Here is a 56,284-nt window from a genome sequence, read left to right as displayed (position 1 = left end):
GTTTGCGATGACCTCGCCGGTGGACAACACAGCAAGGGACTTGATTCCGAGGTCAACCCCGACCGCGCTATCCGGGTTCGCTGGCGGTGGGTCGTCGCGGTCGACCTCGACAGAGAACGACACGAACCAGCGCCCCGACCGGAATGACACCGTAGCCGAGCGGATCCGGGCAGAACAGGCGTCGACTCGGCGGGCGAGTTTGCGGGTGGACTCGTGCGTGCGCACGGTGCCGATTCGAGGCAGCTTCACATGACGTCGGTCGTGGTCGACGAGACCGAAGCTGCCGGTGGTGAACCGGCACGACAACGTACGGTGTTTGGACTTGAAGCGCGGGAACGCGACCTTTGATCCTCTACGCTTGCCGGTTTTCGAGTCGTTCCAGTTCTTGAGTCCGGCCGCGAGGTTCGCCAGCCCGGACGAGTAGGCCTCTTTCGAGTTCTCCGGCCACCACGGCGCGATGTCGTTCTTGGCCTGGTTCCAGTCCTTACGCAGGGAGTACGCCGACCACGACAACGACGAAATGAGGTCTTCCTCAGCGATTCCATAGGAGGCTTCGGCCTTGCGCTGGTCCATATTCGCCTTGACCTTCCTGAGTCCCCAGTTATAGGCGAAGCGCTGCGCGCCGCAGTGCGACCGCAGAGCCTCTTCCTGGGCTGGGTTCGGGTCGAGAGCGAACCGATACGCCTGAATGAGTGTGGTCACGGGCGCGGCTCCGCCGCAGAGGCCGCCGACGGAGTGCGCCACCGGTGATCCGGCAGGAACCGGACGTCGTAGCGCTCGCCCACGGCGCCGAACATGTGCGGTTCGGGAACCACCGGCGCGGTCGGCAATCCCGGTTCGTCCGTGGGCGCGCCCAGGTTCTCGAAGAACCGCTCGAAGGTCCCGCCCGGTCCGGCCGCCACGCCGACGATGCGGCTGTGGTGGCGTTCGATCCGGTACGCGTGCGGGCAGTTCTTCGGCACGAACCCGAAATCACCCGCTGTCAGCAGCTTCTCGTGCTGCTCGCCGCCGGTCTCCTCGACGAAGAGCCGGACGGCGCCGTCGGTGATGAAGAAGACCTCGTAGGTGTCCGGGTGCGAGTGCGCGGGGATGATATCGCCCTTCGGTCCTTCGCAGGTGAAGAAGTTGAAGGTGTTCTCGGTCTGCTCGCCGCCGGCGTAGATCGTGAACAGGTCCCCGAACAGGTGCGCGCGGTCGCCCTGCCCCTTCTCGATGAAGTAGGGCTTGCCCGGCTCAGGCGGGATCTGCGAGCGCGTCCGGTGCTGCGTCGCGAACTCGATCGTCATGATCCCCTCCAGGTTCCAGGTCGCCGACAACGTCAAGGTACCTGACGATCGGCGAGGTGTGAAAGACCGGGCCGGAGATCGTGCGATCGTGTACCTCGACCGCTTCCGGAAGCTGAGGATCATGGACGACATCTCGCCGAACGTGCCGCAACTGCTGGCATCGGCCAAGCGCTGGTTCGACGACGCGCTGCACAGCAGCATGCGGCACTCCGGCGAGCAGCCGGTCACGGTCGCGCAGGCCGCGGTGTTCGCCAGCCTCGACGCGGCGGGAACGTCGGTCGCCGAACTGGCCCGCCGGATCGGCACCACCCGCCAGTCGGTCCACCAGGCGGTGCACGGGCTGATCGGGATGGGTCTGCTCGAACAGGTCCCCGACCCCACGTCGGCCCGCAACCGGCTGGTCCGCGTCACCGAGGAGGGCGCCCGCGTCCACCACAAGGCGCTGCGCACCATCGAGGCCATCGAACGCGAGCTCGCCACCCGCATCGGGCACGACGCCGTCACCGCCCTGCGCGCCGCGCTCGACCAGCCCTGGGACAGCCCGCCCCTCATCCGATGACCGGAAAGGAGGGGAATTCGACGTTGTAGTCATCCGCGCTGTTGACCAGCATGGATGACATGCGAACACGCACTGTGCTGGCCGTCGTCTTCGAAGGGGTGCTGAGCCTCGATCTCACCGGACCCGTCGAGGTCTTCGCGGGCGCCAACGCGTGGTGCGCCGAGCAGGGGATGGACAACGCCTACGAGATCAGGACCGCGAGCATCGGCGGAACCCCGGTGCGCACGTCGTCGGGACTGGTGATCACACCGGACTCCGCCCTCGACGACGGTCCCGCACCCGACCTGCTGCTGGTGCCCGGCGGGGAAGGCACCCGGGAACAACCCGACGTCGTCGACTGGCTGCGCGGCAACGCCCGGCGAGCCGAACGGCTGGTCTCGGTGTGCAGCGGTGCGTTCCTGCTCGCCGAAGCCGGACTTCTCGACGGGCGCAAGGCCACCACGCACTGGTGGCTGTGCGACACCCTGGCCGGCAGGTTCCCCGAGATCGACGTCGAGCCCGAACCGATCTTCGTGCGCGACGGCGAGGTCTCCACCTCGGCCGGGGTGACCGCCGGAATCGACCTCGCGCTCGCGCTGGTCGAGGACGACCTCGGCCGCGAAGCGGCGCTGACCGTCGCCCGGTACCTCGTGGTGTTCCTGCGCAGGCCCGGCGACCAGTCGCAGTTCAGCGCGCAGCTGGCGGGCCAGACCGCGCAGCGCAGGTCGTTGCGCGAGGTCCAGCGCTGGATCGACGAGCACCCCGAGGCCGACCTTTCGGTTCCCGCGCTCGCGGAGAGGGCGAACCTCTCGCCGCGCCAGTTCGCCCGCGCCTTCACCGCCGAGGTCGGGACCTCGCCCGGGCGCTACGTCGACCGCGTGCGCTTGGAAGCCGCCCGGCGCCGGCTGGAGGACACCGACGCCGGCATCGAAGAGACGGCCAGGAACTGCGGTTTCGGCACACCCGAGGCGATGCGACGGGCGTTCATCCGCGTCCTCGGAGTCGGACCCGCTGAATACCGCCGCCGGTTCAAGCCGGCGAGCTGATCACCAGGAGGAGACAGATGCAGATCGCGATCCCGCTCTACGACGAGTTCACCGCCCTGGACGCCATCGGGCCCCACGACGTGCTGGCGAGCCTGCCCGGCGCCGAGGTCGTGCTCGTCGGTGAGCGCACCGACGTGGTGAGCAACGACCACGGCACCGTGCGGGTCGTCCCGGCGGCCACCTTGGACGAGGTGCCGAAGCCGGACGTCGTCGTGGTCCCCGGCGGCAACCACCACAACCAGCCGCCCGACGGGCCGGTGGTGCAGTGGCTGCGACGCGTCGACGCCACCACGACCTGGACGACGTCGGTGTGCACCGGATCGCTGCTGCTGGGACCGCCGGGCTGCTCGACGGTCGCCGAGCCACCTCGCACTGGCTCGCGCTTGACCAGCTGAGCGCGTTCGGCGCCGCGCCCACCGGTGAACGGGTGGTGTTCGACGGCAAGTACGTGACCGCGGCGGGCGTGTCCGCGGGCATCGACATGGCGTTGCGGCTGGTCGCGCGCATCGCGGGCGATGAGGTGGCGCAGGGCGTGCAGCTGGGCATCGAGTACGACCCGCAGCCGCCGTTCGACGCCGGCTCGCCCGAGAAGGCCCCGGCGGCCGTCGTGGACTTCGTCGACGCGCAACTGCGCCCCATGGTCGAGGGCCGGATCCCCGCCTGACGCGAACGGGGGACTCGACGGAGGTTCCGAGACCGGCGCGGTGTGGGCACGATGAGAACCACACCGCGCCGGGGCGGTCCTGCCGCTCTCCCGGCGCAGTTCCCGAGGAGGCTGGCATGGCCGAGTTCCCACCCATCACGCACGTGGCGGTCACCGTGTCCGATCTCGAACGCAGCACCCGCTGGTACCGGGCCCTGTTCGGCTCAGCGCCCGTCCTGGACGAGGACGAGACCAGCGGCGGTTTCCACCACACCGTGTTCGCGCTGCCCAACGGACAGCTGTTCGGGCTGCACACCCACCCCGGCGGCGCCAAGGGCGGGGCGTTCGACGAGCACCGCACCGGACTGGACCACGTGGCCTTCGCCTGCCGCGACCGGGCCGAGCTGGAGAGCTGGTGCCACCGCCTCGACGACCTCGACATCCAGCACGGCGGCATCGTCGACGCCCACTACGGCTCCGGAGTGCAGTTCCGGGACCCCGACCACATCGCGCTCGAGTTCTTCGCCCCACCGGCCTGAATCAACGCGAGCTCTCCGCTCCCGCGGCGACCGGTCGCCCGATGCTCCGGTGCGTCGCCGGAGGGGGCGGTTCTGGTCCGAACCGTCCATGATCGATGACCGAAAACGCCCGGTCGGTTCGGACCAGAACCGCCCGCTGCCCGGACGGAGTCAGGCCGGGAGCGCGGAGTAGGCGGTGGGGTCGCCCACCCGGGTTTCGCTGCGGCGGCCGTCGGGGGAGACCGGGACGTCGCCGACGATGGTCACCCGGTGCATCTTGCGTGCCTGGTCGTCGTAATCGGCGAGGGCGTAGTGCTGCGTCGTGCGGTTGTCCCAGATCGCCACGTCGCCGGGCTGCCACTGCCAGCGGGCGGTGTTCTCCAGACTGGTGACCCGGTCCTGCAACAAGCGGAACAACGCCTGCGACTCAGCACTGCGCAACCCGACGAACCGCTTCACGAAATGCCCCAGCAGCAGGGCGCGTTCACCGGTCTCCGGATGCACCCGGACTACCGGGTGCTCGGTCTCGTAGAGGTCGGAGACGAACTCCGCTCGGTGCGTCCGCTCCTTGACGTCCACCCCGCCGGTGCGGGTCTCGTCCACCCGCGCGGCGTAGTCGTAGTCGTTGGTGTGCACCGCCCACAGCTCGTCGACCAGCGCCTTCAGCGGCTCCGGCAGGCCCTCGTAGGCGGCGGCGGTGTTCGCCCACGTGGTGTTGCCGCCGTAGGACGGCAGCTGCACGGCGCGCAGCACGCTGATCGCAGGCACCCGGTCTACGAAGGTGACGTCGGTGTGCCAGCTGTTGGCCTTGCCGTACTCGGAGTCGATCGGCAGGATGTTGCCGATCGCGCGGCTCGTGGTCGTCGGGTGCGCGAGCGTCAGATCGCCCAGCAGCGAGGCGAACTCCTGCTGACCGGTCTCGTCGAGGTGGTGCTGGTCGCGGAAGAACACGACCTTGTTGGCCAGCAGTGCCGAACGGATCTCGGCAACGGTCGAGGCGTCGAGGTCGCCGCCCAGTCGCACGCCGTCGATGCGGGCGCCGATGTTGGCCCCCAGCTTGACGACGGCGAGGGCGTTGTTCTGCTTGGCGATAGCGGTCATGACGGGTTCTCCTCCATCGGTGTGCACCGGGCGCGGGACCTTCCCGCGCCCGGGAAGGATCAACTGCGCCAGCGCGACAGGCGCCGCTCGACGGCGGTGAGCGCGTGGTTGAACGCGATGCCCAGCAGCGAGATCGTGACGATCCCGGCGTACATCTGCGGGACCTCGAAGTTGTACTGGGCCGCGTTGATCAGGTAGCCGAGACCGGCCTTGGCGCCGATCATCTCGGCGGCGACCAGCACCAGGATCGAGGCGGCCGCGGCCAGCCGGATCCCGGTGAACACCGGGGGCACCGAGGCGGGCAGGACGACCTTGCTGAACACCGCCGCCGAGCCGAACCCCAGCGACCGCGCGGACTTGATCAGCAGCGGGTCCACGGTGCGCACGGCGCTGATGGTGTTGAGCAGGACCGGCCACACGCAGGCGAACACGATCAGCGAGATCTTGGAGGTCTCGCCCAGGCCGAGCAGGAGTACGAACACCGGCAGCAGCGCCAGCGCTGCGGTGTTGCGGAAGACCTCCAGCAGCGGGGTGAGCAGCTTGTCGGCCGTGCGGTACCAGCCGATGACCAGCCCCAGGGGCACCGCGATCAGCAGCGCGATGGTGAAGCCGGTCAGCGCGCGAGCCAGGCTCGCCGCCAGGTTCTCCCACAGCTGCCCGTCGGCGGCGAGTGCGAACCAGGTCGCGGCGACCCGGCTGGCCGGGGGCAGGAAGATGCTGTCCACCAGCCCGATGCGCGGCACCAGCTCCCACACCGCGAGGAACACCAGGATCGCCACCGACGACCGAGCGGCGCGACGGGCCCGCACGCCCGCGGAACCGGTGGCCGGCCTGGGTGGGGTGAGCGTGTCAGCCAACGCCGATCACCTCCGGCGCGGCGTGCAGCAGCGACCAGATCCGGTGCCGGTGCTCGGCGAACTCCGGTCTGCGCAGGGTGTCCTCGCGGCTGGTGCGCTCGGCGATGTCGATCTCGACGGTCTCCCGGACGCGGCCGGGCCGCGAGGTGAGCACCGTGACCGTGCGGCCCAGGTAGACGGCCTCGTCGATGTCGTGGGTGATGAACACGACCGTCTTGCCGGTGCGCTGCCAGATGTCGAGCAGCTGTTCCTGCAGGCGTTCCCGGGTCTGGGCGTCGAGGGCGCCGAACGGCTCGTCCATCAGCAGCACGTCGGGATCGAAGGCGAGGCTGCGGGCGATGGCGACGCGCTGGCGCATCCCGCCGGAGAGCTGGTGCGGGTAGTGACCGGCGAAATCGGCGAGCCCCACCAGGTCGAGGTGTTCGCGCGCCCGCTCCCGGCGCTGCGCCTTGGACGCGGAGTTGGCCTCCAAGCCGAGTTCGACGTTCGCCTGAGCGGTTCGCCAGGGCAGCAGCGCGTACTGCTGGAAGACCACGCCCCGGTTGAGCCCGGGGCCGTTGATGGGCTCACCGCCGATGCGGATCTGCCCGCTGGTGGGGGAGTCGAGACCGGCGAGCAGGTCCAGCAGCGTGGACTTCCCGGAGCCGCTGGGGCCGACGACGACGGCCAGCTCGCCCGGCTCGATGCGCAGGTCGACGCCGTCGAGCGCGGTGACCTCGGAGTCGCGCCCCCGGAAGGACCGGGTGACGCCGTCCAGAACGATGTCTGTCATGGGTGCCTCTTCGTGTCAGGCGAACGGGTTGAACTCGTTGGTGTGGATGCGGGAGACGTCGACCGCGCCGGGCCGGATGACCCCGGACTCGACCAGCCGCTCCAGCCAGAGGGAGAACTCGCGGGCGGCGATGACCCCGCCGGGGCCCGCGACCCCGCTGGAGCGCCAGTACGCGGCGGTCTTGGTGTCCTCGTTGCGGCCGCGTCGCCGGATGATGTCGGTGAAGCGGGCGACGACCTCCGGGTGCGGGCGGGTCTGCGTCCACCGCACCGCCTGCGCGATGCCGGCGACCAGTGCGCGGGTGGTGCCGGGGTTGGCGGCGATGAACTCGTCGCGCAGCACGTAGCAACCCGCGCTGAAGGCCCCCAGCAGCTCGAAATCGGTGAACAGCGGGCGGATCCCGCCGCGCGCCTTGGCCTTCTCGGAGATCGCTCCGGTCATCGTCGACACGTCGAGCTGACCGGAGCGCAGCGCCTGCTCGGAGCTCACCGGCGGGACCACCACCGGTTGCACGTCGCGGATCTCGGAGTCGGAGAAACCGTTGCGGCGCAGGTAGATCCCCAGCACGTCCTGGTGGTGGGCGCCGACGGTGTTCATGCCGACCGCCGCGCCGCGCAGGTCGGCCGGTCGGCGCAGCGGGCTTCCGTCGAGCACGAAGTACCCGGCGTTGCTCAGCGCGTCGGAACCGTAGTAGGAGACCACCGCGGTGATCGGCGCTCCGGCGGCGACCAGCCGCAGGATGGAGCCGTTGAACGCGCCGCCGATGTCGACGTCGCCGGTCACGGCGGCCTGAATGTCTTGGGGACCGCTGGTGGTGTTGCCGATCCACTCCAGGCGCACGTCGCCGAGCAGGCCGAGGTCGGCGGCGAGCTCCGGGAACGTCACCTGGCCCGACCACCCCTGGTAGCGGACGACGGTCGTCTCCCCGCGCGGGGTGGCGGAGGAGGCGGCGCATCCGCTGAGGACCGCGGCGGTGGGCACTGTGGACAGACCGAGGCGCAGGAAGTCGCGGCGTCCCAGGGGACGCCGTGGCGAGGAAGGCACAGTTCGTAGACCCGTCTTCTCGATGAATCGCCGAGGGGATTCAGGCGCGACGCGGCAACGTCGCGAAAAGGGGTGAGGTGAGGGGGGGAAGCCGCTCGGATCAGTTCAGCGGCGGTGAGGAGTCAGCGACAGCGGGCGCTGGCGACGCGGAGGCAATCCACGTAGCGGCGCTCGACCAGAGCGATGTTCGCTGTCATGCCCTCGATGGAACCAGTGCTCGAACGAGGGTGTCAATCATGGTTCCGGGGCGTCCCGAGGGGCGGGACTCGGCCGCTTGTTGCCGAACCGGCAAAGAACATTGCTGAATCATGCAGGTGTTGGGCATGGTGGTCGCTGGAGGTGGTCAGTGATGGAAAATGAGGTTCTGACCAGGTACGACGTGGTCGTCGTCGGGGGCGGCGCGGCCGGGTTGAACGCCGCGCTGATGCTGGGGAGGGCGCGTCGCAGCGTTCTGGTGATCGACGCCGAGCAGCCCCGCAACGCCCCCGCCGCCCACATGCACGGGTTCCTCTCGCGCGACGGTGAGGCGCCCGCGGACCTGCTCGCGGCCGGTCGCCGCGAAGTGGCGGGCTACGGGGGAGAGATCCTCACCGGGCAGGTGGTGTCGGCGCGCCGCGAGGGCTCGGACTTCGTCGTGGAGACGGTCGACGGCCGACGGGTGAGCGCGCGACGGGTGCTGCTGGCAACCGGTCTGCGCGATGAACTGCCCGACGTGCCGGGGTTGGCGGAGAGGTGGGGCCGCGACGTGCTGCACTGCCCCTACTGCCACGGCTGGGAGTTCCGCGACGAACCGATCGGCGTGCTGGCGACGAGTCCGATGAGCGTGCACCAGGCACTGCTGTTTAGGCAGTGGAGCGAGCGGATCACGTTGCTGCTCAACGGATCCGACGCGCCGTCCGGTGAGGAGGCCGACAAGCTCGCCGCTCGCGGCATCGAGGTCGTCGCGGAGCCGGTCGAGCGGCTGGAGGTCGTGGGCGACGAGCTGACCGGAGTTCGCCTGGCGGGCGGGCGAGCCGTTCCGCTGCGGGCGTTGGCGGTGGCTCCGCGCATGGTCGCCCGGTCGGAACCGGCCGCCGGTCTCGGGCTGGAACCCGAGGCGCACCCCAGCGGCGGTGCGCACATCCCCTCGGACGAGAACGGCCGGACGTCCGTGCCGGGCGTGTGGGTCGCGGGCAACACGACCGACCTGCGCGCCACCGTGATCGTGGCGGCGGCCGCCGGGGCGACCGTCGGAGGAATGATCAACATGGACCTGATCGAGGAGGAGACCGCCCGCGCCGTCGCGTCCGCGCGGGATCCCTTCACCGCGGCGGCGGAGAACCGCACCTGCGAGGTCGCGATGGGCGACAGCCGGCACGGAGTGGTGCACGACCAGGAGGAGCACATGAGCGCAGCGGAGTGGGACGAGCGGTACGGCAGCCAGGAGCGGCTCTTCAGCGGAGCAGCCAACGACGCCCTCGTCGCCGAGGTCACCGGCATGCCGCCGGGGCGGGCCCTCGACGTCGGCTGCGGCGAGGGCGGCGACGCGATCTGGCTGGCCGAGCAGGGCTGGAAGGTGACCGCCACCGACATCTCGCGGGTGGCGGTCGAGCGCGGTGCCGCGGTCGCCGCGGAGCGCGCTGCCGAGGTCGCCGCGAACATCGCGTGGGTGCGCGCGGACCTCGCCGCCGAGCACCCGCCGGCCCGCTCGTTCGACCTGGTCTCCGCGCAGTACTTCGCGCTGAAGAAGGAGCGCGGCGACGAGCCGGTGCGCGCCCTGCTGGCCGCCGTGGCGGAGGGCGGCACGCTGCTGTACGTCGGGCACGACCCCGCCGGGTTCCCGCCGGACGCCGAGTTCGACCCGGCCGAGTACGTCCTGCCCGCCGACGTCGCCAAGTTCCTCGACGAGGACTGGCAGGTGGAGGTCGACGAAACCCGCCCGCGCACGGGGCCCGGCAAGGAGGACCACCCCCACGACGTGGTGCTCAGGGCCCGTCGCGTGCGCTGAGGGTCAGGAGGCGCTGCGCAGGCTCACCCCACCGCGCCAGACCTCGGCGACCTCGTGCACCGGGAGGTCCAGGGCATCGCACAGGCCCACCACGGTGCCGAACGCCGGGGTCGGAAGCCGGCCGGACTCGATCTTGCGCAGCGTCTCGGGGGAGATCCCCGCCGCGCGGGCGATCTCGACCGCGTCGCGTCCTGCGCGCGCGTCCCGCAGCATCTTGCCGACGCGCGCGCCGGACTCCACCTGATCAGGCGTGAGAGGAAGCCGTACCACGACTCGAAGGCTACGGTGGTATTTAAATACCTGCAAGTGCTAGGCTTGGTATTAAAATACCGACATTGAGAGTCGTAGGAGTACGAGTGATCGAGTTGAAGACGCCGGCCGAGATCGACAAGATGCGCGTCACCGGCGCGTTCGTCGCCGAGATCCTCGCCGAGGTCGGGGACATGGCGAAGGTCGGCGTCAACTTGATGGACCTGGAGCACCACGCGCGCCGCCGGGTCGAGGAGCGCGGTGCCCAGTCCTGCTACTGGGACTACTCGCCGTCCTTCGGTGAGGGGCCGTTCCGCAACGTCATCTGCCTGTCGGTCAACGACGCCGTGCTGCACGGTCTCCCGCGCGACTACGCGCTGCGCGACGGCGACGTGCTCACCGCCGACTTCGCGGTGAGCATCGACGGCTGGGTCGCCGACGCCGCCCGCACGGTCATCGTCGGGACCGAGAAGGAGGAGGACCGCAGGCTGGTGCGCTCGACCGAGGAGGCGCTGCGCGCGGCGATCGACGTCGCCAAGTCGGGCAACCGGCTCGGCGACATCTCGGCCGCGATCGAGGCCGTCGCCACCGACTACGGCTACCCGGTCAACACCGAGTTCGGCGGGCACGGTCTCGGTCGCACCATGCACGAGGGCCCGCACGTGTCCAACCGCGGCAAGCCCGGCCGGGGTATGAAGCTGCAGCCGGGTTTGACCATCGCCATCGAGCCCTGGTTCGCGCGCACCACCGCGCGCATCGTCACCGACCCCGACGGCTGGACCCTGCGCTCGGCCGACGGCTCCAACACGGCCCACTCCGAGCACACCGTGGCGATCACCTCCGACGGCCCTCGGATCCTGACCCTTCCCTGACGTCCTCGCGGCGATGACCGCCCGTAATGGCCTGGGTGGCAAATGGGATGTTCGAGACTTCCGGCGACTCCGGGAGTCACGGAATTGTCACCGCGAGTGGTGGTCTCGGGTGGTCTCTCGTGCTTGCGGGGAGGTCAACTACTCCGAACGGGTTGCGTGTGATCGCTCGTTGTTCGGGTAGCGTTCAAGATCGTGGCGGGCGTGATCGAATCGACCGGGGGCGGGTGGCCGTGCCTCGGACCGCGCCCGCGCGAAGTGGTGGCCTGATGTACCGGCCGCATCCGTTCAGCTGGGTGCCCGCCGAGGGGCAGCGCCACGCCACCACCGACGCCAAGCCCCGCCACGGATACCACGGCGTCACCGTGCGCACGCTGTGCTCCAAGGAGGTCACCGCCGACAACTCCGACATCGGCTGGCTGTGGCCCACCTGCCCGTCCTGCAACACCCGAGCGCACGAGCTGGCCGGCGTCCCCGAGGCGGGCGACGGCGCGGAATGACCGCTCCGGCCCCGAGCGCGTCGGGGCCGGCGCGCTCGACGCGATTCAGCGCAGGGTGCGGTGGAAGAGCTCCAGCAGGGCCTCCCAGTGGCGCTGCGCCCCCGCCTCGTCGTAGGCGGCGGTGTCGGCCTGGGTGTAGCCGTGCGGCGCGCCCTCGTAGACCTCGGTGCGGAACCGGACACCGGCCTCGGTCAGCGCCTCGTCGAGCCGCTGGATCTGCTCCGGCGGCAGCGCGTGGTCCTGATCGGCGTGGCCGAAGTACAGCTCAGCGGTGATCTTCCCGGCGACCAGGTGCGGGCTGTCCTCCGCCTCGGTGGCCAGGTTGCCGCCGTGGAAACCGCCCATCGCCGCGACGCGCTCGGGATAGGCACCGGCCGTGCGCAGCGCCATCACCGCGCCCATGCAGTAGCCGGTGATCCCGACCGGTTCACCGGTGGTCAGCGGGCTGTCGGCCAACCACTCCAGGTAGGCCCCGGCGTCGCGCATCGCCAGCTCGGGCGTGAGCTGCTGCATGATCGGGCCGATGGTCTGGAAGATCTCCGGCCGCGCCCCCGGGTCGATGAACTCCGGCAGTTCGAAGACCGGGGTCCGGCCCGCCCGGTAGAAGAGGTTCGGCACCAGCACGGTGAACCCCTCGGCCGCCAGCCGGTCCGCCATGGCGCAGAGGTGCGGCCGCAGCCCGAAGGCATCCATGTAGAACAGCACCGCGGGATGCTTCCCGTCGCCCTCCGGATGTGTGAGGTACGCATCTGCCACGCCGTCCGGCGTGGTGATCTCCACCGTGGTCCCGCGTGCGGCAGTCATCGGGCTGTTCCTCCTCGTGGTTGACGCCGGACCGATCTAAACACTCGTTCACCAGCCGCGACGCGCCGGGATCGGCCGCCGGGCGGAATGCCGGATCTGCCCATCAGCGCCCGTGAATCGCCGATGGATCCGTTCGTCCGGAACCCCGCTGAGCGTCCTCCGTCCACACCGGACGAGGTGGCGCGACTGGAATTGTCGAACGCTCTCGGGCACTCTGTGCTGGTCGAACGTCCGAACATGGGAGTCCTGGGGCTTTGAGCGGCGATGAGCTCGATTTAGAGCAGGAGCACCTGACCGAGTTGTACGCCCACGTGGACGCCCTGCGCGCACAGGCGGCCGCCCGGGTCGAAGCCGGCGGTGATCCCGACACCGTCGCCGTCTGGAAGGCCGAGGTGTCGCGCCTCGACGGGATCGAGCACGGGCTGTGCTTCGGCCGGCTCGACATGAACGACGGGACCAGCGCCTACATCGGCAGGATCGGCGTGTTCCGCGAGTCGGACGACGAGCAGCTGTTGGTCGACTGGCGGGCGCCGCTGGCCCGCGCCTTCTACACCGCCACGGCGGCCGATCCGCAGGGAGTTCGGCGCAGGCGCCGGATCACCACGCGGGGTCGGAACGTGGTGGCCGTCGACGACGAGCTGCTGGACTCCGACGGCACCGAGGAGCACCTGGTCGGCGAGGCCGCGCTCCTGGCGGCCGTGACCGCCGAGCGCACCGGCCGGATGCGCGAGATCGTCACGACCCTGCAGGCCGAGCAGGACGCGATCATCCGCTCGGCGGAGCGCGGTGTCCTGGTCGTGCAGGGCGGGCCGGGCACCGGCAAGACGGCGGTCGCGCTGCACCGCGTCGCCTACCTGCTCTACACCCACGAGCACCTGCGCAACAGGGGAGTGCTGGTGATCGGGCCGAGCCGGATCTTCCTGGACTACATCGGGCAGGTGCTGCCGGGTCTCGGCGAGAACCGGGTGATCGCCTCCACCATCGCCGAACTCGGCGGTGGCCTCGACGCCGACTCCGCCGATCCGGACGCCGAGCGCAAGGGATCGGCACGGATGGCCGAGGAGATCGCCCACGCGATCCGCTCGCGGGTGCGGGTCCCCGAGGAGCCGGTCGAGGTGACCTTCGAAGAGCAGGTGCTGCCGCTGGACCCGGCGACGTGCCGTCGGGCGGTGAGCAAGGCGCGCGAGGCCGCGCTGCCGCACAACCAGGCGCGACTGGTGTTCCAGAACGAGCTCGTCGGCTCGCTCGTGGGCTCGCTCGTCGAGCGGATGGAATCGCTCGTGCTCAGCGAGGACGGTCGTGCCCTGGACGGAGGCAACGCTGACGGACGGCTGAGCACGGCCGACCGCAACGCCCTCTCGGCCGCCGGGGTGATCGTCGATCCCGATGACGACGCCCCTCGGGAGATGATCGACTCCGCCGATCGCGACGCGCTGCGCGCTTCGCTGCTGGCCGACGACGGGGTGCTGGGCGCGCTCGACGAGCTGTGGCCGGAGCTGACGCCCGAGCACGTGGTGACCGACCTGATCGGCGGTGCTCCGCGCACCTCGGCCGACGTGCCGCTGCTCGACGAGGCCGCCGCGCTGCTCGGGCACGACGCGGGCAAGTCCGTGTTCGGCCACGTCGTCATCGATGAGGCGCAGGAGCTTTCGGAGATGCAGTGGCGGATGCTGATGCGCCGCTGCCCCTCCCGGTCGATGACCCTCGTCGGCGATCTCGCGCAGACCGGAAGCCCTTCCGGAGCCAGCTCGTGGGATCAGATGCTGGCGCCGCACGTGGCCGACCGGTGGCGATTGGCCGAGTTGACCGTGAACTACCGGACCCCGTCGGAGATCATGGCCGCGACCGAGGACCTGCTCGCCGGCACCGGTCTGCGTCCGCCGCGCTCGGTCCGTTCCTCCGGCGAGGTTCCGTGGCTGGAGCGGGTTTCCCGCGGATCTCTGGGGGATCTGGTCGGCGAGGTCGTGGCCGAGCACGCCGAGGGTCAGCTCGCCGTGATCGCGCCGCCGGACCTGGTGAGCGAACTCGCCTCGGTGGTGGGCGTGGGGCTGCCGGTCGACCTGACCGACTCGGTCGTGGTGCTGGAACCGGGCCAGGCCAAGGGCCTGGAGTTCGACTCGGTGCTGATCGTGGAGCCCGCCGGGATCCTCGGGGACGGCGGTTTCGGGCGCAGCGATCTCTACGTGTCGATGACGCGCGCGACCCGGAGGCTGGGTGTGGTCTGCGCGGACTCGGTTCCCGACACGTTGGCGGGGATGGCCTCCCGCGAGCCCGCATCGGCGGCGAGCTGAAAAGCGCGTCGCATCAGCCGCTTTCGGCTCGTACTAGATCACCCCATCCAGCGATCGCCATTCGCTCGCATTTTCGAACGGCTGGTTGCACCATGGGTGCATGAGTTCGACACGACGACGTGGGCGGGATCCCACGGGAGCGATGACGCGATGACAGCGGACACGACGACGCCGGTCGCCCCGGCACGCCCTCGCGGCCTTGTTGTTTGACAACTCCAGAACGGACAGGGGTTTCAGCTGCGACCCCACGCCTTGTTCACCGAGTCGACGATGTGCTGGTACCCGGTGCAGCGGCAGATGTTGCCGCCCAGGAGTTCCCGGATGTCGTCGTCGGTCGGGTGGTCCTCCGGTGCGGCCGCGACCAGCGTCGTGAGCAGGCCCGGAGTGCAGAAACCGCACTGCAATCCGTGGCACTCCTTGAACGCCTGCTGCATCGGGCTCAACCCGGTCTCCGGCGTGAGGCCCTCGACGGTGGTGATCTCGCAGCCGTCGGCCTGCACCGCGAGGGTGATGCAGGACCGCGCGGGCTCACCGTCGATGAGCACGGTGCACGCGCCGCAGATCCCGTGCTCGCAGCCGGCGTGGGTGCCGGTGAGCGCCAGGTCGTCGCGCAGGAAGTCGACCAGCAACCGCCGGGCGGGCACCGGGCGCCGGATCTCGCGGCCGTTGACCGTCAGCGAGATGTCGCAGCTCGCGGTGGGGGTGTCAGGCATGGGGGATCTGCTCCAGGGCTCGCCGGGTGGCCGCGCGCAGGGCGGCACGGCGGGTTTCGGGGTCGGCGTGCACGTCTTCGGGCGGTTCGACCGACTCCGCTGCGGCGTCGGCGGCGTCGTCGATCGACCCCGCCGTGAGCGGACGGCCCAGCAGCTCCTGCTCGGCGGTGGGAAGTCGGCGGACGGTGCCCGCGACGCCCAGCGCGGCGAGCTGGGCCCGGGCGACCTCGGACCCGTCGAGCTCGACGACGGCCGCCAGTCCGGCGAGGGCGAAATCGCCTGCGCGGTGGGTGATCTCGGCGAACCCGTGACGGGCGCTCGGTCGGATCGGCCAGCGGGTCTCGGTGATGATCTCGGCCGGACGCAGCGCCGTCTGGTACGGGGCCACGAACAGTTCGGTGGCCGGGATCGAGCGGCGGCCGTCCGGACCGGTGGCCACCACCTCGGCGTCGAGCGCGAGGGCCGCGGCGCAGAGCTCGGCCGCCGGGTCGGCGTGCGCCAGCGAGCCGCCGACGGTGCCGCGGGTGCGGATCTGGTGGTGGCCGACGTGGCGCAGCGCGTCCACCAGCAGCGGGCAGGTTCGTGCGACCAGGGGCGAGGTTTCGACCGCGCGCTGGCGGGTGGCGGGCCCGATCACCAGCTCCTCGCCGTCGCGGTGCAGGTCGGCCATGCCGGGCAGGCGGGTGATGTCGACCAGCGCGCTGGGCCGGGCCAGCCGGAAGTTCATCATCGGCAGCAGGCTCTGCCCACCGGCGAGGAGCCTGGCGTCCTCGTCGGCGGCCAGCAGCGCGATCGCGTCGGTGACGGTGCCCGGCCGGACGTAGTCGAACGGCGGCGGCTTCACGAGCGGGCCTCCTCGATCAGGCGGCGCACCACACGTGGGGTCAGCGGGGTGGTGTCGATCCCGGTGACGCCCAGCGGTTCGAGGGCGTTCTCGACCGCCCCGGCGATCGCCGCGGGTGGTCCGATGATGCCGGCCTCGCCCGCTCCCTTGGCGCCGAACGGGGTCTCCGGAGCGGGACCGCCCAACTCCTCGACGAGCATCGAGGGGATCTCGCGGGCGCTGGGCAGCAGGTATTCCGAGAACGTGGTGGCCAGCGGCTGTCCGTCCTCGTAGGGGAGTTGTTCGTAGAGCGTTCCGCCGATGCCCTGCGCGACCCCGCCGTGGATCTGGCCCGCGACGGTCAGCGGGTTGATGACCCGGCCGCAGTCGTGCACCACGGCGTAGCGCACCACCTCGACGACACCGGTGTCGGCGTCGACGCGGACGACGGCGGCGTGAGTGGCGTTGGTGTAGCTGGCGGCGGCGTTCATCTTGCCGTCGGGACGCGGCACGTGATCGAGGCCGGGCGGCTCGTAAACGGCGCGCGCCTCCAGTCCCGGCTCGACGCCCGGTGGGAGCTCGAAGGTCCGGTTCAGGGCCGATTGGGCCACCTGGGCCCAGGAGACCGAGCTGCCGGGACTGCCCCGGACCTGGAAACGCCCCTCGGTGAGTTCCAGGTCGTCCGGGGACGCCTCCAGGAGGTGCGCGGCGATGTCGGTGCCCTTGCGCCGCAACACCTCTGATGCGCGTTCGATGGCTCCGCCGGCCACGAGCGTGCCGCGGCTCGCCCAGCTGCCGAGGCCGAACGGAGCCGTGTCGGTGTCGCCCATGACGACCCGGACCTGCTCGATCGGGATCGACAGCGACTCGGCGACGAGCGTGGCGACCATGGTGTGGGTGCCTTGACCCATCGCCGAGATCCCGACGGCCACGGTGACGCCGCCGTCGGAGTCGAAGCGGACGTCCGCCGAGTCCTGGCTGCTCCAGGTTCCGGTGATGGAGAACGTGGTGGAGGCGACGCCCTCGACGTAGGTGGCGTAGCCGACGCCCAGGTGCGTTCCGGGTTCGGCGGTGGAGCGCTCCTCGGCCAGCATCCGCTCGCCCAGCTCCACGGCGCGTTCGAACGCCTCGCGGTGGGTGCCGGACACCAGCCGAGCACCCGCGGCGGTCTCGTAGGGCAGGTCGTGCGGGGTGAGGATCATCCGGCGTCGCAGCTCCAGCGGGTCGATGCCCAGCTCGCGTCCGATCTTGTCGACCAGCCGCTCGATCGCGAAGGTCCCCTCCGGGGCGCCGAAACCCCGGTACCCGCCGGTCGGCGTCTTGTTGGTGACTACGCCCTGCACCGCGATGGCCTGGTGCGGGATCCGATAGGGCCCGCACAGCGAGCCGACCGCGACCAGGCTGGGCCCGTACCCGGCGGGGAAGATCTCGCCGGATCCGAGGTCGGTGCGCACCCGGCCGCGCAGCGCGGCGATCGTGCCGTCCTCGCGGACGGCCGCCGACAGGTCGATCCTGGTGTCGCGAGCGTGGGTGGCGGCGATCAGGTGCTCGTGCTGGTCCTCGATCCACCGGACCGGGCGGCGCAACCGCATCGCCAGCCACGGGACGAGGTATTCCTCCGGGTAGATCTCGTTCTTCTGCCCGAACCCTCCACCGAGGTCCGGCGTGATGACCCGGATGTCGCGCTCCGGCATGCCCAGCACGGTGGCGAGCATGGCGCGCACGACGTAGGCCGCCTGGGTCGAGGTCCACACGGTCAGCCGGTCGTCGCGGAACTCGGCCACCACCCCGCGTCCTTCGAGCGGCACCGCCGAGTGGCGGTTCGTGGTGAACGTTCCGCTGACGGTGCGGAGCCGCTCGAACGCGGCGTCCACCTCGGCGTTGTCGGGCTCGACCGACAGCAGCAGGTTGTCGCCCCAATCCGGGTACAGCAGCGCGGTGTCGGGGGAGAGGGCATCGTCGACGGTGTCCACGGTGGGCAGAGGTTGCAGATCCGCGTCGACGAGTTCGGCGGCGTCCTCGGCGAGGTAGCGGTCGTCGGCGACCACGACGGCCAGCGGGCAGCCGACGTAGCGGACCCGGTCGCGCGCGAGCGGAAAGTGCCGCACCGCCCGCACCCACGGCATCCGGTCGGGTACCGCGTCGAGGTCCAGGTCCGCTCCGTCGAACACCCCGTGCACACCGGGTGAGGCGAGCGCGGCGCTCTTGTCGACGCCCCGCACCAGGGCGTGCGGGGCGTCGCTTCGCACGAAGGCGGCTTCCACCATGCCCGGCAGCACGACGTCGGCCACGTAGCGGCCTCGGCCGGTGAGCAGCCTGTCGTCCTCGACGCGCGGTGTGCGAACGCCCAGCAGAGTGGGCCGCCCGCCCTGCATCGCCTGCATCAGACCTCCCCAGTGGTCCCGCCGGACGGCTCGGGTGATGGCAGTCACAGCGGTGGGCTCACGGTAGCCTGCTGCAGCTCCGGGGACGTGCGCAATCCTCCGGATGGACGGCACCCGGGGATGCGCGCTCAGCTCAGGGCCTTGGCCAGTCGGCGCAGTCCCTCGGCGATGGCGTCGGGGGCGAAGGTGGTGAACGACAACCGCATCGTCGCGCGGTCGGGTTCGCCCACCTGGAACGCCGATCCGGGCACGAACGCCACGTCGTGGCGCAGCGCCTCCTGCAGCACCTCGGCGGTGTCGACCTCCCCGGGAAGCCGCACCCACACGAACATCCCGCCCTCAGGTTCGGTGATCTCGGTGCCCGGCGGGGTGATCTCGCGCAGTCCGGTCAGCATCGCGTCCCGCCGCTCCCGGTATGTCTCGCGCAGCACGCGCACCCGCGCGTCGAGATCAGCGGTCGCGAGGTATTCGGCCGCGGCGGCCTGATCGATCGTGGAGGTGTGCAGGTCGGCGGCCTGCTTGAGGATCGTGAGCTGCTGCCGCAGCTGCGCGGGCGCGCGCAACCAGCCCACCCGCATGCCCGGCGAGACGATCTTGGAGAAGCTGCCGAGGTAGATCGACCGGTCCGGCACGCGCGCGGACAACGGGCTCACCGGCCGTCCGCTGTACCGCAGTTCGCCGTAGGGATCGTCCTCGATCAGCCAGAAGTCGTGCCGCGCGGCGATGTCGGCGATCCGGTCGCGCCGCGCTTCGCCGATCGTGCGGCCAGTGGGGTTGGAGAACGTCGGCACCAGGTACAGCAGCGCCGGGCGTTCGTTCGCGGCGATGCGCTCCAGCGCATCGGGATCGATGCCCTCCGCGTCGGAGGGCACGGGCACGATCCGGGCCTGCGCGAGCTGGAAGCACTGCACGGCCGAGAGGTAGACGGGTTCTTCCACCAGCACCACGGCGCCGGGGTCCAGCAGCGCCGAGGCGACCAGGTTCAGGCCCTGCTGGGAACCGGTGGTGACCAGCAGGTCCTCGCATCCGGTGGGCAGGCCCTGGCGGGTGAGGCGGGCGGCCACGATCTCCCGCAGCGCCGGGTCGCCTTCGGTGGGCGAGTACTGCAGCGCGCGGGTGGCATCGGGCTCGGCGAGGGCGCGCGCGAACGCGGCGCGCAGCCCGTTGGTGTCGAACAGCTCCGGGGCGGGAAGCCCGCCGGCGAAGGAGATCACACCGGGTCGGCGGGTCAGCGCGAGCAGGTCGCGCACCGGTGAGCTGGTGACCCTGTCCATCCGGCTGGCACGGGCTGAAGAAGGCATGAGGGCTCCCTGGAACGACAGGCGATGACGAGAAGCGGGGCGTCGGGCCGCAGTGTTGCCGCTGGCGCGCCTCACGGAACGGCTTCGCTGTTCGAGGAGCCGAGCGAAATTCTAAGGCACCGGATTCAACCGGTCACCCGAATTTGGCGCGGCTCACTCGGAGAGGACCCCGAACGGAATAGTTGCGTAACGAAACGATTCGATGTGATCCGGAAACCGCCCCCGTGGTGCGACCATGCGGAAAGGCGAGCGATTCTGGAGGAAGTCTCAGTGCCACTACCCGTCGAGGTCGGGATCGGTACCCGCACCAGGATCGGCTACTCGTTCGGCTCGCTGGTCACAGGCTCGTTCTCCACCGTGCCCGGTCTGCTCCTGCTGCCGTACCTGACCGACACCCTGGGCGTCCCCAGCGCGATCGCCGGCGCCATCGTGCTGCTGCCGAAGGTGTGGGACGTGGTGTTCAACCCGATCGCCGGGAGGTTGTCGGACGCGAGCCTCGTGCGCCACGGCAGCCGACGGCCGTTCCTGCTCTTCGGCGGCCTGGCCGTCGCGGTGCTGTTCGCGGGCATCTTCGCCCACCCCGGCTTCGGTGACACGGCGCTGGACGCCGGTTACGTGATGGTCCTGTACCTGCTGTGCGCCACCGCGTTCGGGCTGTTCCAGGTGCCCTTCAACGCGCTGCCCGCCGAACTCACCGCCTCCTACGGCGAGCGCACGCGGCTCACCAGCTGGCGGATGGGATTCCTGGCGGTGGCGGTGCTGCTGGCCGGAGGCGGCGCGCCGGGCATCGTCAACGGCATCGGCGGAGTGGCCGGCTACCGGGTGATGGGCGTGGTGATCGGGCTGGTGATCCTGCTCGGGGCGGTGCTCATGGTCCTGGGCATCCGCGACGCGCCGGTCGGTCAGCGGCGACCCGGCGCGCAGGGGTGGCGCGACCTGGTGAGCACGATGCGGCGGTGGCGTTCGTTCCGGCGCTTGGTGCTGGCCTACTCGGTGCAGGCCCTCGGACTGGCGACCCTGCTTGCCGGTGTCAGCTACGCGTCCCGGTACGTCTTCGGCGATCCGGCGGTGCAGACCTGGCTGTTCGCCGGGTTCGTCCTCCCGGCCCTGATGACGATGCCGCTGTGGCCGAGGATCGGCGAACGCCAGGGCAAGCTGTGGGGATTCCGCGCCGCCTGCCTCACCTTCGGCGTGGGCTGCGCCGGTCTCTGCGCGGCGCTGGTGCTTCCGGTGGGCGTGTCCTTCGTCTTCGTCGCGCTCGCCGGAGTCGGCTACGCGGGCATCCAGGTGTTCCCGCTGGCGATCATGCCGGACCTGATCACGGCGGAGGAGGAGCGGACCGGCGAGACCCGGGCAGGCGTGGCGGCCGGGGTGTGGACCGGCGCGGAGACCTTGGGCATGGCCCTCGGTCCGGGGCTCTTCGGCCTGGTGCTCGGAATCGGCGGCTACGTGTCCGGTGTGGACGGTGTGGTGCCGCAGCCGGGCAGCGCGGTGACCGCGATCGTGCTCGGCTTCTCGCTGCTGCCGGGCGCGCTGGTGCTGCTGGGATTGCCGCTGCTGCGGCGTGACGTGCTGGAGGGACGATGAGGTCCGCCGAAGAAGTCCTCGCCGAGCTGCGCGCGCTTCGCACCGCAGACGTCCCCACCCACGGCGGGCACACCCTGGCCTACGTCTACGACAGCGGGCTCGACGGGCTCGATGAGCTCGCGGCCGCAGCGCACGCGCTGGCCTCCAGTGCCAACGGCCTCGACCCGACGGCGTTCCCCAGCCTGCTGCGCATGGAGAACGACCTGGTCGCCGCCGCGTCCCGGCTGCTGGGCGGCACGGAGCGCACGGTCGGCTCGGTGACCTCGGGTGGCACGGAGTCCTGCATGCTCGCGGTCCTGGCGGCGCGCGAGGGAAACCCCGGTGTCACCGAGCCGACCGTGGTGCTGCCCTCCACGGCGCACGCCGCGTTCCACAAGGCCGCGCACCTGTTCCGAGTCCGCCCGGTGGTGGTGCCGGTCGATCCGACGTCCTTCCGCGCCGACCCGTCGTCGATGGCCGAGACCATCGACGAGAACACGGTGCTGGTGGTCGCCAGCGCCCCGTCGTACGCGCACGGCGTCCTGGACCCGATAGCCGAGATCGCCGCCGTCGCGGCGGCGCGCGGGGTGCGGATGCACGTCGACGCCTGCATCGGCGGCTGGGTGCTGCCCCACTTCCGGCGGCTGGGAAAGGCGGTGCCGGAGTTCGGCTTCGCGGTCGACGGCGTCACCAGCGTGTCGGTCGACCTGCACAAGTACGCGTACTGCCCGAAGGGCACGTCGGTGCTGCTGCACGCCGACGCCGAACTGCGCCGGGGCCACTTCTTCGCCGGCGCCGGGTGGCCCGGGTACACGATGCTGAACTCGACGCTGCAATCCACTCGCTCCGGCGGGCCTCTGGCCGCGGCTTGGGCGGTGGTGCAACACCTCGGCGACGACGGGTACCTCGCGCTCGCGCAGGCGTCGCTGGACGCGGTGGAGAAGATGTGGGCGGAGATCGCCGCCGTCGGCGGCGTGCGGCTGCTCGCCGAACCCGACTCCACGCTGCTCGCGCTGACCACCGACGACGGGATCGACCTGTTCACCGTGGCCGACGAGATGAAGGCGCGCGGCTGGTACGTGCAACCGCAGTTCGCCCACGAGAGCTCGCCCGCGAACCTCCACCTCACGATCACGCCCGCCAACCGGGGCGACGAGGCCGAATTCGGTGCCGCTCTGCGGGAATCGGTCGCCGACGCCCGGGCTGCGGGTCCGGTGGAGGTCGAGGAGAGCATCGCGGCGTTCCTCGCCGACCTCGACCCGGACGCGCTCTCGCAGGAGGAGTTCGGCGACCTGCTCGCAACAGCGGGCATGGGCGGTGGCGCGGGCCTGCCCGAGCGCATGGCCGAGATCAACGCGATGCTCGCGATCGCGCGCCCGAAGCTGCGGGAACGCCTCCTGCAGGAGTTCCTCGGTCTGCTCTACCGCCCGTCCTAGCGCTCGAAGTGGGCGCGGCGGAGGTGCTCGACGATCAGGTCGTAGGTCTCGCGCGCCAGATCGTCACCGGCTCCGAGCTGGTCGTAGCCGTGATCGACACCGGGGATGTCGCGGTGTTCGAGCAGCACCCCGGCGTGACGCAACGCCTCGGCGTAGCGCAGCCCTTCGGCGTTGAGCAGGTCGAGCTCGGTGGTGATCAGCAGCGCAGGTGCCGTCCCGGCCAGGTCCGCGCCGTTGTCGCCGTACGCGGGCGAGGCCAGCGGGTCGAGGCCGAGCGCCTTGTCGGGCAGGTAGGAGTTGTGGAACACCGCGGACATCCACGGTTTCAGGAACGGTGGCTCGGTCCGGTCGCGAGCGCTGAGCTTGTCCTGCGTCGAGGTCACCAGGTCCAGCGACGGGTAGTGCAGCACCTGCAGTGCCAGGTGCGGGCCACCCGCGTCGCGCGCCTGCCGGGCCGCGGCCGTGGCCAGCGAACCACCCGCGCTCGCCCCGCCGATGCTGAGCCGCTCCGGATCGACGCCGAGCGCTCCGGCGTGCTCGGCCGCCCAGCGCGTCACCTCGAAGCACGCCTTCGGCGGGATCGGGAACGGGTGCTGCGGCGCGACCGGGTAGTCGACGTTGAGCACCGCGACCCCGGCGCGGGCCGCGAGGTAGCGGCACAACGGATCGTCCTGCTCGGGGTAGCGGATGATGAATCCGCCGCCGTGCAGGTTGATGTGCAGCGGCGGGACGTCGCCGCTCGCCGGCAGGTACAGCGTCGCGGGCACCACGCCGTAGGCGGTGGGGACCTCGATCCGGCGGGTCGCGCACGTGATGTCGGTGAACCGGCGCCGGCGGTTGAGGCGCGGGGCCAGCGACGTGACGCCCTGGATCAACGCGGCGGCGACGCGCGTGACGAGGGGATGGCTGAGCACGGGCATGGTGATCACGCTAGTCACCGGTCGTCCGCGAGGGGAGTGGTCACCGGCTTCGCGGTGTTGTTGTCGGGTCCGCGATCAGCTGAGTACCGTCGAGGCGGGGGGACCGATGTCCAGGGGGACGCGCACGTGAACATCGACGACGCCGGCCTGACGCTCGCCGATCCGACCGCCTACGCCGACGACCGGCGGCTGCACGCCGCGCTGAGCGCGCTGCGGCGCGAAGACCCGGTGCACCGGGTCGATCCGCTGCCCGCGTTCAACCCGTTCTGGGCGGTGACCCGGCATGCCGACGTGGTCGAGGTCGAGCGGCAGCACGAGACGTTCATCAACGAGCCGCGACCGATCCTGGTGAGCGCGGCGCAGGACCGCTACACCGCCGAGCACGGCCGGATGCTGCGCACGCTGGTCCACCTCGACGATCCCGAGCACAAGGCGCTGAGATCGGTCGTGGCCGACTGGTTCCGGCCCCGAGCGCTGCGGAAGATCGAGGTGGACGTCCGGCGCCTGGCGAAGCGCTCCGTGGACAAGATGGCCGAACTGGGCGGCGAGTGCGACTTCGCGCAGGAGATCGCGGTCGACTACCCGCTCTACGTGATCCTCTCGCTGCTGGGCCTGCCGGAGTCGGACTTCCCCCGGATCCTGCAGCTGACCCAGGAGCTGTTCGGCAGCGACGACGCCGAGCTGCGGCGCGGCCGGTCACCGGAGGAGCTGCTGCAGGTCCTGCTGGACTTCTTCGACTACTTCAACCGGATCACCGCGGACCGGCGCGCCAACCCGACCGACGACCTGGCTTCGACGATCGCCAACGCGCGCATCGACGGCGAACACCTCTCCGATTCCGACGCGGCCTCCCAGTACGTCATCATCGCGACTGCGGGGCACGACACGACCAGCTCCACGATCGCCGGCGGCCTGCAGGCGCTGGTGGCTCACCCGGGCGAGCTGGAGCGGCTGCGACGGGATCCGGAGCTGATCCCCTCCGCGGTCGAGGAGATGATCCGCTGGGTCACGCCCGTCAAGGAGTTCATGCGCACCGCGACGACCGACTACGCGCTGGGCGGCAAGCGCATCGAGGCGGGTGAGTCGCTGCTGCTGTGCTACCCGTCGGCGAACCGCGACGAGGCGGTGTTCGACGACCCGTTCCGGTTCGACGTCGGCCGTGATCCGAACCGCCACCTGTCGTTCGGATTCGGCGCTCACGTCTGCCTCGGCGCGACCCTGGCCCGGATGGAGGCGCGGGCGTTCTTCGCTGAGCTGGTGCCTCGCCTGCAGCGGGTGGAACCGGCGGGGGAGCCGGAGTGGAGCGACACCACGTTCGTCGGCGGGCTCAAGCACCTGCCGCTGCGTTACCGCATCACGTGAGCCCGCGCAGGGTGGCGGGTGTGACGCGCGTGGCCGGATACTGTCGTCGGGACGCGTGGCGGCGGACCCCGAAGCGTGCTGCCCGAGGCGATCACCCGGAGTAGCGAGATGGTGTGAAGTCTTGGCACAGCAAGGTTTTTGATCTGAATGCGGTCCCTGGAACTGCCGTAGCTTTCGGGGACATGACCCCGAAGACAACGCTGTCCGCAGTCGCAGCCGCCCTGTTGATCGGTGCCGGGATGAGCGCCGCAGCGGTGTCCATGTCGGCGGCCCCGGCGCCCCCGGTGGAGGACGAGGTCGTGGCGCTGGTCAACAAGGCCCGGGCAGGGGCGGGGTGCGCCCCGCTCACCGTCGACGGTCGGCTGACCAAGGCCGCCACCGAGCACAGCGCCGACATGGCCCGTCGCGGCTACTTCAGCCACACCACGCCCGAAGGCGTCACCTTCGGCGAGCGGGTGCGGGCCGCCGGCTACCCCTCGCCCGGTGCCGAGAACATCGCCCGCGGCCACACCAGCGCGGACCAGGTCGTCGACGGCTGGCTGAAATCCCGCGGCCACCGCAAGAACATCATGAACTGCTCGCTGCGCACCATCGGCGTCGGTGTCGAGCACAACGGCAACTACTGGACCCAGGACTTCGGCCGCTGAGAGCTGTTCAGGAAGTGCCTCGCGAGACGGTGCGGGGAGCGGAACCTGAGTGCCGACGCGCGCCGCTCAACGGTTCCCAGCGGCGTGTCAGCTCGGCTCCTCCGGAGGCAGGACGATGTCGAAGGTGGTTCGGGTCCACGGGCGTCCGTCGAGGTCCCGGCCGCCGGGCACCTCAGCGGTCGGCGGCTGAGGCTCGAAGCGCTTGATCAGCGAGTCCTTGACGCCGAAGACCGCGTCGTGGTCCAGCAGGTCGTCGCCTTCGACGAAGATGTGGGTCACCAGCGTGCGCAGGCCCGGCGAGCTGACCATGAAGTGGAGGTGCGCTGCCCGCAGCGGCGAGCGCCCGGTGGCCTCCAGCATCCTCCCCACCGGCCCGTCGTGCGGGATGGGGTACGGAGTCGGGGTGAGCGCCCAGAAGCCGTACCAGCCGTTCTCGTCGGTGAACAGGTGCGCGCGGGCGGCGGTGCGGTCGTCGGAGTACTGCACGTCGTAGAAGCCGTCGTCGTCGGCCTCCCACACCTCGATCCGGGCGCCCGGCAGCGGATTCCCGTCCGTGTCGGTGACGGTGCCCTCGACCCAGCACGGTTCGCCGGACGCGCCACCGGAGATGTCCCCGCCCAGGTCCGCGTGCGGTGCGCCCTCGACGAAGAACGGGCCGAAAACCGTTGCCTCGGTCGCGTTCCCGCGCGCCGCGTTGTTCACCGCGATGGTCTGCATGGACGCGCCGAGCACGTCGGAGAGCAGGACGAACTCCTGCCGGCGGTCGTCGGTGATGTGCCCCGTGTCGGTGAGGAACGCGATCGCGTCCTCCCACTCGCGCTGCGTCAACCGCACGTCGCGGATGAACGAGTGCAGGTGCGCGACCAGCGATCGCAGCACGGTGCGCAGCCGCTCGTCCTCGGTGCCGTCGAAGCTGGCCAGCACCTTGGCGACCAGTTCTTCCTCGGCTCGGCGCTGCTGGTCGTCGTCGGTGGTCTCCACGTCGGTCATGCGCCCTCCGGTGCGGTTCCGGCCCACGCGGCGGTGAGCAGGTTGCGGACGTCCCCGGCGGTGGCCGGCCGGGGGTTGGACGCGGGGATCGCCGCGACGGACAGCTCCGCCGCCTCGTCGAGGTCGGATTCCCGCAGACCGATGTCGCGCAACGCCTTCGGCGCACCGAGCCGGTCGCGCAGCGCTATCAGCGCTCGAACGGCGTCGGCACCGCCGAGGGCGTCGGCGATGCGGTCGGCGGCCTCGGGGGCGGCGACCGCGTTGAAGGCCAGCACGTGCGGCAGCACGATCGCGTGGGTCTGGGCGTGCGGCAGGTCGTAGGTGCCGCCGAGCACGTGGCAGATCTTGTGGTGCATCCCGGAACCGGCCGAGGCGAACGCGACCGCCGACAGGTAGGCGCCGTGGAGCGCCAGCTCGCGGCCCTCCACGTCGTGCGGATCGGAGACGACCTTCGGCAGCCCGGCGGCGAGCGTCCGCATGCCCTCGGTGGCCAGAGCGGCGTTGATCGGGTCCGCGCGCGGTGCCCACAGCGAGTCCACGCAGTGCGCCAGTCCGTTGAGGCCGGAGGCCACCGACAGCTCGACCGGCAGCGAGAGGGTGAGCTCGGCGTCGTAGACGACGGTTCCCGGCAGCACGCGGTCGTCGACACCGGTGGTCTTGCGGGCGGCCTCGGTCAGGCCCCAGACGTTGGTGGCCTCCGAACCGGCGTAGGTGGTGGGCACCGCGACGATCGGCAGCCCGCTGGTCAGGGCGACGGCCTTGGCCAGGCCGGTCGTGGAACCACCGCCCACGCACACCAGCAGGTCCACGCCGTGCTCCTGCGCCGCCGCGCGCGCCTTGTCGGCCTTGGCGACCGGCACGTGCGGTGCGACGTCGTCGTAGTGCAGGGCGACGTCGATCCCGGTGGTGATGCGCCGCGCGAGCTCGGCCTCGCGGCCCTCGGCGATCACCATCACCGCCGTCGATCCTCGCCGCCGGACCTCCTCGGCCAGGTTCGCCGCCGCCTTTCCCGCGCCGAACAGGACCCGCTGGCCCAGCGTCGTGTGGTCGAATTCCATGCTCACGCTTCACCTCCGCAGTTGAGGATCCCAGCCAGCACCTCGGTCAACACCGCCGCCGGATCGTCGACCAGCCGGTGGGAGCGCCAGCACACGTGCTTGTCGGGGCGCACCAGCACCGCCCCATCCTCTTGGACCTCGCGGCCGGCCGCCCAGTCGAAGTACAGATCGGTCACCTCGCGTCCGGGGCCGATCACGACCGCGTCCAGCGGCACGCCCAACCGCTCGGCGGTCTCCTGCGCCGCTGCCGCCCACGGGTCCCCGGAGATGCCGGTGAACAGGGTGAACCGGCCGTAGCTGGCCAGATCGTGGGTGGACAGCGTGGTGGCGGCATCACCGACCCACACGTGCGGCAACCGCGCACCCGGCACCGTGCTGGGCCGGTAGTACAGCTCCGGGTCGCGCTCGGATTCAGGGCGCGGCGAACCGTCGGAGACGACGGCGGTGGAGGCGTAGAACTGGCCCATCTCGACGCCGTGCGCGTTGAACTCGTAGTTCTTCAGCTCCATCGCGTGCCGCAGCGCTTCGCGCCGCTGGGCGCCTTCGGGCGTGTCCGCGGTTCGCTCGGCGATCTTGGCGCGCATCTGCTCCTCGGTATCGGAGTCGGTGATGCCCAGCGCCTCGAAGAGCCGCCCGAACTCGCGGCCGCTCCGGTTGGCGCGCCGCACGATCTGCTCGGCCACCGGTGCCCGCTCGACCGAGTAGGTGTCCAGCAGTCGCGGTCCCGCCCGGCCGCGCAGCACGGCCGCGATCTTCCAGGCGAGGTTGTAGGAGTCCTGGATCGAGGTGTTGGAACCCAGCCCGTTCGACGGCGGGTGCTTGTGGACCGCGTCGCCCGCGCAGAACACGCGACCGGACTGCAGGTGGGTGGCCCACTGCTCGTTGTTGCCCCACAACGAGTAGCCGGTGATCTCCACGTCCAGGTCCGCCACGCCGAGCAGGTTGCGGACGATCTGCCGGGCCGCCTCGTCGTCGAGCTCCGGCGGTTCCTGGTTGATGTCGTAGCCCCACACGATCAACCACTCGTCCCAGGGCCGCACCATGCGCACCAGGCCGGTGCCGATGCCGCCGATGTTCGAGCCGGGTTGGATGACCCAGTACAGGACCGACGGGCGGTGGGCGACGAGCTCGCTGATGTCGGCCTTGAAGGTGATGTTCATCGACCCGGCGATGTCCATCCGGCCCTCGTACGGCAGCCCGATGTCGGCGGCGACCTTCGAGCGCGCTCCGTCGGCCCCGATGAGGTACCGGGCGCGGATGTCGTACTCGTGGCCGGTGAGCCGGTCGCGCACCCGAGCGGTGACGCCGTCCGCGTCCTGGGTGTGCGAGAGGTACTCGGTGGAGAAGCGGGTGTGCGAGCCGCGCACGGTGGCGTTGCGGACCAGGATCGGTTCGAGGTAGGTCTGCGGGATGTCGCAGTTCAGCGACGGAGACGCCAGCTCGTAGTCCGCGTGCCGCGCCGGGTGGGTGCCCCAGGTGCGGATGCGCCCGATCTCGTCACCGGCGATCGAGGTGCAGAACACCGTGTCGCCCATCTGGTGGTGCGGGGTGGCCTCGGCCAGCACCTGCTCCTCGATGCCGAGGTCGCGGAAGATCTCCATGGTGCGCTGGTTGGTGATGTGCGCGCGGGGGGTGTTGGCGGTCCAGCGGTACTTGGTGACCACGATGTTGTCCACGCCGAGGGTGGACAGGAACAGCGCGGCCGAAGCCCCGGCCGGGCCGGAGCCGATGATCAGCACCTCGGTGTCCACCGTGCCCGTGGTGGGAACCTCGGTGTCGGCCACACCGTCGTTGAACTCCATCGTCTCGATCCTCCTGCGACGCGCTGGTTGTCCGGGAGGTTCGCACGAGTCCGCCGCACCACCTCCCGGACGGCGCGAATGGTCAACACCCCGTCGCGAATGGGCAACGCAGCCAGGAGCTGGTGAGGAATTGCGCAGCGGTTCCTCCGCATTCCCCTCGGAACCGCTGCCGCGCCGTCGGAGCAGGTTTCAGACGTTGGGATCTGCTGCCGTGCGGCGGGTTTCGGCCGGGGTGACGTCGAATCGCCGTTTGAAGGTCCGGGTGAAGTGGGAGGGGGAGACGAACCCGCAGTCCCGAGCGATCTCGGCGATCGAGCGGTGCGCGGACCGAGGGGAGCGGAGCAGGTCGCGGGCCAGTTCCAGACGCCGGTCGAGGACGTAGCGCGCGACGCTGAGGTCCGCGCGGTTGAACACCCGGCACAGCTGGCGCTCGCTGATGCCGATGCGGGCGGCGATGCGCGCCGCCGACAGGTTCGGATCCCGCAGGTGCACCTCGATGATCGCCCGAGCGATGTCCAGGTGGCGGCTGGTGCCACCAGTGCGCAGCGCGGCGAGCAGGCCGAGGGCCTGCTGCTCGGTGCGGCGGGCGTCGGTGGGTCCGTCGATGGATGCCCGCATCACGCGGGTCAGCGCGCGCAGCGCGTCGGTGGTGGCGCCGCCGGTGAGGTCGAAGAACTCCGGCTGCTCGGGCGTGGACCCGGTGAGCGCGCGCAGGGCGTCGTGCGGGATCTTCAGCACGAATTCCTCGAGGCCCTGGGAGAAACCGCGCGCGAACGGCCTGTCGGCGTCGCAGAGCACCGCGTGGCCGGGGCGCAGCACGCGGGTGCCGCCGGTGCTGTAGAAGAACGCCTCGCCGGCCATCGCGATGTAGAGGACGGCGGAGCCGGTGGGGCGATCGCTGATCTCGCGAGCGCCGCGTTCGACGAGGTGCGGGCTGCCGGTCACGCGCGCGAAGTGCAGGCTCGGCAGCTGCAGGTTCAGCTCGGTGGCAGCAAGGGGAGCGTCGTCGATGGTCTTGCACGACAGCCCGACCAGCGCGCGGGCGTTGTGCTGTTCCCACAACGCCACGCGTTTCGCGGGCGGCAGCCCTGTCGTGGAGAACGTGCGAGCCCTACCGGCCGCAGTGACCTGACCCATGGCCACGGCACTGTAGCAGCAGAACCGGACAAGTCGATCAGAGTTCGTGGGGCGTGGGCCGGTTCCCCGTGATCACCCCGACGATCACGTACCTGTCGGTTCCGCCGTGCGGTGGGCGGTGCTTGGCCAGCCAGACGGATTCGTCGACGCGCGGTGCGCCGTGCGGGTGCGGCGTCAGGTCCAGCACCAGCAGTTGCCCGAACGGCACGTTCGTGCCGCCGTAGGCCGCGGCTTGCGGCACGTGCTGGGCCTCGATGTGGCCGCGCGAGGAGTCGCGGAGCTCGCGCTTGATCTCGGTGACGTAGCGCAGCGATCCGAACGTGGTGGTCACGTCCGCCCGGCCCATCGCCAGGTCGGTGGCCTCCACCGCCACCAGTCCGCCGAGCTGCCCGGTCGCCAGCCATTGGTGGTAGTCGCGCTGCAGGTCCGACTCGCGCGGACGTCGCTCGCCCTTGCGCAGCGGGCGCCGGTAGTCGGTCGCCCCGCGCCCCCAGGTCGTCGACGTCAGGTCCGCGCGGCTGAACAGGAACCGCAGCGTCTGCTCCAGCAGCATCCCGAACGTGGCCCGGACCCGGCCGGTGAACTCCGGCGAGTCGGAGAGCTGGCCCAGCAGCGTCTCCAGCAGCGGGTCGAGGACGGGGTGCGCGGTGCGGGAGCGAGCGATCTCGCTGCTGTGCACCACTCCGTCCAGCATCCGCAGGTCGTCGTCGCACAGGCCCGCGGTCAGCCCGGCCGCGTGGCGCTCTCCGAGCACGCGCACCAGCGCGGGCGCCAGCCGGTGGGCGCGGGAGGTCGCGGCATGGTCCTCGTCCTCGTCCTCCTCCGGCGGGGTCCGGGTGGCCTGCGGCAGGTCCGGGCGGCGATCGGCCCCGGTGCTCTCGATGCGGTCCAGCAGCAGTTGCGCCGTGCGCGGTGGCAGCGGCGGGTTCTCGGTGGCCGAGGCCTCCACGACGGTCCGGCGCAGCGCCGCGAGTCGGCTCTGGCTGCGCACGATCGCGTTCTCGATGGTCGGCTCGATCACCACCGCCAAACCGGGTGCGGCGCGCGCCCCGGGAAGCGGTTGCAGCGACCGGACCTGGGTGTAGGCGTCGAGCACGGCGCCGAGGGCCTCCCAAACGTCCATCCAGATCGTCTCGGCCAACCGCGCCGCCGCCGCGCGCAACAGCAGCACGAGACGCCGCCACGCGGGCTCGGCGGCGTGCCGGGGCCGCAGCCACTGCGGCTGGTGGGTGCCGCGCAACCAGGCGGATCGCTGGTCCAGCGCGGTGGTGAGCCGGTCGGCGGCGTCGGCCAGCCGGTCCTGGTCCTGCGCCGCGAACGCCAGGATCGCGTCGCAGGCGGCCGCGTAGGCGCGGGCGTCGTGGCGCGCCTGCTCCGCGGCGTCGACCGTGGCGAACCGCGACCGGGCCGCTGTCAGCGATTCGAGCACCGCGGGCATCTCGGTGGCGGTCAACGCCGTCCGCAGGTCGTCGCAGGCCAGCTCGAATGCCGCGTCGACCGCGGCCGCCTCGTCGTGGCGCAGCCGGTCCAGCGCCTCGCGCAGCGGCGTGGTGATCGCGGGTTCGCCGACCCACCGGTCCATGGCCGCACCCAGCAGCCGGGGCAGCGTCTCGGTGAACTCCTCCGGCGTCGTCGGTGCGAACCCGGTGAGCCTGCCCAGCACCGTGAACGGCGAGACGGCGTCGGCGATCGCCAGCCGGACGGCCCCTTCCAGCCGGCACGCGGCGATCAGCGGATCGCGCTCGATGACGGGGGCGAGATCGTGCAGCAGCGCGTCGTGCAGCCGAACGCCGTGCTCCCGGACCACGTCCGGTCCGGCCAGCAGTTCGTCGATGGTCGACGCCAGCGCCAGCAGGCTGCGCTGCGCCGGAAGACCGTCGATGAACTCCGCGAGCGTGCCGCGCCAACCGGGAGCACCCCGGCCTGCAGCGGCGATCAAAGCCCTGGCCAGGACGGGAGCCTGCGGTCCGGCCGCCACCGCGCCCGGTGGTCGCCGCCGGGTCACCGGCGCCGGTCCGGCGCCGGGGTGCCGGTGGGGTTGTCGCCGCTGCGCGGGCGCGGTGGCTCGGTGAGTTCCGCGACCAGCTCGGCCAGGGCGACCTCGGCACCGCGCAACCTCGCCAGCGCCGTGGTCTCGGCCGCCTCACTGGCGGCCAGCCGCAGCCGTGCGGCGATCTCCGGTTCCGCGACTTCCGAGGCCGTGGCCGACAGGTCGCTGGTGCACACCGCGCACCGGTGGTTCTCGCGCTCCTCGCGACGTCGCTGCTCGGAGATCGGGGTGTCGCAGCGGGGGCACGAGTGCGGTTCCAAGCCGTGGAAGAGCACCCGCGCGACGTCCCTCTCCGTGCTGTCGTTGAGCGAGCGCTCGTCGGCCTGCCTGCGGTTGCGGGCCGACCGGTGCAGTTGGTCGAGCCGGTCCCACTTGCGTTCGGCCTCGGTGATCCGCCGCCGCAGGTCCGGAGTCGGCGAGTTGCCCCCGGAAGCGAGCAGGCGGGCCACGGCTTGAGCGGGCATCCCGGTGATCGTCGAGAGTCGTTCGTGCATCGGCGAAGGTCGGGTGCTCATCGTCAAAACCCCCTACGCGGCTTGCAGTTCCGCGCGAAGCCGGGCGAGCCGGTCGCGGACCCGCTCGGCGATGGTGGCGATGGGTGTGCCGCGCCGCGTGCTCGCGTACTCGGCCTGCAGGTACTGGCGGTTGCGGAGTTCGTTGCCACCGCGCCCGTCGGCGAGGTCGAGCACCAGCGTCACGCGGTCGACGTAGTAGCGGAAGGCCGGTGCTCGGGCGATGATCGTGCGGGCGACCCGCCTGCCCCGTTCCAGCAGGTAGTAGTCGTGCCGCCTGGTGTGCCCGACCCGCCCGCGCCGGCGGCGCACGATCAGGCCGGCGCTGCGCAGCACCGCCAGCGCGTCGTCGAGCGGTTCGTAGGCGCCGAAGTGGTGGCGCAGCATCGGATACCGCCGCACTTCGGGTTCTTCGGAATCGAGGATCCGGCCCGCCAGTTCCAGCAGGTGCCCGTCCGCGGTTCGCTCGTACTCGTTGAGCAGTTCGTCGGCGAGGAAATCAGGGCTGCGAAGCCAGAAATCGAGCTTCTGCAACCTCGTCTGCCCGGTCACCACACCGACCGCCTCGGCCAGCGCCGGGTCCGGGACCGGGAAGGACAGCGGTTCGGCGGCACCGTCGATCAGCAGCAGCAACCGCACCGCGTCCTGCTCCCGGCTCGTCACGGGCGAGTCAAACGTCTCGTCTGGCTGGTCACCCTCAACGTTGCGCACGTTCAACGAGCGTGCGGTCCGGTGGAATGGTTGAGCTGTACTGCGAGCCAATGGGAGGTGTCGTTTTCGGAACCAATCGGTGCTCCGAATTTGTGACGTGCGAAGACGCAACCCGAATGGATCAATCCCCAGGCTGCTCGCCATCCGATCGGCGCAACGTCGCAACGGTGTGAGCACGACCCGTGCGTGCACGCTATCGGGACCCGATGACCGGCGCAAGCAGTTCTTGACACCGCGAATGCGGTGGGTGTGAATGTTCCCGAGGGCCGGGCGAGGTCGCGACGGGAGCTGATCAGGTGAAGCAGTCCGGATCGACGCTGGCGAACCTGGACCTCAACCTGCTCGTGTTCCTGCGCGAACTGCTGCGCGCCCGCAACGTCACCCGGGCCGCCGAGAACATCGGCGTCACCCAGCCCACCGCCAGCGCTGCCCTGGCGAGGCTGCGCAGGCACTTCGACGACGAGCTGCTGGTGCGCAAGCGCGGTGGCTACGTCCTCTCGCCGCTGGCGTTGGAGCTCGACGCGCAGATCGAGCCGCTGTGCGAGGCCGCCGAGCGGCTGTTCACCACCGCGCCCTTCGACCCGGCCAGCACTCAGCGCGAGTACAGCCTGCTGATGCCCGACTACGTCCTGGAGGCCGTCGGCGAACCGATCTCGCGGGCGCTGCACCACCAGGCGCCGGGCGCGAAGCTGCACATCATGCTCGTCACCGGCCGCCTGCCGACCGACCTGGTGGAGACGCTGCGGCTGATGGACGGCCTGGCCTCCACGCCCAACGCGCGCCTGCGCGTGTCGGGGATGCGCTGCACCGAGCTGTTCCGGGACCGCTGGGTGTGCGTCGTGGACGCCGCGACCGTGCCCGCGGGATGGCGCGCGCTGCCGGCCGCGGAGCTGCGTCGACGGCCCTGGGTCGTCCCGCACCACCCGGGCCGCGAGTACCCCTCCACCGCGCCGCTGGCTCCGCTGATGGCCTCGCTGCAACTGGTCCCGGACGTGGCGGTGCGGGTGGACAGCTACCGCGCCACCCCCTACTTCGTGGGCGGCACCGACCGGGTCGCGGTGGTGCAGGAACGGCTCGCCCGCCGCCTCGGCGACCGGACCGACCTGCGCATCCTCGACTGCCCCGGCGATCCCGAGCCCATCGTGGAAACCCTGTGGTGGCACGAGAAGCACGAGACCGACCCCGGGCACCGGTGGATGCGCGAGACGGTGCGCGAAGCGGTCCGCGACACCCCGGTATAGAACGCCTCGATGCAGCGCATCCCGATTTTCAGTTTCCGTTGGCAGCGCTGAACTTCCTACCGTCGAAGCATGAGAATCGTGGTGGCCAGGCTCGACGAGTTCCCGCCGGGGTCGCGCAAGGTCGTCGAGGCAGGACGCCGCTCGATCGGCGTCTTCCGGGTCGGGGACCGGTTCTACGCGCTGAACAACCACTGCCCGCACATGGGCGGCCCGCTGTGCGTCGGCCACACCAAGCCCTGGGTGGTCTCCAGCGAACCCGGCGACTACGCGATGCAGGGGGAGGAGGCGCTCATCGCCTGCCCCTGGCACGGCTGGGAGTACGAGCTGGCGACCGGCCAGTCATTCCTCGGACCCGGCGAACCGCCCGTGCGCACCTACGAGGTGCGCCTGGAGACCGCCGACGCACCACCGGAACCCAAGAACGGCCGGATGCCCGGCCCCTACGTCGCCGAGACGTTCCCGGTCAGCGTCGAGGACGCCTACGTCGTGGTCGACACCAGCCCCCGGAGGTGAACGATGACCAGCACCGTCGCTTCGCAGAACGCGGCCCGCAACCGCGCGGCCCGCACGCTCGTCGACTCCGACATCCACCCGCAGGCGCTGCCGCGTGACGTCCTGCCCCGGCTCGACGCCCGCAACCGGCGGCGGTTCGAGATGTTCGGCAGCCGCGTGCCCGGACCACCGGAGATCTACCCCAGGGTGAGCAACGGCGGCTACCGCCTCGACTCCTGGCCGGACGGTGGGTTCCCCGGCAACGACCTCGCCCTGATGCAGCAGCAGCTGCTCGACGAGTTCGACATCGATCACGGCGTGCTCATCCCGCTGCAATCGCACAGCTGGGGCGTGGAGGCCCGCGAGTTCGCGGACGCGCTGTGCCGCGCCCTCAACGACTGGATCGTCGAGGAATGGCTCGACCCAGAACCGAGGCTGCGCAGCTCCATCGCCGTCCCGCTGGAGTCGCCGGACCTCGCCGCCGAGGAGATCCGCAGGCGCGCGGGCGATCCCAGGTTCGTGCAGGTGCTGCTGTCGACCGGCGGAGAAGCGCTGTTCGGCCGCCGCAGGTACTGGCCGATCTACGCGGCTGCCGTCGAGGCCGGCCTGCCGATCGCCGCGCACACCGGTGGCCTGGAGCAGCACCGAGGTCCCGGCTGGCCCTCGTTCTACCTGGAGGAGCACGTCTGGAACGGCAACACGATGTCCGCGCTGATCATGAGCATGATCTGCGAGGGCGTGTTCGAGGAGTTCCCGACGCTGAAGGTGATCTGCGTCGAGGGAGGGATCGCCTGGCTCGGACCGCTGATGTGGGCGATGGACGAAGCCTGGACGATGCTCCGCGAAGACGTCCCGCACCTGAGCGCACCACCCTCGGAGTACATCCGCGGGCACTTCTGGTTCACCACGCAGCCCATCGAGGAGCCGGCCGATCCCGCGCACCTGGAGACGGCGCTGCGGCACATCGACATGAACGACCGCATCATGTTCGCCTCCGACTACCCGCACTGGGACTTCGACTCGCCCCGCATGGCACCGCGACTGCTGCCCGCGGCGATCCGCGAGCAGGTGATGGGTGCCAACGCGTGCCGGCTGTTCGGCCTCCCGCGACGAGCACAGGAGGCTCGATGAGCGCCCCCGCCCGCACCGCGGTGATCGACACCGACGTGCACTGCGCCCCGGCCGGTTTCGCCGACCTGTCGCCCTACCTGGACGGCTACTGGCGCGGCTACCTGCGCGACGGCAGCCAGCGCATCAACCACGCCCAGGGCGGCGCCTACCCGCCGCTGGCTCCGACCACGGCGACCCCAGCCGCGCGGGAAGCCGGATCCGTTCCGCCGCACGAGGTCTCCGAACTGCGCGCTCAGCTGGACGCCGGAACGGCGATCCTCAACTGCACCACCTCGTTCGGCTGCAACCGCAACCCCTACTACGAGACCGCGCTGACCCGCGCCATCAACGACTGGCTCGTCGAGCGCTGGCTGGCCGCGGACTCAGGACTGCGCGCCAGCATGGTCGTGCCGACGCTGCACACCGAGGCCGCCGTCGCCGAGATCGAGCGCGTCGGCGACCACCCCGGCATCGTCCAGGTGCTGCTGCCGGTGCGCGGCGACCAGCCGTGGGGCAACGTCCGCCACCGGCCGCTGCTGCGCGCCGCGGCCGACAAGGGGCTCGTGGTGGGACTCCACGCGTGGGGCAGGGTCGGCAACGCCATGACCTCCAGCGGTTTCACCCACAACTACCTGGAGGACTACCTCGGCAACTCGCAGAGCATCGTCCAGGCCCAGCTGGTCAGCCTGCTCGCCGAAGGGGTGTTCGCGCAGCTGCCGGACCTGCGGGTCTCGTTGCTGGAGTGCGGGTTCTCGTGGCTGCCGACGTTGCTGTGGCGCTTCGACAAGGACTGGAAGGGAGTCTGGCGGGAGGTCCCGTGGATCAACCGCAGGTCGCGTGAGGTGATCGCCGACCACGTCCGGCTGACCACCGCACCCGCGCACCTGCCGCGCGATCCGGTCCAGGTCCGCGAAGCCCTCGACCTGCTGGGCCCGGCGGACCTGCTGATGCACGCCTCCGACCACCCGCACGACCACGGCAGCGGTGGGCAACGCCTCCTCGCCGCCCTGACCGGCACCGAGCGCGAAGCGGTGCTGCGCGGCAACGCGGCGCAGTGGTACGGAATCGCGTGATGCTCGACGACTTCCGCCCGCACGACCTGCCCACGCCGTCCGGTGCGACGATCCGCGCCCGGGTCGGCGGGTCGGGCCCGCCGGTGCTGCTGCTGCACGGATGGCCGCAGACCTCGGCGATGTGGCACCGCGTGGCACCCGGGCTGGCCCGGACCCGCACGGTCGTGCTGGCCGACCTGCCCGGCTACGGCGACAGCACCGCCGCACCGGACGCCGAGGTCGCCTCGTTCGGCAAGCGCGCCATGGCCGCTGACCTCGTCGCGGCGATGCGGGCGCTGGGCCACGAGTCCTTCGCGGTCGTCGGCCACGACCGGGGAGCCCGCTGCGCCTACCGCATGGCCCTCGACCACCCGGACGTGGTGACCGCTGTGGCGGTGCTCGACGTGCTGCCCACCGCCGAGGTCTTCGCCCGCGCCGACGCGGCTTTCGCGCTCGGTGCGTGGCACTGGTTCTTCCTCGCCCAGCCCGAGATCCCGGAACGCCTCATCGGCGCCGACCCGGACGCCTTCTTCACGAGGTTCCTCCGGCCCGCCGAGGCCTTCGCGGACGTGGCGCTGGAGAGCTACCGCGCGGCGTGGTGCCGACCGGAGGTCGTGCACGCCATGTGCCAGGACTACCGGGCGGGCGCGAGCATCGACGTCGCCGATGATGAGGACGACCGGGGTGCCACCATCGACTGCCCGACCCTCCTGCTGTGGGGGCGGAGCGGTCCGCTCGGTCGTGACCCGGACCCGCTGGCCGTCTGGCGGAACCGGGCACCGCAGATCTCGGGTCGAGAGCTGGACTGCGGCCACCACCTGGCCGAGGAGGCGCCGGAGGAGACGCTCGGCGAGCTCACCCGATTCCTCAGTTCACGCAGGGAATTCCCGCCGCGCTGATCGGCGCCTGCGCCGGTTCCTGCTGCCGCGCGGTCCCGTCCAGCGCCATCGCACCGCCCGGGGAGAAGCGCGGGGCTGCCGGTCCGTCGTAGTCCGAGCCGATGATCACCTGGACGCGGCCGGAGGACAACGACGAACTGGCCTCGGTCGGCATCCCGCCCAGCAGCGAGGCCACCTCCTGCGCGGCCGCTTCCGCGCCCGAGCCGTAGCGGATCACCGAGGAGTTGCGCTTGCTGCTGTTGCCGACCGTGCCGACGTGGAGACCCTCGGCGTTGAGCCGGTCCTGGACCTTCGAGGCCAGACCCGTGGTGCGGGTCCCGTTGAGCACGTCCACCCGCGCCGACGCGGGCTTCTGGGAAGCCGAGGTCGGCGGCGCTTCCGGAGTCGGGGAGGCCGGGGCGCCCGGTGGCGAGGTCGCCGCGCGGACGGCCGCCTTGACCGCGCTCGGGTTGATCTTGAGGGCTTCGCCGTCGGGCGTGCTGTAGGCGGCGTCCTCGATCGGGATCGTGTCGAAGCTGATGGCACCGCCGGCCAGGCCGCGCAGCCGCTCGGCGAACGACAGCACGTCGGAGTCCTCACCCAGGTCGAGCACGACCGAGTCCTGCACCGAGTTGATCAGGTCGCGCAGCTTGTTCGGGTTGGCCAGCACGCCGCCGGACAAGGCGGTCTGCGCGAGCCCGGCGAGGAAGGCCTGCTGCCGCACCACGCGGTCGAGGTCGCCGCGGGGGAGGCCGTGTCGCTGCCGCACGAACGCCAGGGCCGCCGGGCCCGCGATGGTCTGCTGGCCGGCTTGGAAGTCCGCACCGGAGAAGGAGTCGCTGGTGGCCGAGTTCAGGCACACCGGAACGCCGCCGACCGATTCGGTGATCTTGGCGAAGCCCAGCAGGTTGACTTCGGCGTAGTGGTCGATGGAGGAGCCGGTGAGGTTCTCCACGGTGCGCAGCAGCAGCTTGCGGCCGGCCTCGTTGCCTGCGCGGTCCAGCGCTGCCGGGTCGGTCACGCCGTTCTGCTGCTGGCTCGCGATCTCGGCTTCTTTGCCGCGCCCGTACGCCGAGTTGATCTTGTGGTTGCCCTGGCCGGGAATCGACACGTACGAGTCGCGGGGGAAGGAGAAGCCGACCGCGCTGGTCCCGTCGTTGGGGATGTGCAGCATGATCACCGTGTCGGTCAGCGACGCGTCGTTGGAACCCGCGTGCAGCTCGCGCAGCACTTCTTCGGGCAGCGGTTTGCCGTGCGCGTCGGTGCGGCTGTCCATGCCCACCAGCAGGATGTCGACGGCACCGTCCGCACCGCCGCCGTCGGCGACATCGCTGGTGGCCAGGCCGTTGAGCAGGTGCCGGTAGTTGCTCCAGCCGTAGCCGGTGACCAGCAGGATCACCAGCGACATGATGGTGGCGACGGCCCGAGGCCCGATCGGCTTGCGGCGCCGACGCGGCGGGAGCGGTCTGGCCGGCTGCCGCCCCCTGGGGCGCCGGGGCGGGACCGGATTCCTGTCGTGTGGCCTTGGCAAGGTTCCTCCGTCGGGTGCGCCCCTCTCGGCGCTCGAGCGACAACACCAGGATTACATCCTGAAACCGCCGACCGGGCCTGTTGTGATCACTCGATGGCGGCCGATTTCGCCACGGAAAGTGATGTTTCCTGGTCAGTCCTCGGTGTCTCCGACGCCCGGGACGTCGGGCAGATCGCTCTGCCTGACCCGGTAGACCTGCAGCGAGGTGTCGTAGTACTTCGTGGTCTCGCCCGCCCAGTCCATGCCGATGCGCTGAGCTGTGGCGATCGCGCGGGTGTTGTCCGGCCGGGCCAGCGCGAAGATCTCGTCGATGTCGAAGGTGAACGCCCAGTGCAGCAGGGCGATCGCGGCCTCGGTGGCGTAGCCGTGCCCCCACTCGTCGGGGCGCAGCTGCCAGGTCAGTTCGAGGTCGTGGTCGTAGGGCGGCAGCATGCGCAGCACGAGTCCGCCCACGACCTGGGAGTCCTCGCGGCGGTGCATCGCGAACCGGCCTGTCGGCGGCACGAGGTTGGGCTGCGACTCGATCCAGGAGTGCACCACGGCGCGCATCGCGGCCAGGTCGGCGACGTTGGAGATCACCGGGGTCAGCCACTCGGTGACCTCGGGGCGGCCGTAGAGGTCCAGCGCGGCCTGCACGTCGGCGTCGTCGGCGGTCCAGTCCCGGACCACGAGCCGTTCGGTGGTCAGCGGAAGTTGCATCGTCTGCCCTCGCCTTCCGCGCACCGGCGGAACCCGCCGGATCGGGTGATGTGGGGAGCCACCTCGGATTCTATCCGCCCAGCGCACACCCCATACGACTGTTACTGAAACCTATCCCTTCAGTGCCAATCGAAATCAATGCCCGAGAACGAAGGAGATGACCCGGCCCCGACACCCAGTGACCGGATTTCAGTGGAAATCAGAACCCGGAATTCCACTGAAATCCGGGACCCGATCTCCACTGAAGTCCGGTTGCCCGGTCGGCGAGGTGGGTCAGTGCGCGGGTGGGAGCTTCGGGAGGCGGCCGGTGGCGTCGAACTGCCAGGGGAGCGGCGCGCCGAGGGCGGCCATGTCCGGGTGCTCGGCGACTTCCCGGGCGTAGGCCTCGGAGACCTCGACGCGCGGCATCGACAGGGTGTTGCGGATGCGCACCACCTTCGCGGGTCGCTCCTGCGGGCCTCGCGTGAGGTGCAGGGCGGCCACGATCGCGTCCCGGTCGTTGGCCAGCGCCATCGGGATCCGCGCGCCGTCCGGAACGCCCGAGGTCAGCGAGTTGGTGTAGAACGAGCCGAACTCGATCTGGTCCACGCACCCCTGCGTGGTCAGGTCCGCCAGTCCCAGCCCGCACGCGTTGCCGTTGGTGTGCTCGGTCAGCCCGAGCACCACGATCCGCTTGATCGGCGTCGCGTGGAACTTGTCGGCGTTGACCGGTGCGCGGCCGGTGATGTTGGGATCCATGCCCGCACCGCTGATGTCCTTGCCGATCTCGTCGACCACGAGCACGTCGATGTCGGACATCAGCAGCTTCGGCATCAGCGACTTCGCCTCCGCCAGCAGCTCCGCTTCGCGCTCCAGCATCCGGTCGGTCGCGACCAGCTCCAGCCGGGCGATGTGCTCGTAGGCGTTCTCCACGACCGCCACGCCGAACTCGAACGGCACCACGCCCAGGGCCGCCGAGGCCGCCTCCGGGATCAAGGTGTCGAACTTCTCGAAGCCGTGCCGGTGCAGCGTCGCCGCGCCCCGGTGCTTGCCCAGTCCGATCGCGATCATCTTCGCCAGGCCGCTCTCGTGCGTGCCCCGGAAGTCCGTGTGCGGCTTGACCCTGCCCAGCACCACGACGCTGTCGGCCTGCGCGGCTTCGGCGTCGAAGTGCACCGGGGTGCCGTCGGCGAGCCTGGTGATCACGACCGTTTCCATCGACGAGATCACCGGTGCCCCGACGGTCTCCTCGGTGACCCCGTACTCGGCCAGCACCTGCCGCTGCCCCTCCGCGGTGCCGCCGCCGTGACTGCCCATCGCCGGCACCACGAACGGCTTGGCCCCGTGCTCGGCGAGCGCCCCGACCAGGGCGATGACGATGCGGTCCAGCTGCGCGATGCCCCGGCTGCCCACCGTCACCGCGATGCGCTTGCCGCTGACCGGGTGCGCGCGGTCGTGCTCGGCGACCTGCGCGCGGAGGGTGCCTTCGAGGTCGTCGACCGATTCGGCGGCGTAGCGCTGCTCGACGGGGAGCATCCTGGGCAGCTCGACATCGGCACCGGCCAACCGGACCTTCTCTACGTTGAACATCTCTGCGAGTCCTTCTCAGCGCTACGACCAGGGGTTCTCCTACCTTGGCAGCTCGAACGAGCGGGATCACCCCCGTGCTTCGGCGGTGTCCGCCGGCCGTGATCACCGCCTCGCGTCCTGGATGCCGCTCCTCGGCCTCTACCGTGGGGGGATGATGCGTCCGGGGCCTGTGCGGTGGGTGGCCTACCAGTACGGCGGCAGGTTGCCCGAGCAGTACCGCGACTGGGTCCTGCACGACGCGACCTGCCGGACCTGGGTGCTGCGGGTGCTGATCCGCGGGTTGTTGCAGATCGCGCCGATCGGGGTGGTGCTGTTCCTCGCGCTCGGCCTGCTGGGCGGGGCGTGGCCGATCGCCGCCGGAGCTCTGCTGCTGGGTGTGCTGGTGGTGGCGCGGATCGTGCTGACCAGCTCGGTGGACAGCGTGGACAGCAGGCTCACCGAGTACGGCTTGCCGCCCGGGTACGGGTCGGCGGTGCGCAGGCAGCGCGACGCCGAGGCCGCGGAGCGGTACCGGGCGGTGTGGCGGCAGGACCCGCCTGAGAGCTGAGCCACCCGACGGCCGTCTGATTCACCAGCGGCTTTAGTATCACCAGGTGTCCGTTGAGCTCACTCCCGCCGCGATCTTCCGGGCTGGCACCCGTCTGCGACAGGTGGTCCGGCGCACGCCGCTGGAAACCAGCAGCCGCCTCAGCGCGGAGCTCGGCGTACCGGTCCGCCTCAAGCGCGAGGATCTGCAGGTCTGCCGGTCCTACAAGGTGCGCGGTGCGTTCAACCTGATCTCGGGGCTCGACGCCGAGGAGCGCGAGCGCGGCGTGGTGTGCGCCAGCGCGGGCAACCACGCTCAGGGCCTGGCGTTCGCCTGCCGCGAGCTGCAGATCAAGGGCCGCGTGTACCTGCCCTCGAACACCCCTCGGCAGAAGCGCAAGCGGATCGCCACCATCGGCGGCGAGTGGATCGAGCCGGTGATCGTCGGCTCGTCCTTCGACGAGGCCAGCGCTGCGTCCAAGGCCGACGCCGAGCGAACCGGCGCGGTGTACGTGCACCCCTTCGACGATCCGCGCACCATCGCCGGTCAGGGCACGGTGGGCCTGGAGATCGCCGAGCAGCACGACGGTCCCATCGACACCGTGATCGTTCCCGTGGGCGGTGGTGGACTGCTGGCCGGGATCGTGCTGTGGCTCAAGGAGCACTTCCCGGAGATCCGCGTGGTCGGTGCCGAGCCCGCCGGTGCGGCGAGCATGCGGGCGGCCTTCGACGAGGGCGCGCCGGTCAAGCTCCCCGCGGTGGACACGTTCGTCGACGGCGCGGCCGTCGGCCGGGTCGGCGACCTCGGGTACGAGGTGGCGCGCGAGCTGGTCGACGAGCTGGTGGCGGTGCCCGAGGGCGCGGTGTGCACCGAGATGATCGAGCTGTACCAGACCGAGGGCATCATCGCCGAGCCCGCGGGTGCGCTGGCCAGCGCCGCTTCGCGGATGCTGGAGCGGGCGCCGCGCGGTCCGGTGGTGTGCGTGGTCTCCGGCGGCAACAACGATCTGAGCCGCTACGGAGAGATCGTCGAGCGCTCCCTGCTGCACGAGGGGCTGCGGCACTACTTCCTGGTCACCTTCTCGCAGGAGCCGGGCGCGTTGCGGCACTTCCTCGACGACGTGCTCGTCGAGGGCCAGGACATCGTCGCCTTCGAGTACGTCAAGAAGAACAACCGGGAGACCGGTCCGGCGCTGGTGGGCATCGAGCTCGACAACGCCGACGATCTCGACGACCTGCTGACGCGGATGAAGGAATCGCCGCTGCAGATCGAGCAGGTCTCGCCGGGCTCGCCGCTGTTCTCGTTCCTGGTCTAGGTCAGCCGGCGGACGCAGGTCCGGGCGAGGGCGTCGTCGGCGGTGGCTTCCCAGAGGGTCACCTGCGCGCGCGTGCCGTGGTAGTCGAGCTGGGCGATGGCGTTGCCGAAGTACGGTCCGTCGGTCCGGCGCCAGTGCAGCGGCAGCGGTGGCACCCCGGCGCGTTGCGACATCGTCCGCAGCAGGCGGGCCGCGGTGTGCGACCAGGCGGCGTGCAGCGGCCTGCGCAGCGGTTTCGGGGCCTGGTTGTGCAGCGGTGAGCAGGTCAGCTGGGTGATGCGGGAGTTCAGCGCGCGCGGGTAGTCGGCTTCGGCGAAGTAGCTGTGGTGGACGTCGCCGGAGAGCACGCTGATGGTCGCGGGGGCGTCGGTGTCCGCGGCGCGGTCGCCGAGTGAGTTCGGCGAGGCGGTCGAAGGACGCGCGGAACGAGGCCCAGTGCTCCAGATCGCCTGCCTGGCGGACCTTCTCGGCGAGCCAGGCGTGCCGGCCGGTGCAGGCGCGTTCGTTCCAGGACTGCAGGTGGTGGATGGCGGGCGGCAGCAACCACGGCAGGGATGAGGCCAGCACCAGGTGGCGGCGGTCGGCGGCGGCGATGTCGCGCAGCCAGGCGAAGTCGCCGTCGGAGAGCATGGCGCGCTCGCCGGTCTCCAGGATCCGGCCGCAGCGGGTGTCGAGCACGACCAGCCGCACGCCGCCGAGGTCGCGGTGGTAGCTCCAGCGCATTCCCTTCTCGCCCTGCTCCTCGCGGTCGGCGCTGGCTGCCATCTCGCGCAGCACCGGCAGCGCGTCGCCGTGGCGGCCGACCTCGCGGACCTCGCGGAAGACGGGGTCGGCGGCGAGGTCGTCGGGGTCGAGGTTGCCGATGTGCTGGTAGATCCAGTACGCGACGAGCCCGCCGAGGAGGCGTTCGCGCCACCAGGGCTGGGCGGAGGTCGCGGTTCGCCAGCTGCGCGAGGTGTTCCAGTCGTCGCGCACGTCGTGGTCGTCGAAGATCATCATGCTCGGCAGCGTCGACAGCAGCCAGCGGACCGGGGGGTCCTGCCAGGCGTGCCGGTAGAGGCGGGTGTACTCCTCGAAGTTCGCGACCTCGCCGACGGGCGGTCGCCGCAGGTCGCGCAGCTTCGCCAGTTCGCGGCGCACGGGCGGCGTGGGCTGGTCGGCGTAGACCTGGTCGCCGAGCAGCATGATCACGTCCGGTCGCTCGTCCTCCGGGGTTGCGGCGATGCGGGCGGCGGTGGCGGTCAGCGCGTCGGGACCGAGGCCGTCGCGGCCCGCGGCGGGCCGGTCGAAGTGGCAGGAGCCGAACAGGGCGGTGAGCCGGTCGGTTCCGGTGACCGGGCGGATCACGCTGGGGGAGACCTCCGGCGGGGGCCAGACCAGGTGGTCGTCGAGTCGGACCTGGTAGGGCGTCGGGCCGGTGACGTGGGTGGTGAGCAGCGCGTAGTGGTGGCCGCTGACCTGGAACGTGTGCTCGGCGGCGTCGAGCACCTCGACGGTGCAGGGCCCGTCGGTCTCCACCCAGACGGTGGCCCGGTTCTGGTCGACGTAGCGCAGCAGGGGGCCCAGCACCAACTCGGTCACCGGTCCTGGATACACCAGGTGGCAGGCCGGGGAAACTCGGCGGCGCGGTGTCCACTGTGGTCCGGACGTGAGCAGGCGGGCCCGGTGTGGAGGGGTCGGGCCCGCCTGCTCGTCCTGGTGGTGGTGCTTACTTGATGGCGCCGACGTTGACGTCGATGCAGGCGTAGAAGGCGTTGGCGGTGTCGGCGACGTTCCACACCGCGAGCACCTTCTGCGGGCCGCTGAAGCCGGACAGGTCGAGGTTGTGCGACAGCTGCTGCGGCGGCTGCTGGCCACCCTGGTCGAACGAGCCGACGAGCTTGTCGCCGATGTAGTACTCCCAGGTGGTGGTGGCGTGCGCGGCGGTCAGCTTCCAGTTGAAGGTGGCCTGGGTGCCGATCGGGGTGGCGGTCCAGCCCTTGGAGTCGTCGTCGAGCTCGGCGAAGCTCTCGTTGCCGCCGCTGCAGCTCTTGAGGCCCTTCGGGCCCTCGACGCTCTGCGGCTCGTAGGTGATGGAACCGCACTGCACGGTGCCGGCGGCGCACTGGGCCTGGCGGCTCGGCGGTGCGTCGACGTAGCCGTGGGCGCTCGCGGTCCCGGCGGGGATCGCGATCAGGAACGGTGCGACGGCGGCACCGACCATGGCTGCGGAGATCTTGCGATTGGGCATTGTCAGCTCCTTCGGGGGAAGTCGCGACAGGGTGAATCGATTCCGAACAGCGGAACCCATCGGTGGCGATCCGTTGTTCACAATGCCTGTCGCGGAAGGGGATTCGCCGAATAGTTAGTGGTCTGGACCATAATTCGGACGCCTGGTCGAGTCAAGGACGAATCGGCTCCGCTTCCGCGGAGAAACGCTAACAGATGCCTGATGACCTGCGGTGGAATCAGTTTTGTCGGTTGATCCGAAAATTCCCAGCCGCATTCCCGTTTTTCTTGGACGAATCCATGAAAGCGATCAACAACGTTGTTCCGCCCTCCGAAAACGCCCCGGACAGCCGTCGCTCCCGCGTTCGCCGGAGCCGGGATCGCGTTGGTGTGAACGAGGGCGCGCCGGCGCCGGTGCGCGGTGCCGAGGGCCAGTTTTTGCCCCAACTGTCCGGGCAAATGGGATCTCGATCATGGACGGTTCGGGCAAGAACTGCCCCTCGGCTCGGAAGGCGCCACGGCGAGGGGCCGCGCGAGGAGGGCTCAGCGGCTGCGCTTGAGGAGGGCGTTGGCCGCCGCGTAACCCGAACCGCCGCCCATGCCCGGACCCGGGTGGGTGGCGGCACCGATGTGCCACAAGCCGGGAATCGGGGTGGCGTGGTTGCCGGCGGCGGTCAGCGGCCGCCACAGGTAGTTCTGGTCGAGCTCGGTGCTGCCGCCGTACGGATCGCCTTGCCCGGCGCTGGGGTTGTGCGCCGTGAGCTCCGGCGGGCTGATGATGTCGACCGCGCACACCAGGTCGTGCAGGCCGGGAGCGTGGGCGTTGAGCCGGTCGAGCACCCGGCGCGCGTAGCCCTCGGCCAGCTCGCGGGTCCAGCCCTGGCTGGTGTCGAGCTCCCCGGCGGAGTCGCCGAGCGGGTGGAACGGCAGTTCCTGCAGCTGCAGCCACAGCGACGCCGCGCCCCGGGGGACGCGGGTCTCGTCCAACAGGTACTGGCTGCCCACCACGACGGTGGGGCGGCGCGGCAGGAGTCCCGCCTCGGCTTCGGCGCAGGCGATGCCGGTGCTCGACGAGCCGTCGGTGAGGTGCACGACCGGGAATGCCGACAGCCGCTCGTCGCGCCACTTCAGCGGCGCGGACAGCGCGACGTGGATCTGCATCGCCGCTCGCCCGTACCGGAACTTCTCGGCCTGGCGCACCAGCTGGGGTTTGACGGCGCTGGGCGGCAGCAGCCGGCTGTAGAGCGCGGAGGGCGCGACCGAGGCCATCACACCGCTCCGCGCGCGCAGCACCCGGCCGCCCGCGACGACACCGATCGCACGGCCGTCCTCGACGAGGACGCGCTCGACCTCGGTGTCGGTCTGGACCTGCACGCCCAGCGAGTCCAGCAGCTTGGAGAAGGCGGTCACGAAGTTGCCCGCGCCGCCCTCCACGACGGGCAGGCCCGCGCCGTGCAGCCCGGCGGCGAGCAGGCCGGTCATCAGCCCGCCGGAGGCGTGGTCCGGCCCCAGCCCGGCGTGCAGCAGCCAGGGCGTGAAGAGGTGGTCGACCTCGTGACCTCGGAATTCGCGCCGGTACAGGGCGCGGCCGCTGGTGGCGAGTTGCCGCAGCCAGCCCTCGGCGCCGCGCACGCCGCCGGTGTTGATCAGCTTGGCGCCCTGCCACAGCATCGACCAGGACCGCAGCTCGCCGCCGAGCATCCGGTTGATGGCGGCGATGTTGGCGCCGATCCGGTCCAGCATGGACAGGTAGGCGTCGCGGTCGGCGTCGTGCTCGAAGGCCTCGACGGTCTTGGCCGGGTCGCGGTGGCTCCTCGTCACCCGGCCGTCGTCGGCGACGCTGGCCGCTGCCCAGGAGTCGGTGTTGCGGTAGACCAGCCCGTGCTCGTGCAGCTGCGGGCCGAGGGAGGCGTAGGCCGGGCCGGCCAGGAACAGCGGGTGCCACGACGAGTAGGTGTCGTGGATGTAGCCGGGCACGGTGCGCTGCTCGGATGCGATGAACCCGCCGAGCCGGTCGTTGCGCTCCAGCAGCAGCACGGACCGGCCCGCCCGTGCCAGTTCGGCCGCGGCGACCAGGCCGTTGATGCCGGATCCGACGACGATCACATCGATTTCGGCGCTCATCCAGCCGACCTTCCCGGGGCCCGCGAGCCCATGATCACCACATCAATCGGAAAGATCCTCGCATTTGAACCAATACCGATCAAGGCTTGGCGGTGGGAAGGGTTTTCGGGAATCCGGGTCGGTGCCACCGTCCACACAGCACCGCCGAGCCCAGCGACAGCACCGCGGCGAGCGCCAGCGCGACCGGTGCGCCCCACGTCGCCAGCGCCACCCAGCCGAGGCCGATGCCGACCACGCCGCTGACGGCCTTCGCGCTGTAGACCAGCCCGTGCACCTCGATGCTGCGGTGCTGGCCGAAGCACTCCCGGGCCAGCGCGGCGAACAGCGGGTAGAAGGCCCCACCGCCGGCTCCGGCGACCGTCGCCCCGGCCACCAGCCACCCGGCCGAGTCCTGCTCGATTCCGATGAGCAGCAGCACCTGGCCCGCGGCCTGCACGGTCACCACCCAGCGCAGCGTCCGGCGGCGGCCGAGGCGGGCGGCGATCGCCATCGCCAGCGTCCGGCCCGCGCCGTTGGTGGCCACGAAAAGCGCGATCGCCGCGACTGGCGACAGCGGTGCGGCCAGCAGCGCCAGGAAGGCCGCGTCGAACAGCGAGACCGCCGCCGCGCAGAACAGGCTCGCCGCCATCACCGCGAGCGCCGGGGTCCGCAGCGCCTCGGTGGCCGAGAACTCCCGCGCGGCGGGCGGGTTCGCCCGCGCCCAGCGGTGGTGGTCGACGTGCGCCGGCCACCAGTGCCGCGGCGGGTCGGCGATGAGCAGGCCGCACGCGGTCACGGCCACGAGCAGCGCGGGGGCGAAGGCGGTCAGCCCGGCCTCGACGTGCCGGGGCGCGAGGGCGAGGGCGATGACGAACGGGGTGGCGCCGTAGGCGAAGGCGCCGGTGACGACGCCGACGCGGGCCGCGGAGTTCTCCGGGAACCACTTCTCGGTGGTGGAGGTGCAGGAGGCGTAGACCAGCCCCGCCCCGATCCCGCCGAGCACGGCGTACCCGGCGGCCACGCCCTGACCGAGGCTGAGAACGCCTGCGGCGCAGAGGAAGCCGCCGGTGATGAGCATCGCCCGCGGCCCGGTCCGGTCGTGCTGGCGCAGGTGGGCGCTGGGCAGCCCGGCGCCGGCCTGCAGCACCGCCCAGGCGGCCAGGGTCCAGCAGAGTCCGGCCAGGTCGTGCCCGGCGGCGAGCAGTCCGGGGATGGCGGCACCGAAGGCGTACTGCATGGTTCCGACCAGCAGCATCGGCAGCCAGCAGGCCCACAGCATCGCCGCGCGGGGCAGGCCGGTGAGCTCGCGCGGTCGCTCGCCGACCCGGTAGCGGCGGCCGTGGTGGTCGCGCGCCTCCAGGTTCGGCGTGTGCAGTCCGATCATCGCCCACTTCTCGGGCATCGGTGTCACCGTCCGCTCGGCTCGGGTGTTGCTGATCACAAGGACTTCGCCAACCGGACATTCCAACGGCATACTGTATGCAAGGAACGAACCGGGAGGAGGTGAGCACAATGCGGATCATCGGGAGCATCCTGCGCCGTCTCGAACGCATGCCGCGCGGGTTCGCGGCGGACGGGCGCATGTTGGGACTGGCCACGTCCGCCGCGATCGAATCGGCTCGTCAGGACGACCTGCGCGGTGGCGCGCGGCCCGAGCCGAAGCACGTCGACGAGGGGCGACTCGTCAACGCGCGCGGCTGATCGTCGGTGGTGGTGACCGGTGCGCTCATCTCCCGGCACCACCCCGGACCAGCCGTTCCTGCACCCACACGAAACCGATCGCGAACCCCACGCTGATCAGCGCCTGGTAGATCAGGAACGAAACCGGTTGCGGCGGCAGCGAGAAGCTGTCGCCCACCGCCAGCCTGGTGCCCACCTCCTGCACCAGCCGCGCCAGCGGGAACGCGATCAGCCAGTACAGCGCGACGGGTGCGAACGCGCCGCCGCGCAGCACCCCGCGCAGCCGCAACGCGCTGCACCCCGCGCCGAAGGCCGCCAGCGGCACCGCCAGCATCAGCCCGGCCGTGACCGCCCATCCCAGCGGTGCGCCAGCGACCAGCGTGAACAGCGCGGTGAACAGCCCGGCGACGGAGCCGATGACCAGACCCGGGGCGGTGATCCTCGTCGTCTCGGTCATGTCAGCTCACGACCACTCCGAAGCGCACCAGGCTGTAGAACAGCATCCCGAGGTAGAACACCGCACCCGCACCGATGATGAGGTTGCTCCACCACTTCGGGCGGATCGGCTTGGGCAGCATCCTGTTGTTCACCAGCAGCAGCACCACGCAGTAGGCGCCCATCGCGAAGGTGGACAGGAACGCGAGGATGTCCAGGATCGCGCTCGGTCCGTCGGCCGGGCCGAACAGCAGGATGAGGATCCCGAAGATGATCACGCCCCACAGGAACGCGGCGTAGAGGTGCGACATCCGGAAGCGCTTGGCCCCCGGCACGAAGTTGTAGGTCATGTCGGCCTGGCCCCGGGAGAACGAGTCGAACAGCCCGAGCGTCGCGTTGAGCCCGATCAGGGCGATGAACCCGAGGAACACCGTGCCCAGCATCGGAGAACCCGCCGAGGAGAAGGCATCCGACATCGCCGACAGCGCGGCCTCCCGCTCACCGCTCTCGATCAGCGACTTCACGTCGGGGTTCTCCCGCGAGGCCGACTGCGCCAGCACCGTGAACGAGATCGTCACCAGCATCGTGACGCCCCAGAACAGCAGCAGCGCGTCGAAGGTGACCCAGCGCCGCCAGCCCTTCCACTTGGCCATCTCGGCCGGGTCGTCGGTGTCGAACATGAACCCGCGCGAGGGCATGACCTCCTCCTCGCCCGCGTGCCTGAGACCGCGGATGCGGGGGATGTGCGCGCCCATGCCGGCGCCGGAATCGCGCAGGTGCAGCGTGTACCACATCTGCTGCATGCCCGACGGGCCCGCGAAGGCGATCGCGCCGACCACGACCGGGAACCACTCCGGTGACATCGCCGCCTCCGGGAAGTACCCGAAGTGGAACATGCCGGCGATCGTGCTGGTCAGGTCGTCCAGGTTGCCCACCAGCGAGGCGATGACCGCCGTGCCCACCACCAGCAGGCCGATGAGGATCGACAGCACGTTCTCCAGCAGGCTGTAGATCACCTTGGCCATGGTGAAGATGACCCCGACCAACAGCAGCCCGACGCATCCCGAGACGTACCAGGGGATCCCGGTGATCTGCTCCAGGGCCGCGGCCCCGGCGGAGAGGTGACCGGGCCAGATGTAGACCGCCATCGCGGTGATGAAGAAGAACCACATGAGCGGTTTGGCGACGCGCGCCGCGCCGGAGAAGATGCTCTCCCCGGTGGCCATCGCGTAGCGGGCCATCTCCAGCATGACCACGGCCTGCAGCGTGACCCCGATCAGGAACAGCCACCGGATCTCCGGGCCGAAGATCAGCACCAGCCGGGGCCACATGTAGGACTCGCCCATGCCCACGCCGAGCGCGACGAGGAACACGGTGGGGCCGAGCAGGTGGATGGACGGCGGCGCGTCGGGAAGCTTGCGGATGGGCATGGGTTCCAGCCCACCCGCGCTCCAGACCCGACCGCCGGATTCTAATACCGGTTCTTGATCGTCTCTCCCAGGCGCCTTGTCAGCGTCCACATCGGACCTCCTTGTCCTCGGGACCTTCCAGTGAGAGCTCTGCTGAGCGGTGCGGGTGGCGGAACCTGAGCGGCTCCGTGGACTGCGGGTGCCACTCCTGATGTATGTCCAATACACGCCGGAGTGGCCGTCCTCGCCACGAAGCCGCTGGCGAACCCGCGGCGGTGCGAGTTGCGAGGGTGGTGAAGGAGAAAGCGGCTTCGCCGCTTGCGTGACCGTCGGCCGATCAGCCGAGGAGTCCTGCGGAGCGGGCCCACTGGTACTTCGCGCCCAGCACCGCTACCGGCTTCTCGGTGGTGTAGGGGAAGGCGACGATGCCGTGGTCGAACAGGTAGTCCGCCGCCTTCTCCACCTCGGTGTCACCCGCCAGCGACACCACGATCGGCTTGTCGATCCCTTCCGCGCGCGCCTCCTCGGCCACGCGGGAAGCCAGTTCGGCGAACACCATCGGAGGAGTGACGATGGTGTGCCAGTACCCCAGGATCAGCGAGTGGATCCGCGGATCCCGCAACCCGAGCCGGATGGTGGCCTCGTAGGTGCTCGGCGGCTCACCACCGGTGATGTCGACCGGGTTGCCCGCCGCTCCGAACGGCGGGATGTAGCGCCGGAACTCCGCGTCGAGGTCCGGCGGGATGTCCATCAGGTCGAGACCGTTGGCCACGCAGGCGTCCGACAGCAGCACCCCCGACCCGCCGGCACCGGTGATGATCACGACGTTCTCGCCCTGAGGTGTGGGCAGCACCGGGAGGCCGCGCGCGTACTCCAGCATCTCGTTGAGCCCGGGAGCCCGCACCACGCCCGAGTGGCGCAGGACGTCGTCGTAGACCTTGTCGTTGCCCGCCAGCGCCCCGGTGTGCGAACTGGCCGCTCGCGCGCCCATGTCGGTGCGACCGGCCTTGAGCACCACCACCGGCTTCTTCTTCGTGATGCTCTTGGCGGCCCGCACGAACGCCCGCCCGTCCTTGAGGTCTTCCAGGTGCATGGCCACGACGTTGGTGTTGTCGTCGTCCTCGAAGAACGTCAGCAGGTCGTCCTCGTCCACGTCGGACTTGTTGCCCAGCCCGACGATCGCCGACACACCCATCTTCGTGGTGCGCGAGAAGCCCAGGATGGCCATCCCGATGCCGCCGCTCTGCGAGGTCAGCGCCACCCCGCCGCGCACGTCGTAGGGGGTGCAGAACGTCGCGCACAGGTTCTGCGGTGTGTAGTAGTAGCCGTAGATGTTGGGGCCCAGCAGCCGGATCCCGTGCTTGCGGGCGACCGCCACGACCTCCTCCTGCAACTCGTGGTTGCCGGTCTCGGCGAAGCCGGAGGGGATCAGCACCGCCGCCGCGACGCCCTTCGCGCCGCACTCCTCCAGCGCGGAGGCCACGAACTTCGCGGGCACCGTGAACACCGCGACGTCCACCTCGCCCGGCACCTCGGTGATGCTCCTGTGCGCCTTGCGGCCCATGATCTCGTCGGCCTTGGGATTGATCGGGTGGATCTCGCCCGCGTACCCGCCGTTGATCAGGTTCTTCATCACGGAGTTCCCGATCTTGCCCTCCTCGTTGGAGGCCCCGATCACCGCGATGCTGCTCGGCGTCATCAGCCGCCGCATCGACTCCAGGATCTCCTCCTGCGAGCGCTGCGGCGCCTCGGCGGGCTCCTCGGTCTGCAGCACGATCCGCACGTCGGCCGCCGTGGCGCCCGACGGCGTCGCGAAGACCGGGTTGAGGTCGAGCTCGGCGATCTCCGGGAAGTCGCTGACCAGCTCGGAGACCCTGCGCAACACCTCCGAGAGCGCCGCGGCGTCAACCGGTTCCGCGCCGCGCGCACCGCGCAGCACCTCGGCCGCGGCGATGTCGTCGAGCATCGCCCTGGCCTCACCGGAGCTCAGCGGAGCCAGCCGGAAGGTGACGTCTTTGAGCACCTCCACCAGCACCCCGCCGAGCCCGAAGGCCACGACCTTGCCGAAGGTGGGGTCGGTGGTGGCCCCGACGATGACCTCCTGGCCGCTGACCATCTGCTGCACCTGCACCCCGGCGATCGAGGGGTTCTCGACGTGGGCGTGGGCGTTGGCCAGGATCTGCCGGTAGCCGGCCCGCACGTCGTCCTCGCCGCTGACGTCGACCAGGACGCAGCCCGCGTCGGTCTTGTGCAGGATGTCCGGGGAGACGATCTTCAACGCCACCGGGCCGCCGAACTCGGCCGCCAGCGCGACCGCCTCGTCGGCGCTGGTGGCCAGGCCCTCACCGGCGGTGGGAATGCCGTAGGCGTCGCACAGCTGCTTGGCTTCGGGCGCGGTCAGCGCCGCCCGGCCCTCGGACCGCACCGCGTCGAGCACCTCCCGCACGCGGGCACCGTCGTATGCCACTTCAGATCACTCCGTTCGCCTTGAGCTCGGCCAGTTCGGACTCGTCGATGCCCAGCCGGTCCCGGAAGACCTCGGCCGTGTGCTCGCCGAGCAGGGGGGAGCGCTGGACGTCGACGGGGGAGTCGGAGAGCTTGATCGGGCAGCCGACCGTCTTGAACTCACCGCGCTCCGGGTGATCGACGCTGACGATCATGTCGTTGTCGGCCAGCGAGGCGTCCTCGATGATCTCCTTGGTCGACAGGATCGGACCACACGGCACGTTGTGCTCGTTGAGCGCGGCCAGCACGGACCACTTGTCGTGACCGAGCGTCCACTCCTCGATCATGCTGAACATCTTGTCCAGCTTCGACAGTCGTGCTTCCGGCGTGGCCCAGTCGGGATCGTCGATCAGCTCGGGCCTGCCGATGAGCTTCGCGATCGGTGCCCAGCCCTGCGGCTGCACGATGACGTAGATGTAGTCGTTGTCGCCGCCCGGCTTGCAGCGCACCGCCCAGCCCGGCTGACCACCGCCGGAGGCGTTGCCCGAACGCGGGACCTCGTCGCCGAAGTCGGCGTTGGGGTACTCGCGCAGCGGGCCGTGCGCCAGCCGCTGCTGGTCGCGCAGCTTCACCCGGCAGAGGTTGAGCACCGCGTGCTGCATCGCCACCGACACGCGCTGGCCGGCCCCGGTGCGCTCGCGCTGCAGCAGCGCGGCGAGGATCCCGGCCACCGTGTGGATACCGGTCCCGGAGTCGCCGATCTGGGCCCCGGTGGCCATGGGCGGGCCGTCCTCGAAACCGGTGGTGGACATCGAACCGCCCATGGCCTGCGCGACCACCTCGTAGGCCTTGAAGTGCGTGTAGGGCCCGTCGCCGAACCCCTTGATCGAGGCGTAGATCAGCTTCGGGTTGATCTCGCGCAGCTTCTCCCAGGTGAAGCCCATGCGGTCCACGGTCCCGGGACCGAAGTTCTCCACCAGCACGTCGGATTCGGCGACGAGCCGGGTGAAGATCTCCTTGCCCGCGTCGGACTTCATGTTCAGCGTGATGCTGCGCTTGTTGCAGTTGAGCATCGTGAAGTAGAGGCTGTCGGCGTCGGCGACGTCGCGCAGCTGCTTGCGGGTGATGTCGCCGGTGGGTGCCTCCAGCTTGACCACGTCGGCCCCGAGCCAGGCCAGGATCTGCGTCGCGGACGGTCCGGACTGGACGTGCGTCATGTCCAGGACGCGCACGCCTTCCAATGCACTCATGACTGGCACCTCTTTGCTCCTGAAGCGGCGAAGCCGCTCGGTCGACTCTCGCTACTGGCACCTCAACGCGAAAACGGGCTCCGGGAACGGGTTCTCACTTGTACATGGTCTGGTTCATCGTTCCAGGGGCGTAGACCTCGGGATCGACCCAGACGTTGATCAGCGACGGCTTGCCGGACTCGCGCGCGCGTTGCAGCGCGGGCGCGATGTCGGCGGGGTCGTGGACCTCTTCGCCGTAACCGCCGAGCATTTGCGCGAACTTGCTGTAGGGGATGTCGCCGAGGGTGTTGCCGACTCGGCCGCGGTCCTCGCCGTACTTGGCGATCTGGCCGTAGCGGATCTGGTTCATCGAGGAGTTGTTGCCGACGATGCCCACGAAAGGAAGGTCGAAGCGCACCATCGTCTCGAAGTCCCAGCCGGTGAG

At 70.7% G+C, this 56,284-nt stretch carries 51 protein-coding genes and 2 pseudogenes (2 of these 53 running past the window's edge); 20 read left to right on the top strand and 33 right to left on the bottom strand.

From position 1 onward, the window contains the following. Both tnpB and E1181_RS08785 read right to left on the bottom strand, forming a co-directional pair. A protein-coding gene (tnpB, locus tag E1181_RS08790; RefSeq protein WP_235876632.1) for an IS607 family element RNA-guided endonuclease TnpB crosses the window boundary here: on the bottom strand, window positions 1-702 show its 5' portion. The gene continues 663 nt to the left of window position 1, outside the view; only the first 702 of its 1,365 coding nucleotides appear in the window; it begins with the start codon at window positions 700-702; its stop codon lies off the left edge, out of view. Then, a complete protein-coding gene (locus E1181_RS08785) occupies window positions 699-1,286 on the bottom strand; it encodes a quercetin 2,3-dioxygenase (protein ID WP_132673463.1) in 588 nt (195 codons plus the stop codon). The genes tnpB and E1181_RS08785 overlap by 4 nt, the downstream gene beginning before the upstream one ends. Before the next feature lie 121 nt (window positions 1,287-1,407). On the opposite strand from E1181_RS08785, the gene E1181_RS08780 reads away from it, so the two are divergent. From E1181_RS08780 to E1181_RS08765, 4 genes and pseudogenes are all read left to right on the top strand, one after another. After that, a complete protein-coding gene (locus tag E1181_RS08780; RefSeq protein WP_132673462.1) occupies window positions 1,408-1,845 on the top strand; it encodes a MarR family winged helix-turn-helix transcriptional regulator in 438 nt (145 codons plus the stop codon). Between the two features lie 59 nt (window positions 1,846-1,904). Beyond that, window positions 1,905-2,870: a GlxA family transcriptional regulator gene (locus E1181_RS08775; RefSeq protein WP_132673461.1), complete on the top strand. Its 966-nt coding sequence runs from the start codon at window positions 1,905-1,907 to the stop codon at window positions 2,868-2,870. Window positions 2,871-2,887: 17 nt separating this feature from the next. Next, window positions 2,888-3,534, top strand: a pseudogene (locus E1181_RS32850) (DJ-1/PfpI family protein). Between the two features lie 116 nt (window positions 3,535-3,650). Then, window positions 3,651-4,052 carry a VOC family protein gene (locus E1181_RS08765; RefSeq protein ID WP_132673460.1) on the top strand — a complete coding sequence of 134 codons (402 nt, stop codon included), beginning with the start codon at window positions 3,651-3,653 and terminating at the stop codon, window positions 4,050-4,052. A 150-nt stretch (window positions 4,053-4,202) separates the two neighbouring features. Here E1181_RS08765 and E1181_RS08760 read toward each other — a convergent pair whose 3' ends face one another. Genes E1181_RS08760 through E1181_RS08745 form a run of 4 tightly spaced genes read right to left on the bottom strand, consistent with a single transcriptional unit; the run spans window position 4,203 to window position 7,805 of the window. Next, window positions 4,203-5,132: a TauD/TfdA dioxygenase family protein gene (locus tag E1181_RS08760; protein ID WP_132673459.1), complete on the bottom strand. Its 930-nt coding sequence runs from the start codon at window positions 5,130-5,132 to the stop codon at window positions 4,203-4,205. 59 nt (window positions 5,133-5,191) lie between these two features. Continuing rightward, window positions 5,192-5,989, bottom strand: coding sequence for an ABC transporter permease (locus E1181_RS08755; RefSeq protein ID WP_132673458.1), 798 nt, complete (start codon window positions 5,987-5,989; stop codon window positions 5,192-5,194). Further along, entirely contained in the window at window positions 5,982-6,761 is a 780-nt protein-coding gene (locus E1181_RS08750; protein ID WP_132673457.1) for an ABC transporter ATP-binding protein, read from the bottom strand. Before E1181_RS08750 ends, E1181_RS08755 begins: the two co-directional genes overlap by 8 nt. A 15-nt stretch (window positions 6,762-6,776) precedes the next feature. Then, a complete protein-coding gene (locus E1181_RS08745; RefSeq protein ID WP_207922058.1) occupies window positions 6,777-7,805 on the bottom strand; it encodes an ABC transporter substrate-binding protein in 1,029 nt (342 codons plus the stop codon). Window positions 7,806-8,154: 349 nt separating this feature from the next. Between E1181_RS08745 and E1181_RS32725 the strand changes: the two genes are divergently transcribed. Beyond that, the gene (locus E1181_RS32725; RefSeq protein WP_132673456.1) at window positions 8,155-9,792 is read left to right on the top strand and encodes a bifunctional NAD(P)/FAD-dependent oxidoreductase/class I SAM-dependent methyltransferase; all 1,638 of its coding nucleotides are present in this window, start codon (window positions 8,155-8,157) and stop codon (window positions 9,790-9,792) included. Window positions 9,793-9,795: 3 nt separating this feature from the next. Here the strand turns inward: E1181_RS32725 and E1181_RS08735 are convergent, their stop codons facing one another. Continuing rightward, on the bottom strand, window positions 9,796-10,062 hold the full coding sequence (locus E1181_RS08735; RefSeq protein ID WP_132673455.1) for a helix-turn-helix domain-containing protein: 267 nt from the start codon (window positions 10,060-10,062) through the stop codon (window positions 9,796-9,798). Window positions 10,063-10,148: 86 nt separating this feature from the next. Between E1181_RS08735 and map the strand changes: the two genes are divergently transcribed. Beyond that, on the top strand, window positions 10,149-10,913 hold the full coding sequence (gene map / locus E1181_RS08730; RefSeq protein ID WP_132673454.1) for a type I methionyl aminopeptidase: 765 nt from the start codon (window positions 10,149-10,151) through the stop codon (window positions 10,911-10,913). A 266-nt stretch (window positions 10,914-11,179) separates the two neighbouring features. Beyond that, window positions 11,180-11,410, top strand: a complete 231-nt coding sequence (locus E1181_RS08725) for a zinc finger protein (protein ID WP_132673453.1) — start codon at window positions 11,180-11,182, stop codon at window positions 11,408-11,410. A gap of 45 nt (window positions 11,411-11,455) precedes the next feature. Here the strand turns inward: E1181_RS08725 and E1181_RS08720 are convergent, their stop codons facing one another. Continuing rightward, window positions 11,456-12,214 (bottom strand): dienelactone hydrolase family protein, encoded by a 759-nt coding sequence (locus E1181_RS08720; RefSeq protein WP_132673452.1) that lies wholly within the window; start codon window positions 12,212-12,214, stop codon window positions 11,456-11,458. A gap of 254 nt (window positions 12,215-12,468) precedes the next feature. Here E1181_RS08720 and E1181_RS08715 point away from each other — a divergent pair, with 254 nt between their 5' ends. Then, on the top strand, window positions 12,469-14,505 hold the full coding sequence (locus E1181_RS08715) for a HelD family protein (protein ID WP_132673451.1): 2,037 nt from the start codon (window positions 12,469-12,471) through the stop codon (window positions 14,503-14,505). A gap of 233 nt (window positions 14,506-14,738) precedes the next feature. Here E1181_RS08715 and E1181_RS08710 read toward each other — a convergent pair whose 3' ends face one another. From E1181_RS08710 to E1181_RS08690, 4 genes are all read right to left on the bottom strand, one after another. Beyond that, window positions 14,739-15,218: a (2Fe-2S)-binding protein gene (locus E1181_RS08710; RefSeq protein ID WP_132673450.1), complete on the bottom strand. Its 480-nt coding sequence runs from the start codon at window positions 15,216-15,218 to the stop codon at window positions 14,739-14,741. After that, window positions 15,211-16,062 carry an FAD binding domain-containing protein gene (locus E1181_RS31350; protein ID WP_165944554.1) on the bottom strand — a complete coding sequence of 284 codons (852 nt, stop codon included), beginning with the start codon at window positions 16,060-16,062 and terminating at the stop codon, window positions 15,211-15,213. The genes E1181_RS08710 and E1181_RS31350 overlap by 8 nt, the downstream gene beginning before the upstream one ends. Continuing rightward, the gene (locus tag E1181_RS08695) at window positions 16,059-18,425 is read right to left on the bottom strand and encodes a xanthine dehydrogenase family protein molybdopterin-binding subunit (RefSeq protein ID WP_132673448.1); all 2,367 of its coding nucleotides are present in this window, start codon (window positions 18,423-18,425) and stop codon (window positions 16,059-16,061) included. Before E1181_RS08695 ends, E1181_RS31350 begins: the two co-directional genes overlap by 4 nt. A gap of 128 nt (window positions 18,426-18,553) precedes the next feature. Beyond that, on the bottom strand, window positions 18,554-19,726 hold the full coding sequence (locus E1181_RS08690; protein WP_235876631.1) for an aminotransferase-like domain-containing protein: 1,173 nt from the start codon (window positions 19,724-19,726) through the stop codon (window positions 18,554-18,556). A 270-nt stretch (window positions 19,727-19,996) separates the two neighbouring features. On the opposite strand from E1181_RS08690, the gene E1181_RS08685 reads away from it, so the two are divergent. Together E1181_RS08685 and E1181_RS08680 are read left to right on the top strand one after the other, a co-directional pair. Next, a complete protein-coding gene (locus E1181_RS08685; RefSeq protein WP_235876630.1) occupies window positions 19,997-21,313 on the top strand; it encodes an MFS transporter in 1,317 nt (438 codons plus the stop codon). After that, on the top strand, window positions 21,310-22,728 hold the full coding sequence (locus E1181_RS08680) for a pyridoxal phosphate-dependent decarboxylase family protein (protein ID WP_132673446.1): 1,419 nt from the start codon (window positions 21,310-21,312) through the stop codon (window positions 22,726-22,728). The genes E1181_RS08685 and E1181_RS08680 overlap by 4 nt, the downstream gene beginning before the upstream one ends. Here E1181_RS08680 and E1181_RS08675 read toward each other — a convergent pair. After that, window positions 22,725-23,666, bottom strand: coding sequence for an alpha/beta hydrolase (locus E1181_RS08675; protein WP_235876629.1), 942 nt, complete (start codon window positions 23,664-23,666; stop codon window positions 22,725-22,727). The genes E1181_RS08680 and E1181_RS08675 overlap by 4 nt on opposite strands. 108 nt (window positions 23,667-23,774) lie before the next feature. On the opposite strand from E1181_RS08675, the gene E1181_RS08670 reads away from it, so the two are divergent. Further along, window positions 23,775-25,010 carry a cytochrome P450 gene (locus E1181_RS08670; protein ID WP_235876628.1) on the top strand — a complete coding sequence of 412 codons (1,236 nt, stop codon included), beginning with the start codon at window positions 23,775-23,777 and terminating at the stop codon, window positions 25,008-25,010. A gap of 182 nt (window positions 25,011-25,192) precedes the next feature. Then, on the top strand, window positions 25,193-25,657 hold the full coding sequence (locus tag E1181_RS08665) for a CAP domain-containing protein (RefSeq protein WP_132673444.1): 465 nt from the start codon (window positions 25,193-25,195) through the stop codon (window positions 25,655-25,657). 87 nt (window positions 25,658-25,744) lie between these two features. Here E1181_RS08665 and E1181_RS08660 read toward each other — a convergent pair whose 3' ends face one another. The 7 genes from E1181_RS08660 to E1181_RS08630 form a co-directional block, all read right to left on the bottom strand. Beyond that, a complete protein-coding gene (locus tag E1181_RS08660; RefSeq protein ID WP_132673443.1) occupies window positions 25,745-26,647 on the bottom strand; it encodes a dioxygenase family protein in 903 nt (300 codons plus the stop codon). Then, a complete protein-coding gene (locus E1181_RS08655; RefSeq protein WP_207922064.1) occupies window positions 26,644-27,705 on the bottom strand; it encodes a maleylacetate reductase in 1,062 nt (353 codons plus the stop codon). The genes E1181_RS08660 and E1181_RS08655 overlap by 4 nt, the downstream gene beginning before the upstream one ends. A 2-nt stretch (window positions 27,706-27,707) precedes the next feature. Next, entirely contained in the window at window positions 27,708-29,507 is a 1,800-nt protein-coding gene (locus tag E1181_RS08650; RefSeq protein WP_132673441.1) for an FAD-dependent oxidoreductase, read from the bottom strand. Window positions 29,508-29,696: 189 nt separating this feature from the next. Continuing rightward, complete coding sequence (locus tag E1181_RS08645) at window positions 29,697-30,644, bottom strand: helix-turn-helix domain-containing protein (RefSeq protein ID WP_132673440.1); 948 nt, start codon at window positions 30,642-30,644, stop codon at window positions 29,697-29,699. A 37-nt stretch (window positions 30,645-30,681) separates the two neighbouring features. Then, on the bottom strand, window positions 30,682-32,649 hold the full coding sequence (locus tag E1181_RS08640) for a hypothetical protein (RefSeq protein WP_132673439.1): 1,968 nt from the start codon (window positions 32,647-32,649) through the stop codon (window positions 30,682-30,684). Then, a complete protein-coding gene (locus E1181_RS08635; protein ID WP_132673438.1) occupies window positions 32,646-33,209 on the bottom strand; it encodes a hypothetical protein in 564 nt (187 codons plus the stop codon). Before E1181_RS08635 ends, E1181_RS08640 begins: the two co-directional genes overlap by 4 nt. A 12-nt stretch (window positions 33,210-33,221) precedes the next feature. After that, window positions 33,222-33,917 (bottom strand): hypothetical protein, encoded by a 696-nt coding sequence (locus tag E1181_RS08630; RefSeq protein ID WP_235876627.1) that lies wholly within the window; start codon window positions 33,915-33,917, stop codon window positions 33,222-33,224. A gap of 296 nt (window positions 33,918-34,213) precedes the next feature. On the opposite strand from E1181_RS08630, the gene E1181_RS08625 reads away from it, so the two are divergent. The 5 genes from E1181_RS08625 to E1181_RS08605 all read left to right on the top strand — a co-directional run bounded on the left by E1181_RS08625 (window position 34,214) and on the right by E1181_RS08605 (window position 38,711). Then, the gene (locus E1181_RS08625; protein WP_132673437.1) at window positions 34,214-35,158 is read left to right on the top strand and encodes a LysR family transcriptional regulator; all 945 of its coding nucleotides are present in this window, start codon (window positions 34,214-34,216) and stop codon (window positions 35,156-35,158) included. Window positions 35,159-35,227: 69 nt separating this feature from the next. Continuing rightward, window positions 35,228-35,671: a Rieske (2Fe-2S) protein gene (locus E1181_RS08620; RefSeq protein WP_132673436.1), complete on the top strand. Its 444-nt coding sequence runs from the start codon at window positions 35,228-35,230 to the stop codon at window positions 35,669-35,671. 3 nt (window positions 35,672-35,674) lie between these two features. Then, a complete protein-coding gene (locus E1181_RS08615) occupies window positions 35,675-36,781 on the top strand; it encodes an amidohydrolase family protein (RefSeq protein ID WP_132673435.1) in 1,107 nt (368 codons plus the stop codon). Beyond that, complete coding sequence (locus tag E1181_RS08610; RefSeq protein WP_132673434.1) at window positions 36,778-37,833, top strand: amidohydrolase family protein; 1,056 nt, start codon at window positions 36,778-36,780, stop codon at window positions 37,831-37,833. Before E1181_RS08615 ends, E1181_RS08610 begins: the two co-directional genes overlap by 4 nt. Continuing rightward, window positions 37,833-38,711, top strand: a complete 879-nt coding sequence (locus E1181_RS08605; protein WP_132673433.1) for an alpha/beta fold hydrolase — start codon at window positions 37,833-37,835, stop codon at window positions 38,709-38,711. Before E1181_RS08610 ends, E1181_RS08605 begins: the two co-directional genes overlap by 1 nt. On the opposite strand, the gene E1181_RS08600 is transcribed toward E1181_RS08605, so the two are convergent. The 3 genes from E1181_RS08600 to E1181_RS08590 form a co-directional block, all read right to left on the bottom strand. Then, window positions 38,680-40,098, bottom strand: coding sequence for an LCP family protein (locus E1181_RS08600; RefSeq protein WP_132673432.1), 1,419 nt, complete (start codon window positions 40,096-40,098; stop codon window positions 38,680-38,682). The two genes, E1181_RS08605 and E1181_RS08600, sit on opposite strands and share 32 nt — an antisense overlap. Before the next feature lie 255 nt (window positions 40,099-40,353). After that, window positions 40,354-40,920, bottom strand: a complete 567-nt coding sequence (locus tag E1181_RS08595) for a GNAT family N-acetyltransferase (RefSeq protein ID WP_132673431.1) — start codon at window positions 40,918-40,920, stop codon at window positions 40,354-40,356. 273 nt (window positions 40,921-41,193) lie between these two features. Further along, the gene (locus E1181_RS08590; protein ID WP_132673430.1) at window positions 41,194-42,489 is read right to left on the bottom strand and encodes a nickel pincer cofactor-dependent isomerase, group 22; all 1,296 of its coding nucleotides are present in this window, start codon (window positions 42,487-42,489) and stop codon (window positions 41,194-41,196) included. A gap of 151 nt (window positions 42,490-42,640) precedes the next feature. On the opposite strand from E1181_RS08590, the gene E1181_RS08585 reads away from it, so the two are divergent. Then, on the top strand, window positions 42,641-43,036 hold the full coding sequence (locus E1181_RS08585) for a DUF5313 family protein (protein ID WP_132673429.1): 396 nt from the start codon (window positions 42,641-42,643) through the stop codon (window positions 43,034-43,036). 46 nt (window positions 43,037-43,082) lie between these two features. Then, on the top strand, window positions 43,083-44,330 hold the full coding sequence (gene ilvA, locus E1181_RS08580; protein ID WP_132673428.1) for a threonine ammonia-lyase IlvA: 1,248 nt from the start codon (window positions 43,083-43,085) through the stop codon (window positions 44,328-44,330). Here the strand turns inward: ilvA and E1181_RS32035 are convergent. The 5 genes and pseudogenes from E1181_RS32035 to E1181_RS08560 all read right to left on the bottom strand — a co-directional run bounded on the left by E1181_RS32035 (window position 44,327) and on the right by E1181_RS08560 (window position 50,043). After that, complete coding sequence (locus E1181_RS32035) at window positions 44,327-44,677, bottom strand: hypothetical protein (protein ID WP_235876626.1); 351 nt, start codon at window positions 44,675-44,677, stop codon at window positions 44,327-44,329. The genes ilvA and E1181_RS32035 overlap by 4 nt on opposite strands. Before the next feature lie 559 nt (window positions 44,678-45,236). Continuing rightward, window positions 45,237-45,848: pseudogene (locus E1181_RS33055) on the bottom strand (DUF7800 domain-containing protein); the annotation flags it as partial. A gap of 190 nt (window positions 45,849-46,038) precedes the next feature. Further along, the gene (locus E1181_RS08570) at window positions 46,039-46,560 is read right to left on the bottom strand and encodes a lytic polysaccharide monooxygenase auxiliary activity family 9 protein (RefSeq protein ID WP_132673427.1); all 522 of its coding nucleotides are present in this window, start codon (window positions 46,558-46,560) and stop codon (window positions 46,039-46,041) included. A 521-nt stretch (window positions 46,561-47,081) separates the two neighbouring features. Then, window positions 47,082-48,662 carry a phytoene desaturase family protein gene (locus E1181_RS08565; protein ID WP_132673426.1) on the bottom strand — a complete coding sequence of 527 codons (1,581 nt, stop codon included), beginning with the start codon at window positions 48,660-48,662 and terminating at the stop codon, window positions 47,082-47,084. A gap of 79 nt (window positions 48,663-48,741) precedes the next feature. Next, window positions 48,742-50,043: an MFS transporter gene (locus tag E1181_RS08560; protein WP_165944553.1), complete on the bottom strand. Its 1,302-nt coding sequence runs from the start codon at window positions 50,041-50,043 to the stop codon at window positions 48,742-48,744. Between the two features lie 110 nt (window positions 50,044-50,153). Here E1181_RS08560 and E1181_RS08555 point away from each other — a divergent pair, with 110 nt between their 5' ends. Beyond that, window positions 50,154-50,342, top strand: a complete 189-nt coding sequence (locus tag E1181_RS08555) for a hypothetical protein (protein ID WP_132673424.1) — start codon at window positions 50,154-50,156, stop codon at window positions 50,340-50,342. A 25-nt stretch (window positions 50,343-50,367) separates the two neighbouring features. Here E1181_RS08555 and E1181_RS31345 read toward each other — a convergent pair whose 3' ends face one another. The 5 genes from E1181_RS31345 to E1181_RS08530 all read right to left on the bottom strand — a co-directional run. After that, window positions 50,368-50,778, bottom strand: a complete 411-nt coding sequence (locus tag E1181_RS31345) for a hypothetical protein (RefSeq protein WP_165944552.1) — start codon at window positions 50,776-50,778, stop codon at window positions 50,368-50,370. A gap of 1 nt (window position 50,779) precedes the next feature. Then, a complete protein-coding gene (locus E1181_RS08545; protein ID WP_132673422.1) occupies window positions 50,780-52,186 on the bottom strand; it encodes an Nramp family divalent metal transporter in 1,407 nt (468 codons plus the stop codon). Window positions 52,187-52,502: 316 nt separating this feature from the next. Next, window positions 52,503-54,632, bottom strand: a complete 2,130-nt coding sequence (locus tag E1181_RS08540) for an acetate--CoA ligase family protein (protein ID WP_132673421.1) — start codon at window positions 54,630-54,632, stop codon at window positions 52,503-52,505. Window position 54,633: 1 nt separating this feature from the next. Then, a complete protein-coding gene (frc, locus tag E1181_RS08535) occupies window positions 54,634-55,860 on the bottom strand; it encodes a formyl-CoA transferase (protein WP_132673420.1) in 1,227 nt (408 codons plus the stop codon). Window positions 55,861-55,954: 94 nt separating this feature from the next. Beyond that, window positions 55,955-56,284 carry the end of a thiamine pyrophosphate-binding protein gene (locus E1181_RS08530; protein ID WP_132673419.1) on the bottom strand. Its footprint extends 1,371 nt past the window's final position, so the window shows 330 of its 1,701 coding nt (coding positions 1,372-1,701); its start codon lies beyond the right edge, outside the window; the stop codon is at window positions 55,955-55,957.

The sequence above is a fragment of the Saccharopolyspora terrae genome (genome assembly GCF_004348435.1).
Classification (GTDB): Bacteria; Actinomycetota; Actinomycetes; order Mycobacteriales; family Pseudonocardiaceae; genus Saccharopolyspora; species Saccharopolyspora endophytica.
This window is presented reverse-complemented; position numbering and strand designations above follow the sequence as displayed.

What these genes read in the sequence shown, in the direction of transcription:
- E1181_RS08695 (WP_132673448.1), bottom strand. Translation starts at nt 18,425, where the DNA reads ATGCAGGCGATGCAGGGCGGGCGGCCCACTCTGCTGGGCGTTCGCACA.
- E1181_RS08610 (WP_132673434.1), top strand. Translation starts at nt 36,778, where the DNA reads ATGAGCGCCCCCGCCCGCACCGCGGTGATCGACACCGACGTGCACTGC.
- E1181_RS08650 (WP_132673441.1), bottom strand. Translation starts at nt 29,507, where the DNA reads ATGGAGTTCAACGACGGTGTGGCCGACACCGAGGTTCCCACCACGGGC.
- E1181_RS08560 (WP_165944553.1), bottom strand. Translation starts at nt 50,043, where the DNA reads ATGCCCGAGAAGTGGGCGATGATCGGACTGCACACGCCGAACCTGGAG.
- E1181_RS08665 (WP_132673444.1), top strand. Translation starts at nt 25,193, where the DNA reads ATGACCCCGAAGACAACGCTGTCCGCAGTCGCAGCCGCCCTGTTGATC.
- E1181_RS31345 (WP_165944552.1), bottom strand. Translation starts at nt 50,778, where the DNA reads ATGACCGAGACGACGAGGATCACCGCCCCGGGTCTGGTCATCGGCTCC.
- E1181_RS08710 (WP_132673450.1), bottom strand. Translation starts at nt 15,218, where the DNA reads ATGCCTGACACCCCCACCGCGAGCTGCGACATCTCGCTGACGGTCAAC.
- E1181_RS08785 (WP_132673463.1), bottom strand. Translation starts at nt 1,286, where the DNA reads ATGACGATCGAGTTCGCGACGCAGCACCGGACGCGCTCGCAGATCCCG.
- E1181_RS08780 (WP_132673462.1), top strand. Translation starts at nt 1,408, where the DNA reads ATGGACGACATCTCGCCGAACGTGCCGCAACTGCTGGCATCGGCCAAG.
- E1181_RS08615 (WP_132673435.1), top strand. Translation starts at nt 35,675, where the DNA reads ATGACCAGCACCGTCGCTTCGCAGAACGCGGCCCGCAACCGCGCGGCC.
- E1181_RS08775 (WP_132673461.1), top strand. Translation starts at nt 1,905, where the DNA reads ATGCGAACACGCACTGTGCTGGCCGTCGTCTTCGAAGGGGTGCTGAGC.
- E1181_RS08765 (WP_132673460.1), top strand. Translation starts at nt 3,651, where the DNA reads ATGGCCGAGTTCCCACCCATCACGCACGTGGCGGTCACCGTGTCCGAT.
- E1181_RS08680 (WP_132673446.1), top strand. Translation starts at nt 21,310, where the DNA reads ATGAGGTCCGCCGAAGAAGTCCTCGCCGAGCTGCGCGCGCTTCGCACC.
- E1181_RS08585 (WP_132673429.1), top strand. Translation starts at nt 42,641, where the DNA reads ATGATGCGTCCGGGGCCTGTGCGGTGGGTGGCCTACCAGTACGGCGGC.
- E1181_RS08655 (WP_207922064.1), bottom strand. Translation starts at nt 27,705, where the DNA reads ATGGAATTCGACCACACGACGCTGGGCCAGCGGGTCCTGTTCGGCGCG.
- E1181_RS08635 (WP_132673438.1), bottom strand. Translation starts at nt 33,209, where the DNA reads ATGAGCACCCGACCTTCGCCGATGCACGAACGACTCTCGACGATCACC.
- E1181_RS08750 (WP_132673457.1), bottom strand. Translation starts at nt 6,761, where the DNA reads ATGACAGACATCGTTCTGGACGGCGTCACCCGGTCCTTCCGGGGGCGC.
- E1181_RS08600 (WP_132673432.1), bottom strand. Translation starts at nt 40,098, where the DNA reads ATGTCGCTGGTGATCCTGCTGGTCACCGGCTACGGCTGGAGCAACTAC.
- E1181_RS08545 (WP_132673422.1), bottom strand. Translation starts at nt 52,186, where the DNA reads ATGCCCATCCGCAAGCTTCCCGACGCGCCGCCGTCCATCCACCTGCTC.
- E1181_RS08595 (WP_132673431.1), bottom strand. Translation starts at nt 40,920, where the DNA reads ATGCAACTTCCGCTGACCACCGAACGGCTCGTGGTCCGGGACTGGACC.
- E1181_RS08620 (WP_132673436.1), top strand. Translation starts at nt 35,228, where the DNA reads ATGAGAATCGTGGTGGCCAGGCTCGACGAGTTCCCGCCGGGGTCGCGC.
- E1181_RS08720 (WP_132673452.1), bottom strand. Translation starts at nt 12,214, where the DNA reads ATGACTGCCGCACGCGGGACCACGGTGGAGATCACCACGCCGGACGGC.
- E1181_RS08555 (WP_132673424.1), top strand. Translation starts at nt 50,154, where the DNA reads ATGCGGATCATCGGGAGCATCCTGCGCCGTCTCGAACGCATGCCGCGC.
- E1181_RS08760 (WP_132673459.1), bottom strand. Translation starts at nt 5,132, where the DNA reads ATGACCGCTATCGCCAAGCAGAACAACGCCCTCGCCGTCGTCAAGCTG.
- E1181_RS08605 (WP_132673433.1), top strand. Translation starts at nt 37,833, where the DNA reads ATGCTCGACGACTTCCGCCCGCACGACCTGCCCACGCCGTCCGGTGCG.
- E1181_RS08570 (WP_132673427.1), bottom strand. Translation starts at nt 46,560, where the DNA reads ATGCCCAATCGCAAGATCTCCGCAGCCATGGTCGGTGCCGCCGTCGCA.
- frc (WP_132673420.1), bottom strand. Translation starts at nt 55,860, where the DNA reads ATGAGTGCATTGGAAGGCGTGCGCGTCCTGGACATGACGCACGTCCAG.
- E1181_RS32725 (WP_132673456.1), top strand. Translation starts at nt 8,155, where the DNA reads ATGGAAAATGAGGTTCTGACCAGGTACGACGTGGTCGTCGTCGGGGGC.
- E1181_RS08690 (WP_235876631.1), bottom strand. Translation starts at nt 19,726, where the DNA reads ATGCCTTCTTCAGCCCGTGCCAGCCGGATGGACAGGGTCACCAGCTCA.
- E1181_RS08725 (WP_132673453.1), top strand. Translation starts at nt 11,180, where the DNA reads ATGTACCGGCCGCATCCGTTCAGCTGGGTGCCCGCCGAGGGGCAGCGC.
- E1181_RS08565 (WP_132673426.1), bottom strand. Translation starts at nt 48,662, where the DNA reads ATGAGCGCCGAAATCGATGTGATCGTCGTCGGATCCGGCATCAACGGC.
- E1181_RS08660 (WP_132673443.1), bottom strand. Translation starts at nt 26,647, where the DNA reads ATGACCGACGTGGAGACCACCGACGACGACCAGCAGCGCCGAGCCGAG.
- E1181_RS08645 (WP_132673440.1), bottom strand. Translation starts at nt 30,644, where the DNA reads ATGGGTCAGGTCACTGCGGCCGGTAGGGCTCGCACGTTCTCCACGACA.
- E1181_RS08590 (WP_132673430.1), bottom strand. Translation starts at nt 42,489, where the DNA reads ATGTTCAACGTAGAGAAGGTCCGGTTGGCCGGTGCCGATGTCGAGCTG.